The following is a 57671-nucleotide window of genomic DNA, read 5'->3' as shown; positions in this document are numbered from 1 at the left end:
CGGCCGGGATGCTGGCGAAAAAGAAACTGCGCGCCACCGGCGCGATGCCGGGATCGCCCACGCTTTCCAGCCACACGGTGACGTTGCTCAGTGCGCTGGAGGACATATTGGTAATGTGGGCGGCAATGCGCAGATGGTAAATGGCGTTGTCGAAGATGCCGTCCGGCAGCATGATGTTGGTCACCGGCTCGACGGCGAAGGGGCGTGTCAGCACCTGGAGTGGGGTAGCGCTCATTTTCTGTCTCCTTCATGCGGCCGGACCACGACGTAGCTGACGCCGCCGACCACTTTGCCTTGATTGCGTTCGACCACGTGTACCAGCTGGTACTGGCCGGGCTCCAGGCCGTCGTTGCTGAAGGCGGCGTAGACCGCTGCCGCCGTGCCGCGCCGCACATGCAGGCGCACTTGCTGGCCATGCCGGCCGCGCCCGCTGTAGTCCGCGCCTTCCAGCGCGCCGCTGTCGATGGCGCCGGTACCGGCCGCGCCGCTGCCGATGGCGCTGCCCATAGCGCCGCTTCCGCTGCCGCCTTCGCCGCTGCCGCTGCCGCTGCCGCTGCCGCCTTCGCCGCTGCCGCTGCCGCCTTCGCCGCTGCCGCTGCCGCCTTCGCCGCTGCCGCTGCCGCCGCCACTGTTGTCGCTACCGCCGCCTTCACCGCCCAGGCTGCCCTGGTCGGCCGGTCCGCCAACCGCGCCGAGGTCGTCCTCGACCACGCCGGGTTCCTTGGCCAGCGTCTCGTCGCCCCCCACTTCCGAGCCCGCGGCGTAGGTCTTGGCCACGCTTACCTGCAGCACCTGTTCCGAGCCGGCCGGGTAGCCGCCGCCCTGTTGCTGGGTATCACCGCCGCCGTGCTGGCCATGGCCACCGCCATGTCCCCACCCATGCCTGCCGCCGCACAGCGGCTCCAGGCTCAACTCCACCTGCACCGCGCGCCGGGGCGCCTGCCGCAACTGCATTTTTTGCAAGCCCAGCAGCGCCAGTTGCCGCTCGTCCAGGTCCCCGCCGAACTCCACCGTCAGCACCGCCTCCTTGTCCTGCCGGGGCAGCGCGCGCACGCTGATCACCGTGTTGCTGGCCAGCATGCTGGCCAGCAACACGGTGATGTTGCGCTGCGCGATCTGGTCGTGCGCCGGCGGGTCGAACACATAGCCGTTCGGCAGCGGATCGGGAATCGGGCTGCTGTCGTTCGGCCCGTGCGCCACGGCCAGCAGGCATTCATGGCCGCCATTGACGACGACCGGCATCCAGGGCACCAGGCACAGCACGTCCTGCCCGGCCGGGTCGGTGTCGAGGTCGACAAAGGCAGAGCCGACAGCCGTGGCGCTGCCGACGACGACCTGGGCGCTCGGGTCGGCCCAGTAAAAATCGATGCGGGTGCCGTTGGCGGTGCTGTTGCCGGAATTCACGGCATGGGCCCAGATGTAGGCCGGCTGGCCGGCCACGGGCGTGCCGGGCGCCGCGTTCGGGTCGGCGCCGGGGACCACCCAGATGTCGGTGCTGGCCCACCAGTATGGCGAGCCATCGCGGATGATGATGTGAGCAGGCATGGCAGTCCTTTCGGAAACGGCGCGGGCAGACCCCGCAGGAAGACCCTGTATCCAGCTTATGCCGCTGCCGTCCGGGCAATTTGATGCAAATCAGACGCTGGCGTCGGGTTTGCGCAACCCGCTTGCGGAAGTCATAGTGTTGCTATATGGCATATGCTAAATTGGCTGGCGGGCGGCAACGATCTGCCCGCAAGACATCCATTGGAGAGAGACATGATGAAGAATGCATTTCAGCTGTTGTTCGCAGGCTTGCTGGCGCTGACCCTGGGCCGCGCCGCCATGGCGCAGGACGCCGCCCATCGCGGCACCGCCGACGAGGCCGTGGCCATGGTGAAGAAAGCCGGCGCCTACATGGATAAAAATGGCCGCGACAAGGCGGTCGCCGCCTTCAACGACCCCAAGGGGGAATTCACCAAAGGCGACTTGTATGTCTTTATGATAGGCATCAACGGCGACCAGCAGGGCGTGGCGCTGGCGCACGGCCAGAACGCGAAAATGGTCGGCAAGAACCTGATCGAACTGAACGCCGGCGGCGTGTTTCCGATCAAGGAATTCCTGAAGGTGGCCGCCAGCCCGGCTGGCAAGGGCTGGGTCTCCTACAAGTGGCCGAACTCCGTCAGCAAGAACATGGAAGACAAGTCGACTTACGTCGAGAAATTCGGCGATGTGCTGATAGGCGTCGGCATCTACAAATAGTTCCGCCGGAAAGCCAGACGTACCGCAATGCGCCCCTCTGAAAAGGGGCGTATTTTTTTGTCTATGCCCTGCCCGAACGGGAGGGCGCTGCGTTATGATGCAAAGAACAACTTGAGCTCGCCAAGGCCGAGCCCAGGTTCCGCAAGCGGATCATTTCGAGCACATACATGGCATACAGGTGGGAGACTCCCGACAGCGTCTGGCTGGAGGACGATGAAAGTGGGCAATATCAACTGGCGTCGAGCCAGGGTTTGAGCCGCATCGAGTGGCAGGCGCAGGCACGCAGCCGCTTGCCGGACGTGGCGCAGCTATTGGGCGCGTCCTTGCCTGCAGGCTGCGCGCACGCGGCCATTTATCCCGAGGGATTTGCGTTCTGCCCGGAATGCGGCGCGCCGTTGCAGGTGTGCGCGCCGGCCGCGCAAGCCTTGCCAGGGTGGTGGGGGCCGAGCACAGCGCCGCTGCCGGTCAACGAATCGCCGCTGCCGCGGCACGCGCCGCACGGCCTGCCGCTGACGGCGTTGCCTTTGGCGGCCAGCCTGGAGACGCGCGCGCCGGAACCGGCGGTGGGGCATGCGGAGATCCGTATCCCCGCTCCGCCGAACGCGGTCTGCATGTTTGCCGCCGCCGATTTCGGTTTCGCCGCGCAGCGCTTGCTGGCGCTGGCCTACACGCGCAACGTGCTGCAATACTGGGACCCGGCCGCCGCGCGCTGGCACGTGATGACGGCCGAGAACCACGCGGCCGATTTGTCGTTCAGCGCGTCGGCGTATGCCTGGCTGCCCGTGCATGCGGGCGCGCGCCGTGGTGAAGTGGCGCTGGTGCCGTCGGCGCAGGGGCTGGTGCGGCTGGTGATCAACCCGGTCAGCGAGAGCTTCCGCACCGAGGTGGTGTTGCCGGCCACGCTGGCCAGCGCGCCGGGCATGGTTGCGCGGCGCGTCGGCTGCCTGATCGTGGCCGCCGGCGGCGTGCGCCTGTGGACCGCGAATGCCGATGGGGCCGACAGCGAGACCCTGGAGATCGTGGCGGAGCATGGCGGGTTACGCGTGCCGCTAACCCGCCCTACGGACCACGCCAGCATCCCGGACCCGGACGCCGACAACGGTCCCCTGACCACCGCCGATCTCCCTGAACCTGGTGCCGATGCCGGCCCCGCAGGGTGGCTTAGCGGCACGCATAATTCCCCAGGCGCCGCCGACATGGCAGTTCCCGCTGCCGGCTGGTCCCGTCCCATCAGCTACGACGGCAAGCTGACGTGGCTGCACGCGCTGGGCCATGTGGTCTGGCGTCCCGGCAGCGCGCCGCGCTGGCTGCCATGGCCGGCGGGATGGACGCCGCGCCTCCAGTTCGGCGGCCCGGCCACCAGCCGCGATGGCCGCCTGTGGCAGATCGGCCATGACGGCAAAGCTTACTCCTTCCGCGAACTGGGTGTCGCCGAAGCGCAAGTGCAGCCGCTGGACGGCGCGCGCCTCGGTTTCGGCACGCTGCTGTTCCGCCGTGGCCACCAGATCAAGGAAAATCCATGGGAGGGCGAATACGTCCTGGACCAGAACCACAACGAGGCGCTGGTGCTGCCGCTGCTGGAAAACGTCAGCAGCACACGCAGCCAGCCGACGGGCCTGGTGCTGCGCATGGAAAGCCCGCCGGCCAAGGCCGAGGATGCGCTGGGCGGCGCCACCTTGCCGCGCACGCTGATTGAATGGGTGGGCCAGCGCAACGTCATCCTGGACGAGGCGGTGCGCCTGAAGCACCCCGGCGACTGCCAGCCCTTCGTCTACGATGACTGCCTCTGGCTGCACCACCCGAGCTGGAACGAGATCCGCGGCTGGCACCTGAAAGCGCTGCCATGATGCGCGCGTCCATGCCGCAACTGCCGGCGCCGCGCGCGGCTGTCGCTGCCGCTACGGTCGCCGTCCCTGCTGCCACCGCTGCGACCGCCACCGCTGCCGCCACCGCTCCCGCTCCCGCTCCCGCTTCCGTCGCTGCCGTTGCCGGGCCGCGCCGTAGCATGCTGCCGGCGCGTTTGGCTGCACCGCTGCTTGCTGCCATCGCCATGGCCCTGCCTGCCGCCTCGGCGCTCGCGGCGCCGGCCTCGCACGTCTTCCTGGTCCAGAACTCGGGCTGGATGGAACCGTTCTACACGGACCCGTCGTCGCAATACAAAGCCCTGGTGACCGAAGTGGTGCTGGCCGCCGTCCAGCCGGGGGACGCGCTGGTGCTGGCCGCGTTCAATCAAAGCCTGCCCGGTGCGCCGTCGCCGAAAGCGCTGCTGGCCGCCAAGGTGGACGACAAGCCGCAGCGCGCCGCCGTCGCCGGCGCGCTGGCGCCGCTGGCCGCCGCCAGGAAGCCCGGCAGCAGCGCGCTGGCCGACACCGATCTCGGCGAGGCCGTCAGCACCTCCATTTCCTCTGCGCTGGGCGGCAAGCCCGGCCTGATCTGGCTGTTCACCAACAACAAGAACAGCCCCAACAACGACCAGGCCACCGCACAGCGCAACCGCGAATTCTATGAGCTGATACACGGCGGCGGCAGCATCAAGAAGGCGCTGGCCTTCCCGCTGCACATGCCGGTGCAAGGCCGCTACCGTGCCAACGGTATCATGATCTACGTCTTCGCCATCCAGGACGAAGGTGTGCGCGAACTCGACGCGCTGCTGCGCTCCGGGCGTCTGCAGAAAGTGATCACCGAGCCGCCGGCGCGCCTCAAACCGCTGGACCAGGACACCGTGCGCCTGATGCCGGTGAAGGTCGAAAACGTCCCCGGCGTCACGTTCTCAACGCAGCCCAACGGCACCCTGCGCGCCGATGTTGACGCGGGCGCGGCGGCCGGCATGCCTGGCGGCGCTGGCGCAGCCGCGGCCACCGCCGCTTCACCGAGCGCCAGCGCGCCCCCCGGCTCCGCGCCGGCTGCGCGCATCCAATGGCGGCTGGAGAACACCATCTACCCGTACACCATCACCAGCGCCCGCCTCGCCGCGCGCTCGGTGCTGGCCGGCGCGGAGAAGCCGATCGCGCTGGGCGCCGATTCCGTGAGCGCGCTCGCGCCCGGCAAATCGCAGCCGCTGGCGTCGACCATGGAGTTGCCGGTCGCGCACCTGCCCGGCAAGTGGTCGCTGGAGGCGGTCAAGGCGGCCGGATCCGCCGCCGTGCTGCCCGGTGCCATCGAAGTGCAGCTGAGCGAGCAAAAGCTCGAACTGTCGCAAGCCTTCCGCGAACGCATGGCTTCGCTCTTCCCCGGCGACCCGCTGCCCGACATCTTCACGCCGCCCAGCCAGGTGCAGGGTTCGCGCGCCGTGCTGCCGCTCGAAGTGCGCATGCAGTTCGGCGTCGCGCCCCTGCTGGCGCTGATCGGCGGCCTGGCCGCCTTGCTGGCACTGGGCGTGGCCGGCGTGATCGCCGCCACCCGCCCGCGCAAGGTACAGGTCACGGTTGAAGGCGAATTGCGCACGCTGCAGGTCAAGGCCGGCACCACCCAGCCGCTGCACGACAAGGCGGGCAACAAGCTCGCCGAACTGAAAACCACCTTGTTCGGAACCACACTGACGGATTTGCGCGAAGGCGCGCAAGTCCGCCTTGGCCGCTAATATCCCGCTCTATCGAGGACACCAGATGCAAAAACAAAACGACATCCAGCTGGCGCAGGCCAATACCGATCCGGGTTTCAAGATCCCCGGCGCCCCGGCCGACCCGAAAGCCAAACCGTCCACCGAGCCGACGCTGTCGACCGTGCCGCCCGGCGGCACGCCGGAGACGCCGGCCGCGCCGGGTGCCGCCACGGGTGCACCGATTGAAGTGGCGCCCGTGCAGGGGGCCCCCGCCACCGACACCTCCACGCGCGACCTGGCCATCGGCGGCGCCATCTTCCTGGTGCTGCTGATCGTGTTCTTCTTTGCCCGCAACGCCTACGCCAACCACCTGGTACGCCGCCGCGTGGCGCCCTCGTCGGCCGACACGGCAGGCTGGCTGATGTTCTTCGGCCTGGCCTTCGTCAGCGGCGCGGCCGTGCTGGCGATTATGAACGCCAGTAAATTCCTTACCGTGGCCATCACCGGCACCTTGCTCGTCTTCGGCATCGCCGCGCTGATCGGCGCGATGGTGACGGGCCGCCGTTAATCAGGAGCGACTCAGGAGCAACCATGGCAGACAAAAAAGCAGAACTGAAGGTCGACCTGCGCCCCACGCTGTTCATCGGCGCGGGCGGCACCGGCATGGAAGTGATGATGCGCATCCGCCGCCGCATCCTGTCGGCAGTCTGGAACCGCCGCAATCCGACGCGTGTGGAAGCCATCGGCCAGTTCCCGGTGGCGCGCTTCCTGCACGTCGACCTCGATAGCGGCGCCATCATCGACGAGGGCAAGTCGCAGCGCACCGACCCCTGGTACGAACTGGTGAAACTGAGCGACGAGGAACGCCTGGTCGAATCGATCGACCTGCAGCAGTACCACGAGTCCGACGACAGCCTGGCGCGCTTTCCGCTGATCGAAAGCTGGATGCCGCTGCGGCCCAAAAAATTACGCTCGCTGGGCATCGATCCATCCAAGGGGGCGGGCCAGATCCGCGCCGTGGCGCGCCTTTACCTGTTCGACAAATACCCGAAGCTGCGCGGCCGTATCAAGGGCGCGCTGAATTTCCTGAGCAGCAACGCGGGCAACGAGCGCAAGGAGAACTACCAGCGCCTTGGCCTGCAAGTGGATACGTCCAAGTTCCGCATCGTCGTCATCGGCTCCAACGCCGGCGGCACCGGCGCCGGCACCGTCATGGACCTGGGCTGGATCGCCAAGGCCATCGCGCGCCAGGAAGTGGCCGACAGCCAGGTCGACCTGGTGATGTTCATGCCGTCCGGCTACGCCAAGGCCAACAAGGAGCGCACCGAGGCCAACGCCTACGCCACGTTGATGGAGCTGGAAACGGCGATGCGCGACATGAACGCGCAGGTGCGCTGGGCCGACCCGGACAGCCTGACCGGCCGCGGCGCACCGTTCGACGATGTCTACTTCGTCGACACCGCCAACCTGGCCAACAAGGCCACGCAGGATGTCAAGGACGTATACCAGATGGTGGCCGATTCGCTGTTCGAGGACTTCGCCTCGGCCGATTTCGCCAACCGCAAGCGCTCGGTGGCGGTCAACCAGCAGCAGCACAAACTGGGGCCGTTCAATCCGCGCGTGCCGGAGCAGCGCTTCGGCGACATGCGCTTGTCCTATTCCAAGGTCTACTCGGCCTTCGGCCAGTCCGTGCTGGACACGCAGCAAAGCCTGCGCGAAGACATCCGCGCCTACGAACTGGCGGCGCTGATGGTGAAGGCCTTCTTCGGCCTGCTTGGCAGCGACGGCGCACCGGCGCGGCGCGCCGGCGACCAGGAGCGCGATACCTTCATGCGCGAGCAGATGGCACTGTCCGAGCGGCCCTTCGACGAATTCCCGGACTTCAAGAAAGGCACGGTGGACGTGACGCCGTTCCAGGAATACGCGCTGACCGACCGGCTGCTGATGGACAAGGACGAACGCTCGCTGCTCGAGCGCGTGGAAAGCAAGGTGCAGCTGGAGATCGACCGCATCATGGGCGACTACGAGCTGAAGCAGTGGCGCGAAAAAGTGGCCGAGCTGCTGCCGCACCTGGAGCGCGACGCCATCCGCGAAGCCGGCGCCACCGCCGAGACCAGCGAGGACCGCCTGAAGCGCCATACGGCGGAACTGCTGCAGCGCCTGAAGGGCCGCGCGCGCGAACAGCTGTACGCGCTGCTGGACGACCGCAAGCAGGGCGGCCTGGAGTTCGTGCTGTCGTTGCTGGAGCAGATCAAGTCGCGCATCTCGCAGCGCGACCTGGCGCACATGGAACGCAACGGCAAGCGTTATCGCGACATCCGCGACGCGCTGCGCACGCGCCAGGTGGAGGAGTCGCTCAACAACCTGTCGCAGGCGGCCGCCAAGCTGTTCGGCAGCGACGCGCAATCGCGCGAAGTGATGGCGCACCTGAAGCGCGACATCTCGGACTACCTGCGTTTCCACATGCTGTCCGTGGCGGCCGCGCAGTCGGTCGAACTGCTGCGTTCCATGTCCTCCTGGCTGGGCGATGTGCAGTCGGTGGACGAGCAAGGACAGCCGGTCTACGGCGGCATCGCCGGCGAGCTGCAAGAAGGGCGCCGCTGCGTGGAAGCCATGCTGGGCGCGGTCGACCAGCGCATTGCGCAACTGCGCGCGGACGCGCAGCATGAGCACGCCACCTACATGAAGCTGGCCAGCGACACCGTGCCGGACGCGGTCAAGCTGACCGGCGACATCAGCGTGTGGAGCGAGGAAGTGCTGATGGAATTCGGCGGTTCGGCGCGCCTGTTCCCGCAACTGGGCGACGAGAAGCTGCGCGCCAGCCTGCTGCTCAAGCTGTTCCGCCGCGCGCAGACGCAGCTGAGCCGCGAGCACCTGGACGAAGCCGACGTCGCGCCGCCGGATCCGCTGCTGGAGCGCTTGATGGCGATGTCGCCGCAGGAGCGCCAGCACACCTTCAACGAATGGATACGCAGCGCCATGCCGTGGATTAACGCGCGCTTCTCGGCCGAGTTCACGCCCAACGCGGACCAGTTCAAATGCTTCATCGGCGTGGGCGACGCCAACGCGTGGCGCAAGCTGGAGCCCGAGATCAAGGCTGCGGTGCCGACCGGCTTCTTTCACGGCGACCTGGTCAGCATCGTCAACAACGGCATCAGCGGCAAGGCGGTATGTTATATCGAGCTGTCCGGCGTGCCGATGACGGTGCTGCGCGGCCTGCCGACGTGGCGCACGTCCTATCAAATCGAAAATCCGAAGATACCGACCCATCTGCATTTCGACTCCACGCGCTTCCGCCATCCCATCGCGCCGTCGATGGATGAACTGAACCGCCTGGCGGACGACTACGAATGGTTTTTGCAGGCCATCGCGCTCGGCGTCATCAAGCGCAAGGCCGATTTGTCGGACCGCGAGGCGTTGTTCCAGCCGCGCGGGCAATACCTGTTCGAAGTGGAGCAGGGTTCGGGCGAGTGGCTGCAGATCGGCAACGAGTTCGCCATCCGCTCGAACGGCCTGCCAGCCTATTATCGCGAGCAGGTGATCGCCTCGGTGCAACAGCGCCTGGCACGCATGGGTGCGAACCAGTTCCTGCTGCTGGCCGCGCTGATGCGCTATTACCAGCACAAGGTCTACCAGCCCAAGCTGGAAGTGGACGAGACCGGGGCCGAACTGCCGTCTCCGTCGCTGCCCAATATCACGGCCAAGCGTTTGCACGACGAGTGGATGCGGCGCGCGCAGGCGCTGAATGCCGGCCTGCCAGGTGCGCCGGTCGAGCGCGCGCTGGAAACGCTGGGCATGTGGAGCGAGCAGGTCACCGGCTCGGCGAACGACGCCTACAACTGGGAAGTGCAGCACGCGGTGGACAAGCGGGTGCTGAAGCCGGAGATACTGGCCGGCGAAGCGGCCGCCGCGCGCGTGTTCGCCGACGCTGCGCCCGGCGCGCGCGACGCGTACGCTTCCTCGCTGGCGGCAGCGGGCGTATCGGCCGCAGCCGGTTCTGCGGCATACGCCGCAGCACCCGCGCACGCGGTCTTCGCCGCCACCCCAAGCGGCGCCGCACCGCAGACCGGTCTTGCGGCCGCTGGCGTGCCGGTGCTCTACAAGGTGTTCGTCAACAAGACGCAGCAGGGTCCATACGCGCTGCATGAACTGGCCCAGCGCATCCAGGCGGGCGAGATCGACGGCAGTACCAAAGTGTGGAATATGCAATGGATACCTCGCGTGGACCAGTGGAAGCTGGCCAGCGACATGCCGGACATCGCGCCCCTGCTGGGCCCCGCGATTCCGGATCCGTATGACGATATTCCAGACCCGGAATAAGGAAGGCTAAGTAGTGGACGTAGCGACGTACCGATGTATCAATGAGGCCTGCGGGCGGGGCTTCCCGCGCCAGGTGAACTTCTGCCCGTTCTGCGGCACGCGGCAGCTCGCCGCCGCGCGTCCACGTCCCGCGCAGGAGGCAATGGATGGGCGGACGCAGGCTGCGCACGCGCAAACAGCGGCGCAGTCAAGGAGCGACGCGGCCCCGCACAGTCCGCAAGCGGCGCAGCCTTCACAGGCACAGCAAGGGGAGACGCCTCGAGCCGCGCAGCCTTCACCGGCTCCGCCAGCGTCTTCGCGCTATGCCGCTGGCAGCCCAACGCCAGGCAAGCTGGCGGCCGATGCTGCTGGTGGCGTTTCGGCGGACCCCGCCACCCGTTACGCCAGTGCTGGCCGCACTGCTGCGCCGATGGAGGAGACAGTCGTGTTGACGCCGGAGCAGATCGCGGCGGCAAAAGCGCGGCTGGACAAGGCACGCGGCGTGCCGCCTGCAGGTGCCGGGTCCGGGACGGCAGGGCAGCCGGCAGGCCGGGCGGCCCGGTCCGCAGCCGGCGTGCCGCCGCAGCCGCCGGCCGATACCGGCCGAGGCCCACATGCCAAGCCGCCCACGCGCGAGCCGATCAGCATCACCACCTGGCTGCTGGTGGCCATGATACTGGCGGTGATCTGGTATCTGGCCAAGCCCGCCAACGAACAGGAGCGGATCGACAAACACGTCGACAAGGCCATCGCCCTGATGGCCGATTGCAAGCTGGACGCAGCGCGCGCCGAAGTTGCCGCCATGCGCGCCGCGAAGGCGACCGACTTGCAGCTCAAAAAGGCCAACGAAGCAATCAGCGGCGCGGTCAAGAACTGCGAGATGCGGCGCCAGCGCGCCAAAGCCTGGACCGATCTGACGGCGGCGCTGGAGAGCGCCCTGCAATCGGGCGCGGTTGAACGCGCCGACGCGCGCCTGTCGGCCTTCACCAGGAAATGGGGCCCCGACGACGCCACCCGCGACTGGGACAAACGCATCGACATCAGGAAGGCGGAGCGCCTGCTCGACGAGGCCGATGCCTGCCTCAAGAAGTCCGACAGCACCTGCCTGGAGACCAGGCTGGTGGCGGCTGAAAAGCTGCAGCGCGCTGAAGTGGCGGACCGCATCCGCAGCTTGCGCGAGGCCTTGTCCAGGCTACTGGAGTCGACCGTGCTGGAGCAGAAATCACCGCCAGCGTTGGGCAACGAGCCGCCGCGCAGTGTGCCGCAGCGCGAAGTGCCACGGGAGACGCCGAGGGAAACCCCGCGTCCCGCCCCGCCCGTTATCAGTACCGCGCCGCAAGTATCGCAGGCGGCCGCGCAGGCGCGCAAAATCCTGTCCGACGCCGAGCGTGAACTAAATCAAGGCAACTACAAAAGCGCCATGGACAAGGCCGAGATTTGTGCAACGATGATAGATGTCGGCAACCGCGAATGCCTGGGCCTGAAGCAGCGTGCCGAACGCTTGAACCGCGAGATGTTGCGCTGCGTCGCCAGCGGCGCGGACTGGATTAACGATCGATGTCAATAAGGGAGGCCCCATGAAACGCACACTCAGCCTCACCCTCGTCGCCGCGCTGCTGGCGGGGTGCGCCGCGCCCGACAGCGGCGGCCGCTACGACCAGCGCGACAGCGGTGCGGGCGGCAGCAGGACCGGCACGGGCCACACGGGCGGTACGGGAGGCAGCACGGGAAGCGCCGGCCAGAATGCCGCCGCAGGCGCCGCCATCGGCGCGGTCGCGGGCTGCGCGCTGGCCGCCATGGCCGGCAAGAAATGCGCACAAGGCGCGGCGGTTGGCGCGGCGCTGGGCGCCGCCATAGGCTGGACCACGTATTCCGAGAAAGTGGCGGACGGCCAGACCATCAACAACCAGGCGCGGCGTGAAGGCCTGGCGGTGCCGACCAACGAAATCCGCTTGAAAGATTACGAACTGTTCTCCACCGCCAGCGTGGCACGCGCCGGCGGCGAGCCGGTGCAGGTGGTCGGCAACATCAAGCTGTACGGCCAGTCGCAGCGCGTACCCGAAGTGGTGCAGAGCATGACCTTGCTCAAGGCCAACGGCGAGAAAGCCTCCGACAAGCCGCAGATCGCGCGGGTCGAGCGGGTGGACGGCGCCGGCCAATACCGCGCCATCGGCGTCTACAAAATTCCGCGCGGCATGGAACAAGGCCAGTACACGGTGCAAAGCGTGCTGCTGCTCGACGGCCGCGAAGTGGCGCGCCGCACCGCCAGTTTCCAGGTGGCGCAAGCGGATGCGCCGCAGCGCGTCGCCAAGCTGGCAAGCCTCGTGCGCGTCGACTAGGCCCGGCCGTGCAAATAGGGCTGCAGCTTGCCTGGTGTCCACAGCCGTTGTGCCAGTAGCAGGATCGTGAACGCCGCCAGCATCAATGACGCGGCGTACGCAGAATCTGCTCGCACCAGCGGGACGTGCACCAGGTCGTCAAGCCAGAAGAGCGCCAGTGACAGCAGAACCACCACCGTGCACCAGGCCACGACGCCCCACTTTCCTAAGCTTTTGAGCAGCACCGCGATCGACAGGGTGAACGCCAGTTCAGGTGCGATCAAGCTATGCAACCAGACTTTATGCAGCGCTTCGTTCAGCGCCTGGCCGCGATGCAGACTGTCCGTCAGCGCAATGAAGGCGCCAAACGCCAGTACCAGCGACAGCTGCACGCCCAGCGTGGAGAAATAGATATTGAAGGCGACGCCGCGCCGCCGCAGTCCGCCCGGCAGGAGTAGATGGCGCCAGTGCAGGTCGCGCATCAGCAGGCCGACGGTGCAGAGTGTACAAATGACGGCCAGGCCCTGGAAATGCAAGCCGTTCAGTTGTTCGCCCCAGGTCGAACGCAAATACAGAACCGTCATCACCGGGACCAGCGCCATGAACAGCAAGCGCGTACCGGCACTCAGCGGTTTCATGCTGCCGTCGGTCTGCAATATGCCTTCGTGAAGCATGGCGTAGCGCTGCAGATGATGCCGGACGCGCAGACCCATGCAGCTCGGCGATCCGCTGCCGGTGTCCGCGTCGGCAAAGTCGTGCATTGTTGGCTGCTTGCGCCATCGCAGATGCAGCAAACCGGCCATCGCCGGCCATGCCAGCGCTAGCGGCAGCAGGACAGCCAGCGGCAGCGCGCCGAAGCGGTCCAGCATTGCCTGCGTGCCGGTCTGGGCCTGCGCAATGAAAATTGCCAGCAAGGCGGCGATGGCGGCATAGCCCACCAGGGACAGCCGGCGCGGCAGCAGGCCTGGACGGCGCAGGGGGATGGCCGTGCCCAGGCACGCCATCACGGACAGCAGCGTGCCCGGGACGGTCCAGTGCATGGCGCTGGATGACGGCAGGGAGCAGCGCAGCGCCATGGCCATCGCCAGCAGCAGCCAGCCGAATGAGATGTTGAGCAGGCATGCCCGCACATGGCCGGGCCACGCCGCGGTGGGCATGCGCGTGCGGTGCATTGCGGCGCCGGCATTGCGCAGTGCGTCCACTTGCGCGCCGCAGTGCAGCAGCAGGCAGCCGCATGCCAGCAGCGTCAGCACGCCGCCGTCAGAGGCCCCGCCCGCCCCTTCCAGCAGCGTGAACGCCATCGCGAGCAGCCACAACAGTGCGAATAATTGCAAGGGCGCGCGCTGCAGCGGTTGCGCAAACGGCGCGGCAAACAAATTCAGTTTCATTTGGCATTCCTCATCAACTCACGGAACAGTTTTTCCACCGTCCACATGCGGTTCGCCGTGCAATACAGCGCGGACGTGCCGGCCAGCAGCAGCGACAGATAGGACTGGCCTATGGTCCAGTTCCCTGCGTCCGGCAATCGCGGCTCCAGCACCAGGTAGGCTATGCCCGCCATGATCGCGATGGCTCCCGCAACCCCCATGAACTGGCGCGTGGAGCAAGCCCGCAGCGCGACGGCGCCACTGGTGACGAAAGCCAGCTCGAACGGCAGGATGGCCGCGCCGGCCAGGCGCGCCAGCACGGTGTCCGCGGGCGTGCCGGTAGCGAGCTGGAATGCCGCGTAAGCCAGGCCCGCAATGAGCAGGGCCAAGGCCTGCATGGTCAGCGTGGAGCGCAGGATGTGCGCGCCGATGCGGCCGCGCCGCATGCCGCCGGGCAACAGCAGCGACCGCCAGTGCAGGTCGCGCACCAGCAGCTTGGAGGCCGTCACCGTGCAGATGATGTACAGGCCCAAGGCACGCAGCGGCGTGGCGCTGTCGCCCCATTGGACGGGCAGTATTTGCAGCAGCACCAGGTAGAACAGCAGTTCGCCGCTGACCGTCCGGCTTAGCATCGCCAGCGGCTTGTAGCCCGGCATGGCGGACGCGCCAGTTGCGGTATCGTCCCAGCGCAGCACACTGTAACGCTTGAAGAAGCTGGAGACGCCGCCCGGCGCCAGCGTGGCCGGCTTGCCTTCGGAGGCACGGTAGGCGGGCAGCGGGCCTTGCCAGCGGCGCTGCAGCAGCCAGGCCATTGCCGGCCAAGCCAACGCGAACGCCAATAGCAATGGTGCTGGCAGCGAGGCGAACCACTGCGCCGACGCGCCCACGCCGGGGCCGAACGCGGCATGCAGGGCCAGCGCGGAGACGGCAATGTCGATCATCAGGGCCCTGCCGCGCACCGCCAGGCCGCTGCGCGCGAGCATGCGCTGCACCGTCAGGCACAGCAACAGCGACAGCAGCGCGGGCGCCGCCAGCCAGAAGGTGGTCGAGGCGGGCATCAGCAATTGGGCCGCCATGCCGATGCAGATCGCGGCCCAGTAGCGCGTGAGGGAGGTCAGCGTGCCACGCGCCCAAGCCTGCCACAGCGCATCCGGTGCGCGCTGCATGCTGAAGACGCGCAGCGCGTCGGCCAGCACTTTGATGCGGTGGGCGGCGATCAGGGCCATCACCGCGCAGGCACACACCAGCAGCGCGGCCAGGCCGCCGCTGGCGGCGGCGCCGGGGCGGCCGGTGGTCAGCATCAGCAGCATCACCCAGAACACGCCCAGGAAGGCCAGCATGCCCTTGCCTGCGGCGGAGGCCGCCGAAGGGAAAACGACGGACGGCGGAGCGGTGTTCACGTGTTCAGTTCCATGAACAGTTCATCGAGCGTCAGCGGGCGGCTGGCGCCGGCCAGGTCCGGTGCGCGGCGCGTGTCGATCAGCGCCATGCCGCTGGCCTGGCCGCGCCAGACGACGGCGTTGGCTGGCGCTGCGCTGCCGTGCGGCGCCAGGCGGTAGTGCTCCAGCATCGCGTCCCAGCTGTCGAGCAGTTGCAAGCGGCCGTGGCGGATGAAGGCGATGTGGGTCGCCACCCGTTCCAGGTCGCTCAGGATGTGGCTGGAGATGATGACGGTGCGTTCACGGTCTTCGGCGCGCTCGCTGAAGATGGCGCGCATGAATTCGCGGCGGCTGAGCGGGTCGAGGCTGGCCACCGGTTCGTCGAACAGCAGCACGTCCGGATCGTGCGCCAGGGCCAGCACCACGGACAGCTTCTGCTGGTCGCCGCCGGACAGGTCGCGTACCCGGGTCGCCAGCGGCAGGTCCTGGCGCAGCGCCAGCGTCAGGCAGCGCTCCTCGTCCCAGCGCGGGTAGGCGCGGCCTATGGTTTGCAGGTGCTCGACCACGCTCATCCAGCCGAACAGGTCGGGCGTTTGCGCCACGTAGCCCAGGCGTTCGCGCACCGCGTCGCTCAGGTCCAGCGACGGGCAGCCCAGCAGCTCGCAACTGCCCGCGTCCGGCGCGGCCAAGCCGGCCAGGCATTGCAGCAGAGAAGACTTGCCCGCGCCGTTGCGGCCCACCAGGCCTAGCACGGCGCCGGCGGGAAGGTCGAAGGAAATGTTCTGCAGCACGTCGACGTGCTTGCGGCGCAAGGTGACTTTGCTGGCGCGGATGACGGATTCAGTCATGGCTATCTTTTCCCGGGAGGTCGTTGAGGCAGTGTTCGAATAATTGGAGGGCGTCGGCGGAGGAGATGCCGAGCTGGCTGGCCATCTGCGCGGCGGCCAGCAGGGCGGGGCGCAGCATGGCGGCCTTGTCCTGCGGCGACGAAGCCGGCTGCGCATCGGCGACCACCATGCCGATGCCGCGCCGGCGTTCCAGTAGGCCCTCGGTTTCCAGCATGCTATAGGCCTTGCTGACCGTCATCGGGTTGATCGCGTGATGCTGCGCCACCGCCCGCACCGAAGGCAGATCGTCGCCCGGCTTGACCTGGCCGCTGGCCACCAGCCGGCGCACCTGTTCCACGATCTGCCTGTAGATCGGGACGGGGGAGGTGGGGACGATGTCGAAGTTCATGCGAACTAGTGTATCACTACATTAATACACATGGCAATGCACTTGTCGATACGTTAAACGGAAAGGGTTATTTACCCAGTTCGTTCCAGGAAGGGAGTTTGTGCTTGCGTTTACCGTAAGCGTAGTAGCTGGCCATGAGGCCGCCGAAACACAGGCCGGCCAGGGCGGCGGTGGTCGCGGCTTGGGAAGGCGTGAGTTTGTCGTGCCAGATGATCAGCCACATCGCCAGACCCCAGCTCGCCGCGTAAAAGCCGCCTATGGATACGGTATTGAAGAGGAAGCTGGCAAAGTGCGGCGGGCGGACGTTGACGCCCAGGTGCCACAGCAGCCGGACGGCAAGCGGCTGATAGCTGCTGGGCTTCATGAGCGTGCGCGCCAGCAGCTCGAGGGCTGCTTGGCGCTTTTCGATTTCTGTCATTGCTGTTACCGCCTGTTTAATACTGAGAACATGCAGTTTAGCAATTTCTGTGACTTGCAAACTATTCAAATATCACAACGAAGCGATCAAATCTCACAATGGCGCCATCTCGATCGCGACGCCCGATAGTACCGCGTTGCCGGACAGTGGGTCGCGCAGATTTTCGTCCAGCAGCACGTTCAGGTTGACGCCCGGCCGCTCGGCCGCCACGCCCATCTGCGTGCCCGGCAGGTTGTGGCCCCAGCCGTGCGGCAGGCTGACCACGCCGGGCATCATGTCGGCGCTGATTTCCACCTGCACCTCGATCTGGCGCGGCCCGTTGCGCACGGTGGCCTGGCCGCCGTCCGCCAGGCCGAGCCGCGCGGCGTCGTCCGGGTGGACCAGCGCCGTGCAGCGGTAGGCGCCCTTGGCCAGCACCGGCAGGTTGTGCATCCAGCTGTTGTTCGAGCGCAGCTGGCGGCGGCCGATGATCACCAGTTGCGGCGCCGGCGCGGCCAGGTCCGCCGCCGCGCGGGCCAGGTCGTCCAGCAGCATCTGCGGCGCCAGTTCGATCTTGCCGGACGGCGTGCGCAGTACCTCCGGTATGCGCTGCGTCATCGCGCCCAGGTCGATGCCGGACGGCGCCGCCTGGACCTTGGCCAAAGTCAGGCCGCCCGGTGCGCGCCCGAACTGGTCGCCGTAGGGGCCGCTGCGCAGGCCCAGGTCCAGCAGACGCTGCACGCCGCGCTGCGGCGTCAGCATGCCCAGCACCGTGCCCGCCAGCGGGCCGACGGTCTTCTCCAGGTCCTCGCGCAGCAGCGCGTCGTCCAGCGCGTCGATATCGGCGCCGGCACCCAAGCCTTGGACGATGGCCGTCAGGCGCAGCAGGCTTTCCCACTCGTCCGGCTGGCCGCCGCTGCGCGCCAGCACCGGCGGACTGTAGCGCGCGTGGTTGCGGTGCGAGAACTGGGTGAAGGTGACGTCGTAGTGCGCGTCCTCCAGCGGCGACGCGCCGGGCAGGATCACGTCCGCGTGGCGTGAGGTTTCGTTGAGGTAGATGTCCATGCTCAGCATGAATTCCAGCTGCTCCAGCGCGGCCGCCAGGCGCGGGCCGTTGGGTGCCGACAGCACGGGGTTGCCGGCGATGGCGATCAGCGCCTTCACCTGGCCCGGCCCCGGCGTGTCGATCTCCTCGGCCAGGCAGGTAATCGGCAATTCGCCCGCCACTTCCGGCGCGTCCGACACGCGGCTGCGGTGGCGGCCGCTGACGATGCCGCGCCCCGTGCCCGGCTTGCCGCGCGTGTTGGCGGCGAAGGCGGCCGCTTTCGGGAACATCATGCCGCCTTCCTCGTCGAGGTGGCCGGTCAGGATGTTGAGCACGTCGATCAGCCACGAGGCCAGGGTGCCGTACTGCTGGGTGCAGGTGCCGATGCGGCCGTACACGCCGGCGTGCTCGGTGCCGGCCAGGGTGCGCGCCAGTGCGCGGATGGCGGGCGCGGCGATCCCGCAGCGCGCCGCCACCGCTTCCGGCGCATAGCCGCGCACGGCCGCTTGCACTTCGTCCACGCCGTTCACATGTCCGGCCAGGCGTCCCAGCTTGACCAAGCCCTCGTCGAACAATGCGTGCACCAGGCCGAGCAGGAAGAACACGTCGGCGCCGGGGCGGATGAAATGATGCTCGTCGGCCACCTCGGCCGTTTCAGTGCGGCGCGGATCGACCACGACGATCTTGCCGCCGCGCGCGCGCAAGGCCTTGGCCCGGCCCCGGAAGTCCGGCACCGTCCACAGGCTGCCGTTCGACACCATGGGGTTGGCGCCGATGATGAGCAGGAACTGCGCGCGGTCGATGTCGGGCACCGGCACCGACAGCCAGCCGCCGTACATCAGCCCCACGGACAGCATTTTGGGGATCTGGTCGACGCTGGAGGCCGAAAACATGTTGCGCGTACGTAAAGCCTTGGCCAGTTTCGGGAAGTAGAGCATCAAGCTCATTTTGTGCGAAACGGGGTTGCCCAGTACCGTGGCCACGGCATCGCCGCCGTCGCGCGCGATGATGGGCAGCAAACGGCGCTCGATCTCGGCGTAGGCCTCTTCCCAGCTGGCCTGGACGAACACGCCGTCGCGCTTGATGAGCGGGGTGCGCAGGCGGTCGCCGTCCTCGTGCAGGTCCTTCAGGCCGATGGCCTTGGGGCACAGGAAGCCGGCGCTGAACACGTCCGCTTCGTCGCCCCGGATGCGCGCCACTTTGTCTTCCTTGAGTTCCACCTCAAGGCCGCAACTGGCCTCGCAGAATGGGCAGATGCGGCGGGCCAACGTGGTCGACTGGGCGGCTGCTTGCGGGGTTTGCTGCGTCATGACGGCTTCCTTTAAAAAAGTGAACGCTCGTGCTATTGTCGAGAATTGTTACAACCGTGTCAATCGTGTTTTTGATGCCCAGGTGTATGCTTGGCTTCACTAGGAGAAATATCATGAAACCAGCCAATGTATTCTACGCCGCGCTTGCCGTGGCGATCGTGGTGGCGGCGCTGAGCGGTTGCCAGAAGCAGCCTGCAGTGGGGCCGGCCGAGCAGGCCGGGCGCAAGCTCGACCAGGTGACGCACCAGGCTGGCGCCGAGCTGACACAGGCGGCGCGCGAGACCAACCAGAAGCTGAGCGATGCCGCCAGGCAGACCAGCGAAAAAATTAACGAAGCCACCGAGGAAGCGGGACGCAAGATAGAGAAGGCCGGCGAAAAGATCCAGGAGTCCGCGCGCGAAGCGCGCAGCAAATAGTTTACGCCTCGCAGTTTATGCCTTGGCGGCGGGCTTGAGCGGCACCACGTTGCTGTGCTCGCCCGGCGGCGGCGGGGCTTCCGGCGCGCCGCCCAGCACCACGCTGAGCTCGACGTAACCGGCGCGCCAGGCGCGCTCCAGATCCTGCTCGATGGCTTCCATGGAGGTCTGGTGGAAGCGTTCGAAGCCGCGCACGCCGTAGGCGCGGTTGCGGCCGTGGGCCTTGGCCAGGTAGAGCGCCATGTCCACCAGGTTCACCGCGCGCTCCCACGGCAGCGGCGTGTCCGCCGGGATCAAGGGGAAGGGCGCGAAGCCGACCGACACGTTCACGCTGAAGGTGTGGTTCTGGTACGCGATCTGCTGCGAGGAAATGCTGTTCAGAATGCGCCGCGCGATCTCCTCCACGCCGCTGCGCGGTATCGCCGGCAGGAAGGCCAGGAATTCCTCGCCGCCCCAGCGCACGATCATGTCGGTTTCCCGCAGCGCCACCCGCAGATTGTCCGCGATCATTTTCAGCACGATGTCGCCCGCCGCGTGGCCATAGGTGTCGTTGACGTGCTTGAAGTGGTCCACGTCCAGCAGGAACAGCGCGCCGACGATGTCCTCCCCGCCCTGGCCGCGCTTGTCGGCGTGGTTGTGGGTGCGCATGAATTCCTGGAAGTGGCGCCGGTTGTAGAGCGAGGTCAGCGGGTCGAGCGAGCTTTGCGCCTTCAGCTCCAGGTTCTTCACTTCCAGCTGCGCGTTGGCGTGGCGCACCTTGCGGTACAACAGGCCGACGATCACCGACGCCAGCGCGAACACCACCGCCAGCAGCCACCACACGCGCTGCTGCAGGCGCCGGTTGTCGATCTCGGCGCTCTTGACCTGGTTCTCGCGGCTCAGCGACTCGATCTGGCGCTGCTTCTTTTCGGTCTCATACTTTTCCTGCATTTCATACACGGCTTCCTGGCGCTGCTTCTCGAACAGCGATTCCGATATCGCGCGTTCGCGGTGGTAGGCGGCGACCGCGCTGCGGTAGTCGCCGGCGCGCTCCAGCGCCTGGCCGTATTCCTTCAGGATGATCTGCAGCTCGGGCTGGTTGGCGGTCTTTTCGTAGTGCACCAGGCCGGCTTCGAAGTTGCGCTTGCCTTCGGGAATATTACCCATGCCCAGGTAGGCCTGGCCGAGGTTGGCCAGCGCGGTGGCGCGGGTGCCGGGGTCGCGCGTATCGTCCGAGGCCGCCAGCGCCTCGTTGGCATAGCGCACCGCGCGCGGGTAGTCGTGTTCCTTCAGGTAGCTGTCGGAGAGGTTGACCAAGGTGTTGGCGATCAGCGTCTTGGCGCCCATCTTGCGCGCCACGTCCAGCGCCGACTGCAGCGCGGCCAGCGCGCGCCTGGGCTGGTTGGAATCGATCGCCAGGCCGTATTCGGTGCTCTTCGCGGTGGCCAGGCGGCCCGGCGAATTGAGTTTCTCGGCCACCCGCACCGACTCGTTCAGCACTTCCCAGCCCTTGTCGTATTCCTTCATCTGGGTATACAGCAAGGCCAGCGCGTTGAGCGCCTGCGCCAGCGACACCATGTCGTCCAGTTGGCGGCCGAGGTCGACCGCCGTCTGCAGCTTGCCCAGCGCGGCCGGGAAATTGCCCTGCTCGGCGTAGGATTGGCCGGAAGTGATGGTGGCCTGCACCCGCAGCGCCAGGTCGGCGGTGCCGTTGGCCAGCTTTTCCGCCTCGAAGGCGAGCTGGTGCGACGCCTTGCGCTCGGACATCGAGGACAGCACATAGGCCTTGGTCAGCATGCCCTTGGCCAGGATTTCCTGGCTGTTCTGGGCGCGGCCGAAGGCGACCAGTTCCTCCGAGAGCAGCAGCGCCGTTTCCAGCTGGCCCAGCGAACGCCAGGCTGAACTGAGCTGCGACAGGAATTCGGCCTTGGTGAGGGCGGGCGCGGCGCGCGCGGCCGGCTCCATCTTCTGCAACTGGACCAGCGCCTTGTCCGGCACATATTTCACCTGGTCGCGGATCTCGGCGATGCTCGCGTCCATCGCCGAGCTGCCCCAGGCGAGCGCCGGCGCCAGCACGCAAACAGCCGTCAGCAACCGAATGCCATGCGATTTCGCCTTAATCCTGAAGCCAGCCAACGTGTTGTCCTTATGAGAGCACCGCAGTGCGCAACGTGTCTAGACAATTATATTCTCGTTGCAGGCCGGAAATTCGCTCCCGGTTTCAGATTTTCCGCAAAACCGCACAGATTTGGCGCTCGTCATTAACGTAATTGCAAGGCGGGCGCAGCGCCTTCGCGCAGGCTGAACATGCTGACCGCGCGCGACAGCGCCTTGGCCTGGTCTTGCAGGCTCTCGGCCGCCGCCGCCGCCTGTTCCACCAGCGCCGCGTTCTGCTGCGTCATCGAATCCATGTCGCTGACGGCCCGGTTCACTTCGGCGATGCCGGTGCTTTGCTCCTGGCTGGCGCTGGTGATCTCGCCCATGATGGCGGCCACCTGGCGCACCGAGGCGACGATCTGCTCCATCGTGTGGCCGGCCTGGTCCACCAAACGGCTGCCGGCGTCGACCCGCTCCACCGAGTCGCCGATCAGGGCCTTGATTTCGCGCGCGGCGGCCGCGCTGCGCTGGGCCAGGTTGCGCACCTCGGAGGCCACCACCGCGAAGCCGCGCCCCTGCTCGCCGGCCCGCGCCGCCTCGACGGCGGCGTTCAGCGCCAGGATGTTGGTCTGGAAGGCGATGCCGTCGATGGTGCCGATGATGTCGGCGATGCGGCCCGAACTTTCCTTGATCGCGCCCATGGTGGACACCACCTGCGACACCACGTCGCCGCCCTTGGCCGCCACCTGCGAGGCGCTGGCCGCCAGCTGGTTGGCCTGGTTGGCGCTGGCCGCGTTCTGCTGCACGGTGGAGGTCAGCGTTTCCATCGAACTGGCGGTCTCCTCCAGCGAGCTGGCCTGCGATTCGGTGCGCGCCGACAGGTCGGCGTTGCCCAGCGCAATCTCGTTGGTGGCGGTGGCCATCTGCTCGGTGCTGCCGCGGATGTCGCCTATCATGCGCGCCAGGCTGCTGTTGATGGCGGCGATGGCTTGCATCAGCGTGCCGATCTCGTCCTGGTGACGCACTGCGATCTCCGCGCTCAGGTCGCCGCCGGCAATGCGCTCGGCGGCGCTAATGGCCGAGCCCAGGTCGCGCTTGAGCTGGCGGTACACCAGCCCCAGGCAGGTCATCGGTACTGCTACCGACAGCGCCAGCAGCACCAGCGCCACGGCGAAGGCGGTGCGCGTCGCCTGTTCGGCGTCGCTCACCGCGGCGGCGGTGCGGTTGTCGAGCTGGCTCAGGAACTCATTCAGCGGCTGCATGATGCGTGCCTTGTTCTGGTGATAGACCGGGTCGTGCATGACCTTGCGCGCCAGCTCCGGGTCCGGTTCGCCCTTGCGGGTGAACTTGCCGCTGCCGTCGTCGAACAAGCCTTTCACCGCGTTCATGGCGAGCACTTCGGTGCGTACCAGGCCGTCCGAATTCGCTTGCGCCGCCTTCAGGCTGGCGAACTCCTGCTCGGTGAAGCCGGCCTGCTTCATCAGGTCCTGCAGCGGCACGCTCTGGCCGCTGGCCGGCGGCACGGCCACGCCGCCCGCCACGAAGTCCCAATAGATGCGCTCGTAGTGCTCGGGGCGCGGCTTCTTGCCGTTGCGGATGTCGAGGATGTCGTTGTATTGCTGTTCGTAACGGCCGTCGCCGGTGACCACGTAGGTGCGCGCCAGCCGGGTCAGGTCGTCCGAGCTTTGCCGCAGTTCATCAGCCAGCAGATAGGACTGGTAGCGCGACTGGTTCGCGTGGGTGGCGGCGGCCTGCCGGTCACTCACCCGCAACAAGGCCCACAGCGTCAGCGCCGCCAGCAGCAGGGTGAGCACCAACAGGGAAATGAAGGCTTGCTTGATGGACAGGTGCGGCTTCATTGGAGGTCTCCGGGGGGGCGTTGGTCCGAGTATCGGTGATGCAAGCGTCAAAGACACTTGTCCTTTGGTGCTATGGCGGCAGGTGCTGCAATGCAGACCTTTCCAGGCCAAGCGTCAGCGCGATTTGAAGAAGCTCAGCGTTGTCTTCCTGTCCACCTGCCTGCGCTTAGTTTGCCAGCCCGAAGCGCCCATACTTATGCGGCAGGAGTGAAAAATTATGATCCAGGGTGAAAGTTTTGATCCAGGAAGAACTCTGGCTCTGCGCTGGACGAGGCCAGCTGTGACCTCGATGTGTGGGCGCTGCAGTGCAGGGATATGGGCCAGTCGCTTCCCGGCCGCGCCGCCTGGGTCAGGCCGCCAGTTGCTGCAACAGGTAGAGGCGCTGGTACAAGCCGCCTTCGATGCGCATCAAATCCTCGTGCGCTCCGGCCTCGGCGATGCGGCCGTGGTTCAGCACGACGATGCGGTCGGCGTCGCGGATGGTGGACAGGCGGTGCGCGATGGCGATGATGGTGACGCGTCCGCGCAACTCGTCGAGCGCGGTCTGCACGATCTGCTCGGTCTGGCTGTCGATGCGCGAGGTGGCCTCGTCGAGCAGCAGGATGCGCGGCTTGCCCGCCAGCGCGCGGGCGATGGCGATCAGCTGCTTCTGGCCGCTCGACAGGCGCGAGCCGCCTTCGCCCAGCTCGGTGGCGTAGCCGTGCTCGAGCGCCGCGATGAAACCGTGCGCGTGCGCCGCGCGCGCGGCCGCCTCGATGTCGGCGTCGGACAGGCCGCGCCCCATGTCGATGTTTTCGCGCGCCGAGGCCGCCAGCAGGAAGGGATCTTGCGGCACCAGGCCGACGTCGCCGCGGAAGCGCGCGTTAGGGATGTCTGCCAGCGCCTCGCCGTTGACGGCGATGCTGCCGTGCCGGATGGGGTAGTAGCGCAGCAGCAGCGACAGCAGGGTCGATTTGCCGCTGCCGGTGTGGCCGACGATGCCGAAGAAGCCGCCCTGCGGAATGTCGAGCGAGAGGTCGTGCAGCACGGTCTGGTCTTCGTTGTAGGCGAAGCTCAGATGGCGGATGGCCACGGCCGGCACGCCTGGCTTAAGCTCCGGGCCGTGCACCGGCGCTGCCGCCGCGGCCTTGGCGGCGCAGGCGCCGTGCCGGGCTGCCATGCCCGCAGCCGCAGGCGCGCCTGCACCCGTGCCCGCAGCCATGGCCGCGCCGGGCGGGACCGTCGCGTGCTCGTCGGCCACCGCCTCGTCCAGCAGCGCCGACACGCGCGCCGTCGCCACCACCGACTGCTGCAGCTGGCTGAACTGCATGGTGATCTGGATCAGCGGTTCGATCACGCGCGCGATGTAGCTGATGAAGGCGTACAGCACGCCGACCTCGGCCGCGCTCATCGCGCGCTGGCCGAAGGTCAGGATGACGGCCGCCAGCAGGATCACGTTGAGCATGTCGAGCGCCGGACGCAGCAGCCAGGCGTTGGCGCGGATCTCGGCCAGGCGCTGGGTGTAGTGCTCGGCGTTGGTCTTGCCGAAACGCTCGGCGAAGCGGGCCTCCGCGTTGTTCGCCTGCAGCACCGCCATGCCGCCGATGGACTCGGCCATCTGGCCGTTGATCTCGCTGCGCAGCTGGCGCGCGCGCGTCACCGCCGGCGCGCTCCAGCGCTGGTACAGCCAGACGATGGCCAGCACGGCCGGCAGCAGGGCCAGCACGATGAGCATCAGATGCCAGTCCAGCCAGGCCATCGCAATGATGGTGCCGACCAGCACGATGGTGCTGTCGAGCATGACGAACAGCACCTGCACGTACAAGGTTTTGACGGCCTCGGTGTCGTTGGTCACGCGCGACACCAGCTGGCCGATGATGGCGCGGTCGAAGAAGGCCATCGGCAGGCGCAGCACGTGGCCGTAGACCTGCTCGCGCAGGCGCTGCACCGAGCGCATCGCCAGGCCGGACAGGCGCACCAGCTGCAGGTAGCGCAGGCCGCTGGCGATCCAGCCGGTCAGCAGCACGGCGGCCAGCAAGCTCCACATGCGCGGCCAGTCCAGGTGGCGCGGCAGCAGGTGCTCGTCGATCAGCGCCTTGCCCGCGATCGGGCCCAGCACTTCGAGGAAGGCGGCCGCGATCAGCCACAGCAGCGCCCAGCCCAGGTGGCGCCGGTCGGGCAGGGCGGCGCGGTGCAGCAGGCCGATCGCTTGCGCGGTCTGTTTACGGGCGGAAGTTTCGTCCGGTTTAGAGAGCATCGAGGCTGGCCTCCAGTTGTTGATAGCGCCACTGGCTGGCATACCAGCCGTCCTGCTCGAGCAGGCTGTCGTGGGTGCCGGTTTCGCTGACGCGGCCGTTGCGCAGCACGAGGATCAGGTCGGCGTTGACCACGGCGCTCAGGCGGTGGCTGGCGATGATGGCGCTGCGCTCGGCGCCGCTTTGGTGACCGGCGCGGCGCAGCTGCTCCAGGTGTTCCAGGATGCGTGTCTCGGTGCCGGTGTCGACCGCCGACAAAGCGTCGTCCAGCAACAACAGCGCGTTGTTGGCCAGCAGCGCGCGGGCGATGGCCACGCGCTGGCGCTGGCCGCCGGACAGGGTGATGCCCTTCTCGCCGACTTCGGTTTCGTAGCCTTGCGGGAACAGCAGTATGTCGTCGTGGATGGCGGCCAGACCGGCTGCGCGCTGCACCTCCTGGCGGCTGGCGCCGGCGCGCGCCAGCGCGATGTTGTCGGCGATGGTGGCCGAGAACAGGAACGATTCCTGCGGCACCCAGCTGATGGCCGCGCGCAGCGCGCTCAGGGTGTATTCATCCAGGGAATGGGAGCCCCAGCGCACGGCGCCGTGTTGCGGCGTGAGCTGGCGCAGCAGCACGCGCAGCAGGGTGGACTTGCCGCTGCCGGTGGGACCCACCAGGCCCAGCGTCTGGCCCGGTTTCAGGCGCAGCGAGATGTCCGCCAGCGCGGGCTCGGCGGATGCGCCCTGGCCGGGGTAGGTGTAGCTGACCTTGTCCAGCACCAGTTCGCCGGACGCGAGCTGGGCGATGGTGCCGTAGTCGTCCACCGCCAGCGGTGCGTCCAGCATGGGCTGCAAGCGCGCGTAGGCGGCGCGGCCGCGTTCGATCAGCGACAGCACCCAGCCGGCGGCGAACATCGGCCAGATCAGCTGGCCCAGGTACATGCTGAAGCTGGTCAGCGCGCCTATGGTCAGTTCGCCTTGCCACACCAGGTAGCCGCCCAGGCCCAAGGTCAGGCCGGTGGCGGCAGTCAAGGTCAGGCCGACCGCCGGTTCATAGGCCGCCTCCCACACTTGCGCGGTCAGGCTGGCCTTGGCCGCGTGGCCGGCCAGTTCGCCGAACTGCGCGCCGCTGCGCTGTTCCAGGCCCAGCGCACGCAGGGTGCGCACACCGGACAAGGTTTCCTGCACATGGCCGTTCAGCGCGCTGAAGCGCTTCAATGAATCGGTCGAGGCGGTGTGGATGTGGCTGGAAATACGCCAGAACGCCAGCGCCATCAGCGGGAAGGGCAGCAGGGCGATGCTGGCCAGGCGCCAGTCCACGCCCAGCAGCATGATGCCGAGCACCATTACCAGGGTCAGCGAGCCGTCGAAGCCGGCCAGCATGGCCTCGCCGGCCGCCATTTCGATGGCGTCGATATCGTTGGTGGCCAGCGCCATCAGGTCGCCGGTGCGCTGTTTCTGGTAGAAGGCAGGGCCTTGCAGCGACAGGCGGGCGTAGAAGCGCGTGCGCAGCTGCACGCCCAGCTGGTAGGCGGCGGCGAACAGGCGCAAGCGCCAGCCCACGCGCAGGAAATAGATGGCCATGCCGATCAGCAACAACTCGCCCAGTTGCAGCAGCAGTGCGTTTCCGGAAAGCGTGTGGGCGGCCAGGCCGTCTATCATCGCGCCGATGCGGCGCGGGACCAGGATGCCCAGGAAAGCCACGCCGGCCAGCATGGCGGCGGCGGCAAGATAAGCCGGCCAGTGCAGGCGCACAAAGCCGGCGATCAGCCTTGATAAACTCATTGAAGTGTCCTTGCAGCGTCAAGCCCGCTAGGATACCTCAGTGGGGCCAGCCTTGCTGGCCCGCACGCTGCAGCTATTGTTGGCGCCGGTTGAGGGGGCTGGCCCCCGGCCGGCGCCCATCCATGCCTTACTTCTGGGACTTGATGGACTTCAGGGCGACCGGTTCGCCGGCGGCGTTCGGTTTGGCGGGATTGGTCTTGGCTTTGCCGGATTTTGGCTCTTGCTGGACGGCTTGCTGCTCCGGTGCTTTGACGACGGCTTCTGCAACTGCGGCGGCCACCGGTTTCGGCTCCGGCGCTTTGACCACCGGCGCGGCCGGGGCGGGAGCTTCCGCTGCAGCCGCGGGAGCGGCGGCGACCGGCGCTGCTGCCGGCGCTGGCGGCACTGCGGCCGATACCGGCGCGGCCTGTGGCGCCGGCGCGGCTGGCGCAGGTGCTGCTGCAGGTGCTGGAGCGGCCGGCGCTGCGGCACGGGCCGCGACCGGCGCGCTCGCGGCGACAGGCGCGGCCACCTTGGCGACCAGCTCCAGCGGCCTGGCGGCCACGGCGGCGCCAGCGGCGGTCACGTCCTTGATCTGCTCTTTCACCACGGCCAGCAGGTCGGTCTGGGTCTTGGTGGCGATGCTGACCAGCTGCTGGCCGTAGGCGAGCAGGTTGTCGAAGTTCGGCGCCTGCACGGCGTTGAGCTTGAAGAATTCGCCTGGATTCCTGGCTTCGAACAGCTGTTTCGCGGCGGCGGACGACTTCTCCACCGACGCCTTGGTGGCGCTCACGTTCAGGGCGATGATCTGTTGCACACCGTCGAATGCGGTGGTGGCGAATTCGTTTGCGATGTTCAACTGCTTGGCCAGCTGGGACTTGGCGGTGTCGGTGGTGGCGGAAAATTGTTCGGTGAACGAAAACATGACTTCTCCTGAAAGGCGTTTATATTGCGCTGCAATAAAAACCATTCTAGCGGCGATTGTTGGCGATGAAAAGTTATTTCTTTCGCTAGCTCAGCGGCTTGCATGGCGATATTGACGCGCCGCAACATCCAGATAATGTTTGCAAGGGTGCTCAGCCTCTGCCTACAATCGGCCATCGCAGCCTTGGGGGACAGCATGGAAGCCACGATGGATGTCGTGATACGCAACGCCAGCCTGCCGGACGGCCGGCGCCGGATCGACCTGGCCATCGAAGGCGGCCGCATCGCCGCCGTGGGCGAGGCGCTGCCGCTGCGCGGCGCGCAGGAGATCGACGCCGGCGGCGACCTGGTCTCGCCGCCTTTCGTCGACGCCCATTTCCACATGGACGCCACGCTCAGCTACGGCCTGCCGCGCGTCAACGAGTCCGGCACGCTGCTCGAAGGCATCGCGCTGTGGGGCGAACTGAAGCCGCACCTGACGCAGGAAGCCCTGGTCGAGCGCGCCATGCGCTATTGCGACTGGGCGGTGGCGCGCGGCCTGCTGGCGATACGCACCCACGTCGACATCTGCGACGACCGCCTGCTGGCCGTGGAGGCGCTGCTGGAAGTGAAGCGCCGCGTCGCCCCCTACCTGGACATGCAGCTGGTGGCCTTCCCGCAGGACGGCCTGCTGCGCAGCGCCACGGCGCTGGCCAACCTGAAGCGCGCCATCGCCCTGGGCGTGGACGTGGTCGGCGGCATCCCCCACTTCGAACGCACCATGGCCGACGGCGCCGAGTCGGTGCGCATCCTGTGCGAGTTCGCCGCCGGGCAGGGGCTGCGCGTGGACATGCACTGCGACGAGTCGGACGATCCGCTGTCGCGCCACATCGAAACGCTGGCCTACCACAGCCACCGCCTCGGCCTGCACGGCCGCGTGGCCGGCTCGCACCTGACCTCGATGCACTCGATGGACAACTACTATGTCAGCAAGCTGCTGCCGCTGATGCGCGAAGCGGGCGTGGCCGCCATCGCCAATCCGCTCATCAACATCACCTTGCAGGGCCGCCACGACAGCTATCCGAAGCGGCGCGGCATGACGCGCGTGCCCGAGCTGATCGCGGCCGGCATCGACGTCGCCTTCGGCCACGACTGCGTGATGGACCCGTGGTACAGCCTCGGTTCGGGCGACATGCTGGAAGTGGCGCACATGGGCCTGCACGTGGCGCAGATGACGGGGCAGGACGCCATGCGCGCCTGCTACGCCGCCGTCACCGAGGCGCCGGCCCGCATCCTCGGCCTGCATGGCTACGGCCTGGAGCCCGGCTGCCACGCCGACCTGGTGCTGCTGGACGCGGCCAGCCCGGTGGAAGCAATCCGCCTGCGGGCCGCACGGCGCATGGTGATGCGGCGCGGCCAGGTGCTCAGCGAGTCGCCGCGCGCGGTGGCCACGCTGCGGCTGCCGGGCCGTCCCGAGCAGGCCGATTTCAGGCTACAGCGATTGCATCTTGCTTAAAAATACATGACAATCAAGCATTAAACACCGTGCCGGAGGCCCGCTTGAAAGAGATAGATATCCGCCCCGCTTCGGAGGCCGATTTCGATGCGATGTGGCCCATCTTTCAGGAGATCCTCGCCACGGGCGACAAGTTCCCCTTCGAGGACGGCAGCCGCGAGGCTTGCCACGCCTACTGGTTCGGTCCGGCCGCGAAAACCTTCGTGGCCGTGCTGAACGGCGGACGCCTGCTGGCCATGTACAAGCTGGTGCAGAACCAGGCCGGCCGGGGCGCGCACGTGGCCAGCGCGTCCTACATGGTGAGCCCGGCCGCGCAAGGCGTGGGCGTGGGCAAGCTGCTGGGGCGCCACAGCCTGGAGCAGGCGCGCCGCGACGGTTTTCTGGCCATGCAGTTCAACTACGTGGTGAGCACCAATGTGGGCGCCGTGGTGCTGTGGAAAAAGCTCGGCTTCGAGGTGGCCGGCACGCTGCCCAAAGCCTACCGCCACCAGAAACTCGGCTACGTGGACGCCTACGTCATGTACCGCCTGCTGGACGATCCGAACGAATGGCGCCAATGACCCCGCCGCGCGCCATGCTGGTACTCCAGACTGAACGCCTGAACCTGCGCACCATCACCCCGGAGGACGCGGGCTTTTACCTCGAACTGGTCAACGACCCGTCCTGGATACGCTACATCGGCGACCGTGGCCTGCGCACGCTGGACGCGGCGCGCACGGCCATCGTCGAGGGGCCGATGGCCATGTTCGACAAGCTCGGCTATTCGCTCTACGTGGTCGAGCGCCGCAGCGACGGCCGGGCCATGGGCATGTGCGGCCTGATCAAGCGCGACGTGCTGCCGGACACCGACATCGGCTATGCCATCTCGCCGCAGTTCTGGGGCCAGGGCTATGCCCACGAGGCGGCCGCCGCCGTGGTGGCCCACGCGCGCGGCGCCATCGGGCTGCCGCGCCTGCTGGCCATCACCTCGCCGGGCAACGCCGCCTCGCAGAAACTGCTGCTCAAGCTGGGCATGGCCTTCGTGAAGTGCACCAGGCTTGAAGGCTGGGAAGAGAACAGCAATCTGTACAGCATGGAGTTTGTTGCCCGTTCCTAAAATTCTTATCGCCCGCGCAAGTCCTCCTTGGCTTTTCCTTTTCTGCAGCGCATCATGTAGCAAGGTGGCATCAGACCACCTGTGAAAGCTGTGTCTCTCAAGGGGATATATCATGAAGTTTGCCAATCTCAAGATCGGCGTTCGGCTCGGTATGCTCAGTGCTTTCTTCTTCCTGGCCTTGCTGGTGGTCGGCTACGTCGGCTGGAGCGCACTCAATTTCATCAAGGAGGGCAACGCCGCGGGCATGCAGCGCTCGGTCACCCTGACCGAGGCGGTCGACACGGCGCGCAGCTCGCAGGTCGAGTTCAAGATTCAGGTGCAGGAGTGGAAGAATATTTTGCTCCGAGGCAACGATCCTGGCAACTTCACGAAATACTCGCAAGCCTTCGTCAAAACCGGCCAGCAAGTGCAGGGCGAGCTCAACAAGCTTAGCGACGTGCTCGGCAAACTGAGGCTGCAAACCCCGCTGGTGGCCGAGGCCATCAAGATGCACGACGAGCTGGGCAAGAACTACTTGAGCGCGCTCAAGCGCTACGACCCTGCCAATCCGGATAGCGCCAGGATCGTGGACGGCCTGGTGAAAGGCATGGACCGTGCGCCGACCAAGAAGATCGACGACATCGTGGTCTTCATCGGCGAGCAGTCGCGCCGCCTGGCGGCCGAGATGGCGCAGGAAAACGCGGTCGCCCACCGCAGCGCCAGCATCGCGCTGCTGGTGATGCTGCTGGCCACGCTGGCGCTGGGCAGCGTGCTGGTGACGTGGATGATACGCGGCATCACGCGGCCGCTGAACCAGGCCATCGGCATCGCCAAGACGGTGGCGGCGGGCGATTTGCGCTGCGACGTCGAGGTGTCGCGCCGCGACGAGGTTGGAGAACTGCTGGCCGCGCTCAAACAGATGAGCGACAAGCTCGCCAGCATGGTCGGCCGCGTGCGCGCCGGCACGGACACCATCGCCACCGCCAGCGCGCAGATCGCCAACGGCAACCTGGACCTGTCCGCGCGCACCGAGGAGCAGGCCAGTTCGCTGGAGGAAACCGCGTCGTCGATGGTGCAACTGACCAGCACGGTACGGCAGAACAACGAGAACGCGGGCGAGGCGCGCAAGCTGGCCAACACGGCGTCCGAAGTGGCGGTGCGGGGCGGCGCGACGGTGTCCCAGGTGGTGCAAACGATGGGCGCGATCAACGCATCGTCGCGCAAGATCGTCGACATCATCGGCGTGATCGACGGCATCGCCTTCCAGACCAATATCCTGGCCTTGAACGCGGCGGTGGAAGCGGCGCGCGCCGGCGAGCAAGGGCGCGGCTTCGCGGTGGTGGCCAGCGAAGTGCGGACCCTGGCGCAGCGCTCGGCGGCCGCGGCCAAAGACATCAAGGCCCTGATCGGCGACTCGGTCGGGCGGGTGGACGAGGGCAGCCGGCTGGTGGAGCAGGCCGGACTGACGATGGCCGAAGTGGTGGCCAGCGTCGAGCGCGTGACGGCCATCATCGGCGAGATCGCACTGGCCAGCGGCGAACAGCGCGACGGCATCGAGCAGATCAGCACCGCCATCAGCCAGATGGACAGCGCCACGCAGCAGAACGCCGCGCTGGTCGAGGAGGCCGCAGCGGCGGCCGACTCATTGCAGCAGCAGGCGCAAAGCCTGGCCGAAGCGGTCAGCATCTTCAAGCTGCACGACGTCGGCCGCCCGTCCCCCGGCCGCGAACTGCGCGCCCTGGCCACGTAGGGCAGGTTGCCCGCCAGGCGTCGCGGCGGCTTATGGCGGCTTACGCGGTTGCACCGCTAAGCCGCCTTACGGTCGGGCGGGTTGCGCCGGGAAGAACCAGGTCAGCGGGAGGTGGGCGCGGGCGGCCCACGATTTTTCGTTGTGGATGCCGCCGGCGGCCTCGTGGTAGTACAGGTTTTCGCCTTCGCGCCAGCCTTGCGCCAGCATCACCGCGCGCATCAGCGCCGTGTCTTCCAGGCCGTCGTTGATGGTGCCTGCGTCGAGGTAGAACTTCACCGGCAGCACCGGCAGCTTGCCTATCATCGCGCGCTGGTTCCACCAGAAGGAACTCGACACCCCGCCCGCCATCGAGAACACGTCCGGCCGGCGCTGCGCGATCGCCACCGAGGCGATGCCGCCCAGCGACGATCCCATGATGGCGGTGTCTTCCTTGCCGGGCCTGGTGCGCAGCGTGCGGTCCACATAGGGCTTGACCGTGTCGACGATGAAGGCCTCGTAGGCGGCCAGCTTGCCGCCGCCGTGCTGCGGGTCGCAGCACGGCGTGTATTCGGCGATGCGGTCCCGGGTGTTGTCGATGCCGACCACGATGATCTCGGCCATCTTGCCTTCTGCGGCCAGGCGGTCCACGGTTTCGTCGATCTCCCATTCCACGCCGTAGGCGGCGGTTTTGGCGTCGAACAGGTTCTGGCCGTCGTGCATATAGAGCACCGGGTAGCGGCGCTCCGGATGGGCGGCGTAGCCGGCCGGCAGGTGGATGCGCAGCGCGCGGCTGTTGCCCAGCTGGGGCGAGGTGAAATCGCTGACGATGCGCAGTTCGCCGCGCGGCACCGAATGAGCGGGGGCGGTGGCGGCGATGGCGGCGGCGGGTTCAAGCTCCAGTATCAGCGCCGAGCGCGCCGGCAGCGTGACCTCGCGCTCCAATGCGTAGCGCTTGCCGCTGGCGACGTCGGTGCCGCCGGGGACGCCGGACAGCATCTCGTGGAAGCGCGCCGTCTGCAGCGTCACCGGCCTGGCGTTGCGGTTCAGCGCCACCATCACCTTCTTCGCGCCGTCGTAGCGGAAATAGACGTAGCTGTCCTGCTCCGGCCCGTAGTGCATCAGCTTGCCGTTGTGGATGACGGTGGCGGCCTTGCGCCAGTTGAGCAGCTTCTTCAGGTAGGCTTGCGCGGCCTTCTGCTGCGCGCTCAGGCCGGCGCCGGTGAAGGCGTTCACCTTGTCGCCGGCCCAGCCGCCGGGGAAGTCGCGGCGGTAGGAGGCGTCGTCGCGCGCGCCGGTGCTGCTGGTCATCTGGATCTCGGTGCCGTAATACAGCTGCGGGATGCGCGGCATCGTCAGCACATGGGCCATAGCCATACGGAACAGCGCGTCGTCGTCTTTCAGCTCGCTGAAGATGCGCGGCAGGTCGTGGTTGCCCTCGAACAGCACCAGCTTGCCGGGCTGGGCGTATTGGGCGTCCAGCGCCGCCGTCTCGTACAGGCTCGTCAGGTTCGGCGCGCCTTCGCCCTGGCCGGTCAGCGCCTTGCGCAGCACGTCGTTGAGCGGGAAGTCCATCATGCTGGGCATGTGGGACACATAGCCGTCGGGGTTGCGCTTGCCCTGCTGCCAGCGCGCCACCACGGGAATATGGCTGCTCCATTCTTCGCCCACCAGGTTGAGCCTGGGGTATTCGCGCATGATGCGGTCCGACCACGCGCTGAGGAAGGCGGCGTCCGAATAGCCGTAGGTGTCCACCCGCAGCCCGGACAGCCCGGCGTATTCTATCCACCAGATGCTGTTCTGGATCAGATAGGTGGCCACGCGGGGATTGGCCTGGTTCAAGTCCGGCATATTGGGCGAGAACCAGCCCTGCGTGAAATTGCGCTTGTCCTCGGCCGAGCCATAGGGGTCCGCCACCGCCACGCGGTGGTGCCGGGTGGGCACGTAGTTGCCGCCGTGGGTGATCCAGTCCGGCATCGGCATGTCGCGCATCCACCAGTGCTTGCCGCCGATGTGGTTCAGCACCACGTCCTGGATCACGCCGATGCCTTTTTCGCGCGCCCTGGCGCTGAAATCGCGGTAGTCCTCGTTCGTGCCGTAGCGCTCGTCCACCTTGTAGTGGTCGGTGGCCGAATAGCCGTGGTAGGAGTAGGCCGGCATGTCGTTCTCGACCAGCGGCGTCGGCCAGACCATGGTGTAGCCCATGTCGGCGATGTAGCCCAGCGCCGCGCTCATGCCTTGCAGGTCGCCGCCGTGGCGGCCGCCGCCGTTCCTGCGGTCGGCCCGTTCGGCCAGGTGGGGGCTGTTGTCGTTGCCAGGGTTGCCGTTGACGTAGCGGTCGGGCATCACCTGGTAGATGACGTCGCCGGCGCTGAAGCCCATACGCTGGGCCGAGCCTTTGCCGCGCGCCAGCAGCGCGTAGCCGTAGCTGGCGCCGGTTTTTCCCGGCGCCTCGAAGCGGATTTCGAACTTGCCGGGCCGGGCGCTGTCGTCCAGCGCCAGGTCGATGAACAGGTAGTTGCGGTTGGCCACGCGCGCCACCTTCTCGATGCGCACGCCCGGATAGCTCAGGCTGGGCTCGAGGTCGGCGATCCCGCTGCCGTGCACCATCAACTGCAGCGTTTTGTGCTGCATGCCCACCCACCACAGCGGCGGCTCCATGTGGTCGATGCGATAATTCCGGGCCGGCGCATCCTGGGTCCAGGCGGGCAGGGCGCTCGCGGCCAGCAGTGCGGCGGCAATCAGGCGTCTCATTGTTGTCTCCGTTGGCGTTTGTGCAGCCATATTAAGTAGTATGGCTACATGTGGCGCGATATTTGCAGAATTTTCCAGATAATACCGTGGAAATGCTGTAATTTTTCATCTAGTTTTGGTACAGGGGGAATCAATGGTGCAACGCGGGCGTATAGCGGCATTGGCTGGCCTGGGTCTGGCCGTGTTGGGTATCCCGTCCTTGGCGGCGGCTGGGGAGGGGAGTTTTGTCAGTCTTGGCGACTTCCCGTCCAGGCAGGTGGCGCCGCGCAAGGTAGTCGTCTGGCTGCCGCCCGGCTACGACCCGAAGGGCGAGCGTCATGCGGTACTGTATATGCATGACGGCCAGAACCTGTTCGACCCGGGCACCGCCACGGGCCGCCAGCCCTGGGATGTGCACAAGCGCTTGGCTGCGCTGCTGGAGGCTGGTGCGCTGCGGCCGGCCATCATCGTCGGCATCGCCAGCGGCCGCGAGCGCGCCCGGGAGTATGGCCCGGCGGCGGCCGTCGAGGCGCTGGCGCCCGCGTTGCGCGCGTCGCTGCTGGGCGACCCTCCCATCCCGGGCGGCCAGCCCACGCTGTCCGAGGAGTATTTGCGCTTCATCGTCGACGAACTGAAGCCGGCCGTCGACGCCCGCTTCCGTACCAGTCCCGAGCGCGCCGACACCTTTATCATGGGTTCGTCCATGGGCGGGCTGATCTCGCTGTACGCGCTGGCGCGCTATCCGGAGGTGTTCGCCGGGGCGGCCTGCCTGTCCACGCACTGGCCGCTGACGACGAATTTCAATTTGCTGACCGATAAGGACGATCCGCGTCCGGTGCGCTACGCGGCGGCCTACTTCGACTGGCTGGCGCGCAAATTGCCGCGCGCAGGGCGCCACAAGCTGTATTTCGACCATGGCGACGCCACGCTGGATGCGCTTTACGCGCCTTACCAGCAGCAGGTGGATGCGATAGTGCGCGCCAAGGGCTACCGCGCGGGCGTGGACTGGATCAGCCAGGTCTTCCCCGGCGCCGCGCACAGCGAACCGGCCTGGCGCGAACGGGTGGAGGTGCCGCTGCGGTTTTTGCTGTCCAGGTGACGCGGAATCCGCTTTTTTGTAGTTCGACTACAGATAGGCGCCGGTCGGCGTGTAGCTGAAATACAACGAGATGCTGTGGCTTGCTAGAGTGAGGCACAGGCTGAAGCCTTCGGAATGCGTAGTTGGGATGAACTTTAATTGACTCAGCATCTAGTTTTAGTACAAAATTCTAGACAGAACGACTTAAGAGCGTTTGCTTTGCTGGCTCCCGTGTAGTCGAAATAAACAGCGCTTCGCTAGCTGCGGCTGTCATTGCGGGACTTTTGATTTGTCATAAGAGGGGACATTCCTAATGAAGAATTTCGCATCTGAGCGCACCCAGCGCGCAGTCCTGCAACTGAGTCCGGTGGCTGCTGCCTGCGCCTTGTTCGTTTCCGCGCTGGCCGGTTCGGCCCATGCGCAGACCAGCGGCGCCGCTGCAAGCGACGCGCCAGTCACCTCGGTGACCGTGTCCGGCATCCGCCGCGGCATTGAAGACGCCATCTCGGTGAAGAAAACCGCCACCTCCATCGTCGAAGCAATCTCCGCCGAAGACATCGGCAAACTGCCGGACGCCTCCATCGCCGAATCGATCGCCCGCCTGCCGGGTCTGGCCGCCCAGCGCGTCGCCGGCCGCGCCCAGGTGATCTCCGTGCGCGGCCTGTCGCCCGACTTCTCGACCACGCTGCTGAACGGCCGCGAGCAAGTGTCGACCGGCGACAACCGCTCCGTCGAGTACGACCAGTACCCGTCGGAACTGATGAGCGGCGTCACCATCTACAAGACCCCGGACGCCGGCCTGATCGGCCAAGGCCTGTCCGGCACGCTGGACCTGCAAACCGTGCGTCCGCTGGCTTTCGGCAAGCGTACCTTCGCCGCCAATGTGCGCGGTGAAAAGAATTCGGTCGGCAAGATCTCCAACGCCAACGACCAGGGCAACCGCGTCAGCTTCAGCTATATCGACCAGTTCCTGAACCGCACCCTGGGCGTGGCGATCGGCTTCGCCCACCTGGAGTCGCCGGTGCTGGCGCAGGAAACCGGCATCTATGAACCGTGGAAGACGGACTCCCGTCCAGGCGTCGCGGCCGGCACCACCATCACCGACGGCATCAAGGCGCTGGCGCGCAGCGGCTTCAACCGCCGCGACGGCCTGATGGCCGTGGTGCAATACCGTCCGAGCAAGCAGTGGACCAGCATGTTGGACATGTACGCGTCCACCTTCAAGCACGAAGACACCGCCAACCAGTGGGAAGTGAATCTGGGCGGCTACAACGGCGGCTTGAAGCCCGATCCTGTGTTCACCAATGTGACCAACAACGGCAACGCCATGGGCACGGCCACCGCCAACAATGTCTACCCGCTGGTGCGCGGCATGTACGACAAGCGCAAGGACGATATCCGCGCGCTGGGCTGGAACAATGAACTGCGCCTGGACGGCGTGACCCTGGTGGCCGACGCCAGCTACTCGAACGCCAAGCGCGACGAGACCAGCCTGGAAAACAACCTGCAGCTGGGCGCCGTCAATTCGGTGCAATACCTGGACAACGTCAAGCTGGCCTTCGGCAGCGGCGCCTTCCCGCAAATGGTCCCGACCCGCAGCTACAGCGATCCCGCGCAGCTGTATGTGAAGGGCACCATCTACGGCTCCGGCTACGGCAAGACCCCGAAAGTGGAAGACACGCTGAAGAGCTTCAAGCTGTCGGCCAAGTTCGACGCGCCGGCCGCGCTCGAATCGTGGATGCAGAGCTTCGAAGTAGGCGGCAACTACAGCGACCGCGAGAAGGTCAAGACCCAGCCGGAAGGCAACATCAACCTGGTCGGCAATCCGACCACCATCTCGAGCGACCTGCTGTACGCGCCGGTTGGCCTGGGCTTCGCCGGCATCGGCACCATCCCGTCGTGGAACGTGCCTGCGGTCGTGGCCAAGTACATGACTTTCCAGCCGAACGCCACCGCGAGCTATCTGATCTCGAAGAACTGGGAAGTGTCGGAGAAGATCACCACGGCCTTCGTCAAAGCCAACATCGAGCATGATTTCGGCAGCGTGACCATGCGCGGTAACGTAGGTGTGCAAGCGCAGCACACCGACCAGTCGTCCGATTCGAACTACTACGACGGCACCGCGCCGGCCGGCCAGCAAGTCAAGCCTGTGCATGACGGCAAGACCTACACCGACTACCTGCCAAGCATGAACCTGGCGTTCGCGCTGGAAGGCGACCAGACCGTGCGCGTGGCCCTGGCCAAGCAGCTCGCCCGTCCGCGCGTGGACCAGCTGCGTTCCGCGCTGGACTTCGGCGTGAGCGACACCACCTTCAAGCCGGGTGCAAGCGGCGGCAACGCGCGCCTGGATCCATGGCGCGCCAAGGCCTTCGACGTCTCGTACGAGAAGTACTTCGGCAAGAAGGCCTACCTGGCGGCGGCCGCGTTCTACAAGAAGCTGGACACCTACATCTTCACGCAGACCAAGAGCTATGACTTCTCGGGCTACATCCCGGGCACGAAAGCCAACACCGCCATCGGCGACTACAAAGCGCCTTACAACGGCAATGGCGGCAGCATGAAGGGCGCGGAACTGTCCGGTTCCATGCCGCTGAGCATGCTGACCCCGGTACTGGACGGCTTCGGCGTGGTTGCCAGCCACACCTACACCGACAGCGCCATCGCGATCGAAGATCCGGACGGCAGCATCGGCAAGGCGATTCCGCTGCCAGGCCTGTCGAAGCACACCACCAACCTGACCTTCTACTACGAGAAGAACGGTTTCGAAACCCGCGTGTCGCAGCGCAAGCGTTCGGACTTCGTGGGCGAGATCGGCAACTTCGCGGCAGAGCGTTCGCTGCGTTACGTGGTCGGCGAGAACATCATCGACTTCCAGATCGGCTACTCCTTCCAGGACGGTCCGCTGAAGGGTCTGGGTGTTGTGGCCCAGGTCAACAACCTGCGCAATGCCGCGTATGAAACGTATAACGGCAGCCGCAACCAGCAGCTGGAATACCAGAAGTACGGCCGCACCATCCTGCTGGGCGCGAACTACAAGTTCTAAGCCCGTCAGTTGGATGTTGAAAACCCCGCCATGCTCGCAGAGCATGGCGGGGTTTTTTTCAATCACGGCGCTGGAGTTGCTGCGCCGCGCGGTGTGGCTTAGTGCTTACTTGCTTAGTGCTACTTCTTCGCGGCTTCGGCGGCGGCCAGCTGGCGGTTCTGGTCGTCGAGCCAGGTCTTCAGCGGGGCGAAGTAGTCCAGCAGCGCCGAGCCGTCGATGCGCTCTTCGCCGGAGACGGCTTTCAACGCTTCAGGCCATGGCTTGCTCGCACCCATCGCCAGCATCTGCTGCAGCTTGGCGCCGGCCTTCTGGTTGCCGTACACCGAGCAGCGGTGCAGCGGGCCGGTGTAGCCGGCTTCGCGGCACAGCGCGCGGTGGAACTGGAACTGCAGCATGTGGGCCAGGAAGTAGCGCGCGTACGGCACGTCGGCCGCGACATGGTACTTGGCGCCTGCATCGAAGCCGCCTGCGGCCAGCGACGCCGGACGGCTCACGCCCATGTATTGCTCGCGCAGCTGCCACCAGGACTTGTCGTAGTCGGCCGGCTGCGTCTTGCCGGCGTAGACGTCCCAGCGCCACTTGTCCACCGAGTAGGCAAACGGCAGGAAGGCCACCTTGGCCAGTGCGCGCTGCAGCAGCTCGCCGATATCGGCGTTCGCTTCCGGCGCCTGGTCCATCAGGCCCACTTTCTTCAGGTAGTCCGGCGTGATCGACAGCGCCACGGTGTCGCCGATGGCTTCGTGGAAACCGTCGTTGGCGCCGCCCTGGAACAGGAAGGACTGCTTGTTGTAGGCCAGGTCGTAGTAGATGTGGCCCAGCTCGTGGTGGATCACCTTGAACTCTTCGTCGGTCGGGCGTATGCACATCTTGATGCGCACGTCTTCCTTGCCGTCCATGGTCCAGGCGGATGCGTGGCACACCACTTCGCGGTCGCGCGGCTTGGTCAGCAGGGAGCGCTGCCAGAAGGTCTCGGGCAGCTTCTGCATGCCGAGCGAGGTGTAGAAGCGCTCGGCGTACTGTGTCATCTGCTTTGCGTCGGTCTTGCGCTCTTCGAGCACCTTGGTCAGATCGAAACTGCTGGCGTTGGCGGCGGGTTTGAGCAGCGGGTAGATGTTCTCCCAGCTCTGGCTCCACATATTGCCGAACAGGTGGGCCGGGATAGGGCCGCTGGCCGGCACCACGTCCGGGCCGTAGGCGGCGCGCAGCTTGTAGCGTGCGTAGGTGTGCAGCGAGTCGTACAGCGGCTTGACCTGCTGCCACATGCGTTCCATCTCGGCCGAGAAGGCTTCCGGCGGCATGTCGTACTGCGAGCGCCACAGGGCGCCGGTGTCGGCGAAGCCCATTTCGCGCGCGCCCTTGTTGGACAGGGCGACATAGTCGACGTACATCTGCTTGTAGGACGGCGCTTGCGCGTGCCAGCCCATCCACACTTCCTTCAGCCTGGCCGGATCGCGGCTGGTGGCCAGCACTTTCTCCAGCTCGCCCAGCGGCAGGCAGTCCTGGCCGCCGGTCGGGCAGTATTTGGCTTTGCCGTAGGCGCCGTTCAGCGCCGCGTTCTTGGCGGCATAGGCTTCGCGTTCCTTCGGATCGGACAGCATCAAGGTCAGCTGCAGCAGCTTGAGCTTGCGCGCGTAATCGTCCTTCAGTTTCAGGCCGTTGTAGCGGCGCGCGGCCAGGGCGGCTTCGCCGGAGGCGGTCAGCTGGCGCTCGCCGAAATAAGTGGCCAGCGCCTCGGTGTCTTCGGTGATGAAGTTTTGCGCGACCCATTGGGCGCGGTTGCCCTCCAGGCTGAGTTTTTCCAGTTTTGCTTCGGTGTCGTTCAGGAAGCGTTCGGCTTCGGCGACGGTCGGCTTGCTTTTGGCAGGCGTTTTCGCGTTCTGGGCTTGGGCGAGCTGTGAGGCGCTCAGGGCCAGCAGAACGGCGACGGGGATGGCCTTCATGTACAGCGGTTTGGACACTGCGATCTCCTTCGGGTTTGTGAGTTGGCTAATATACACTGGCCGTGAGGATGACTGCATGTCGGTTTGTAACAGCAACGCCCGCCGCTACAGGTGGCGCGTCTCGGCGGGCGGATTCTGCCAGTTGTTGTGGCGGCCGTCCGAGTAGTGCACCGGCGCGGCGATCAGCTCATCCGGCGTGGCGTTGTCCAGGCAGGCCACCTGGACGCTGACATAGTGGCCGCCCACTTCCTCGATGTAGCCGCGCCCGAAAGCGTGCACGCCGCAGTTGCGGCAGAACAGGTGGTGGGCGCTCATGGTATTGAATTGATAGTCGCTGAGCGACTCCTCGCCGGCCAGCAGGCGGAACGCCTCCGGCTTCACGATGGCGCCCCAGTTGCGGGTCTTGGTGCAGACCGAGCAGTTGCACTTGCCGGTGCCGGCGCTCAGGTCGATGTCGGCTTCGAAGCGCACTGCGCCGCAGTGGCAGCTGCCGGTGTAGGTTTTCTTCATGCGTGTCTCCTTGTGGCCGGGCCGGATCCAGCCTGCGAAGAGTGTAGCGTTTCGCGCCGGCGCGCGATGCACGGATGATCAGGGTTGCGGCAGGGCGTGCGGTTCGGCTTGAGGCCCGGCTTGAGTTTCGGCTTGAGACTCGCCTTGAGACCCGGCCTGCGGCTCCAGGCTGCGGTCTTCCATGTCCGCTGCCAGCAACTGGTTCATGCGTTCGCTCGACTCGCGCAGCGCCACCGCGAATTTTTCGTCGTCGCCCCAGACTTTGGCCAGCGCCGTCACCATCTCCTCGTCGTGGCGGCGGAAGCTGGCGCTGGCTCTGGCCGCGTCGTCCGGTGCCAGGCCCAGCGCGCGCAAGGCCTTCTCGCCGATGGCCAGTCCGCCCTCGAAGGTTTCGCGCTCGACCACGTGCGCGCCCCGGTCCAGCAGGCGGTAGGCGTGGCGCCTGTCGTAGGCGCGCGCCAGGATGGTCAGGTTGGGGAAGTACTGCTTCGCTATTTCCACCAGCGCCTCGGCCTGGTCGCGGTCGTCGATGGCGACGATCAGCAGCTTGGCCTGTGCGGCGCCGGCGGCGCGCAGCAGGTCGAGCCGGGTGGCGTCGCCGTAGTAGACGCGGCGGCCGACGCGGCGCACCAGTTCCACCTGTTCGGCGCTGGCGTCCAGCGTGGAGATGTTGAATTTATTGACCATCAGCAGGCGCGCGGCGATCTGGCCGAAACGGCCGAAGCCGGCCACGATGACGTCCGGTTCATGTTCCAGCGAGCCCGCTTCCGGCTCCGGCTTGCTGGAGAAGCCTGGCCCGGCCAGGCGGTCGTACAGCATCAGCGCGAACGGCGTGAGCGCCATGGAGATGGCGACGGCGGCGACCGACAACGCCGAGATGTCGGCCGCGATGACGCCTGCAGCGGAGGCGAGGCCCAGCAGCACGAAGGCGAACTCGCCGCCCTGGCTGAGCGCCGCGCCGGTTTGCGCGGCGGTGCGCGCGGGGATGCCGAAGGCGCGCATCACGCCGTAGATGACGGCCGCTTTCACCGCCATCAGGCCGAACACCATGGCCGCCAGCAGGCCGAAATGCTGCGCCGCCAGCGCCAGGTTGACGCTGGCGCCGACCGACATGAAGAACAGCCCGAGCAGCAGGCCGCGGAACGGCTCGATGTCGCCTTCCAGCTCGCGCCGGAATTCGCTGTCGGCCAGGGCCACGCCGGCAAGGAAGGCACCCAGCGCGGCGGGCAATCCCACCGCCTGCATCAAGAGCGACACGCCCACGACCAGCAGCAGCGCCAGCGCGGTGAAGATCTCGCGCGAACGTATCTTGGCGATGTAGCGGAAGGCGGGCCGCATCAGGAAGCGGCCGACCAGGATGACGATGATCACCGCGCCGATCACGGCGGCGGCATGGGCCCAGGCCGGGTAGCCTTTCAGCAGGCCGGTTTCGGCGGCATTCGACACGCTGTCGTCGGCCAGCAGCGGCAGCGCCGCGATCATGGGGATGGTGGCCACGTCCTGGAACAGCAGTATGCCTTGCGAGGCCTGGCCGGTTGGCGTTTTGCGCAAGCCCTTTTCCTCCAGCGACTGCAGCACCACGGCGGTGGACGACAGCGACAGGATGAAGCCCAGCGCCACGGCCGCCTGCCAGTCCATGCCGAAGGCCAGGCCGATGGCGGCCAGCGCCAGGCCGCTCAGCAGCACCTGCAGGCCGCCCAGGCCGAAGAAAGCGGTGCGCATATGCCACAGCAGCGAAGGCTGCACCTCCAGGCCGATCAGGAACAGCATGATGACGACGCCGAATTCGGCGAAGTGCATCACCTCGGCTGGGTCGTGCACAAAGGCCAGCGCCGAGGGCCCGATCAGCAGACCGGCCACCAGGTAGCCGAGCACCGAGCCGAGGCCGAGGCGCTGGGCGACCGGCACCGCCAGCACGCCGGCGCTGAGGTAGACCATGGCCATCAACAGGGGAGTGGAACCTTCCATCGCATATCCTTTGCAGTTATGGCTGCAGTATGCGGTGGCGTGGCGGGTTTGACAATTGCGCCGGAGGGATAGCGGCGGGCCGGGAGGCCCGCCGCCGTGGGATGGTTACCGCAGCGTGATGGCGACGCTGCTGGACGCGCGCCTGGTGGCAGGCAGCTGCACCGTCAGCAACCGGCGCTTGGCGTTCCAGCCGAATTGCGCCGGCTGTCCTTCCAGTGTCACGCGCGCAGGCCTGGCGGCCACGTTGTGCACATGCAGCGCCACGCTGCGTTCCGGACGCCGGTACTGCTTGCCCACTTCCGAATCCAGCGTGACGACCAGCTGCTTGCCGCCGTTGCCGGCCGCGCTGGCGAAGCGCACGATCTCGTACTTGCCTTGGGCGTAGGCGTCCGGCGTGGCGCCGTCGTCGTCGTACAGCTTGCCGCTGCCCGACAGCACCGCCGCATCGTGGTAGTAATGCAGTTCCAGCTTGCGGGTGCTGTAGTCGCGCGTGCTTTGCACCGGCTGCACCATGGGAATGAAGGCGCCCGCGCGTACGAACACCGGGATGTGGTCCGGCACTACCGGCACCACGGCGGTGATGCCGCCCGGGTAGCGGCGGCCGCTGTTGAAGTCGAACCACGCGGGGCTGGTGGCCGGCAGGTGGACTTCCTTGCGGCGCGCGCCCGGCTCGGTGATCGGCGCGACCACGAACTCGCGGCCCCACAGATAGCTGCTCACCAGGTTGCGCGCGTTCTCGTTCTCCGGCTCCTCGTACAGCATGGGGCGCATCAGCGGCAGGCCTTGCCGGCTGTTGTCGAAGCCCAGCGTGTAGTTATACGGCAGCATGCTGTAGCGCAGGCGGATGGCCTCGCGCGCCAGCGCCCTGGTGGCCTCTTCGCGGAACACCGGCTCGGACGGCACTTCCTGCTGCGCGTGCGGGCGGAACACCGGCTGGAACACGCCGTACTGCAGCCAGCGGGTGTAGAGCTCGTCGTCCAGGCAGGCGTTGGCGAAACCGCCCAGGTCCGAGTGCATATAGCCCAGGCCCTGCATGCCCATCTGCAGTGCGATCTCGGGCTGCGCCTTCAGGCCTCCCCAGCTGCGGTTGACGTCGCCCGACCATGGTATCAGGCCGAAACGCTGGGAACCCGAATAACCTGCGCGCATCAGGATGAAGGGGCGCTCGTCCGGGAAGTCCTTCCGGTAGCCTTCGAAGATCAGGCGCGCCCAGTCATGGCCGTAGGTGTTGTGCACCTGGTCGGCGGTGCCGGTGGCGTGCTTCACGGAAGAGGGATGTACCTCGGGCTCGCCCAGGTCGCCCCACCAGCCGGCCACGCCGTAGTCCTTGCGCAGGCCCTTGTAGATATCCCAGAACCAGTCTTTGCCTTCCTTGCTGTAGATATCGATCAGACCCGTGTTGCCGAAGTAGAAGTCGTACTGCGCCGGTGCGCCGGACGGATCGGTGGCCAGCGCGTGCTTGTCGACCGCGTCTTGCCATTTGCTCGACGAGGTCAGCACGAAGGGCTCGGTGATCAGCACCGTCTTCACGCCCTGGGCGCTGAAGTCCGCGATCATCTTCTTCGGCGTGGGGAAGTTGTCCTTGTCGAAGGCCAGGTTGCCCATGGTGCCCTTGATGTCCTTGCCGAACCAGTACAGGTCGAACACGATGGCGTCGAGCGGGATCTTCTCTGCGGCGAACTTGTCGACCACCTCGCGCGCCTCCTGCTCGGTGTGGTAGCCGAAGCGGCTGGCGAAATTGCCGAAGGCCCAGCGCGGCGGCAGCGGCTGGCGGCCGGTCAGGCTGGTGTAGCTGCCCACCACGTCCTCCCAGCTGTCGCCGGCGATCACCTGGTAGGTCTTGCGCCCGCTGATGGTTTCGTAAGCCAGCGTGTTGTCCTTCCTGCTGTCGAAGTCCAGGTGGCCGATGGCCGCGTTGTCGAAGTGCAGTGCATACATCTTCGACGACATCGCCACCGGCAGCGTGAAGTTCAGCAGTTCCGAGCGGTCGTCGTAGCCGTAGTGTGCCTTGTTGTATAGGGCGAAGCGGTTGCCGCGCCGGTTCATGCCCACCGCGCGCGCGCCGGCGCCGTACAGCGCCTCGTCCTTGTCGAGCTCGAAGTCGATCACCTCCGCGCCGTCCTTTTTGTGGTAGCCGCGCTTTTCCTGCACCAGCGGCTTGCCCTTGTAGGCGTAGGCGATGCGGAACGGCGCCTTGGTCACGGTGACGCTGATGCCGCCGGCGAGCGCGTATTCCAGCTGGCCGCCGGCGTCCTTCAGTGTCGCGCCGTCCTGGCCGGCGGCCAGCACCACCGCGTGCGAAGCCGGGTCGAAAGCCTCGCCCTGCGGCACGAACGTGGTTTCCACGATACGGGCTGAATATGGTTTGATGAGGTATCGGCCGTCGCTGGCGACGATCTCCAGCTGGTTGCCGTTCAGCCTGGCGCCTTCCAGTGTGCGGTCGGCATGCTGCGACCGGGCGAGGGGGCTGGCCAGCAGCAGGAGGGCGGCCGTGGCGGCGGTCTTGGAGCGTACAGGTGTTGTCATATAGTTTTCTGTTATTTGACTACAAAACGGTGTCTCGAGAAGGGTTGGGATCGGGCTAACCCGTTAATTCTACTATGAGCCATTCGGATTGACACGGCAATATCAGCGTGTTACTTTACTACAAATTGGCGTTACACACTCAGTCCGGCATCCAGCCAGGACCATAAAAATCGGGGACAGGCAGGTATGCAATCATCATCCACTAAGCCCAGGCTGACATTCTGGCAACTCTGGAACATGAGTTTCGGCTTCTTCGGCATCCAGTTCGGCTTCGCGCTGCAGAATACCAATACCAGCCGCATCTTCTCGACGCTGGGGGCCGAGATGGGCGAGTTGTCGGTCCTGTGGCTGGCGGCGCCCGTCACCGGTTTGCTGGTGCAGCCGATTATCGGCTACCTCAGCGACAACACCTGGCATGCTTACTGGGGCCGCCGCCGTCCCTTCTTCTTTGTCGGCGCGCTGCTGGCTGCGCTCGCGCTGTTCCTGATGCCCAATTCAACGGCGTTGTGGTTTGCGGTGATCGTACTGTGGCTGATGGACGTGTCGATCAACGTGTCGATGGAGCCGTTCCGCGCTTTCGTCGGCGACAAACTCTCCAATTCGCAGCAGATTGCCGGTTTCGCGATGCAGACCTTCTTTATCGGCTGCGGCGGTGTCGTTGCGTCGCTGCTGCCGACGATCTTCACGGACTATCTCGGCGTGAGCAATGTGCCGCTTAATGGCGCCATTCCCGACACCGTGCGCTATTCCTACTACGTCGGCGGCGCGGCCTATGCGATCGCGGTGATGTGGACGGTCTTCAGCACCAGCGAAGCGCCTCCGGACGATATGGCCGCCTTCGAGCGCGAACGCAAGGGCGGCACGGCCAAGGCCCTGGCCGAGATCCTGGGCGGCTTCACCCGCATGCCCAAAACGATGGTGCAGCTGGCGGCGGTCCAGTTCTTCACCTGGGTTGGCCTCTACGCCATGTGGGTCTATTCCACGCCGGCCGTGGCCGACAACGTGTTCCATACGGCCGATGCGCAGTCGGCGGCCTTCCAGGCAGGCGGCAACTGGGTCGGCATCATGTTCGCGACCTATGGCGGCGTATCCGCGTTGGCCGCGTTTGGCCTGCCGGTGCTGGCGCGCTACACCAGCCGCACCATGGTGCATATGATCTGCCTGCTCGTAGGTGGCGCCAGCCTGGTGTCCATGTACTTCATTAGCGACAAGCAGATGATGCTGCTGCCGATGGTGGGTGTCGGCGTCGCCTGGGCCAGCGTGCTGACGATGCCGTATGCGATCCTGGCAGGCGCTTTGCCCGCCAAGCGCATGGGCTACTACATGGGCCTGTTCAACTTCTTCGTCGTGATACCGCAAATCGTCGCCGGCCTGGTGCTTGGCCCGCTGGTCATGCACGTGTTTGGCGGCCGCCCGGTCCAGGCGCTGGTGGTCGGCGGCATATGCATGATGATAGGCGGCGTGCTGACCCTGCTGGTGCGCGACAACGCCGAGTAGACGCAGCCGCCCCCTGCAATGCAGCGCCATGCGCCGCTCTTCTGCCGTAAGGTAGATGCTGTCCAGCATACGATAGGGAGCAAACATGGCAATCCAGACGATTACAACTCACCCGATCCCCGGCCAGCGGCCGGGCACCTCGGGCCTGCGCAAGAAGGTCGGCACTTTCCAGCAGCCGCACTATCTTGAAAATTTCATCCAGAGCGTGTTCTATACCCTGGGCGACTGCGAGGGCAAGACGCTGGTGCTGGGCGGAGATGGCCGCTACCACAACCGCGCCGCCATCCAGACCATCCTGCGCATGGCGGCGGCGCACGGCTACGCGCGCGTGCTGGTGGGCCGTGGCGGCATCCTCTCCACGCCCGCCGTCAGCTGCGTGATACGCAAGCACCAGGCGTCGGGCGGCATCGTCCTGTCGGCCAGCCACAATCCGGGCGGGCCTGACGGCGACTTCGGCATCAAGTACAACATCGCGGCAGGCGGACCGGCCCCTGAAAGCGTCACCGAGGCGATTTTCCACCACAGCGAGACGATCACCCAATACCGCATCAGCGACGCCGCCGACATCGACATCGACCGCGTCGGCAGCGGGCAGATGGAGCAGATGCGCATCGAAGTCATCGACCCCGTGGCCGACTACGCGGAACTGATGCAGCGCCTGTTCGACTTCGGCGCGATCCGCAAGCTGTTCGCAGGCGGCTTCACCATGCGCTTCGACGGCATGAGCGCCGTCTCCGGTCCCTACGCGAAAGCCATCATCGAGGGCATGCTGGGAGCGCCGGCCGGCACCGTCATCAACGGCGAACCGCTGGAGGACTTCGGCGGCCACCATCCCGATCCGAATCCTGTCAACGCGGCGCAGCTGATCGCGCTGATGGCCGAGGACGACGCGCCGGACTTCGGCGCCGCGTCGGACGGCGACGGCGACCGCAACATGATCGTCGGGCGCAGGTTCGACGTCACGCCGTCGGACAGCCTGGCCATCCTGGCGGCCAATTCAGGCGTGGCGCCGGGCTACCGCGCCGGCCTGAAAGGCATCGCGCGTTCCATGCCCACTTCGCGCGCGGCCGACCGCGTGGCCGAGGCGCTCGGTATCCCCTGCTACGAAACGCCTACCGGCTGGAAGTACTTCGGCACGCTGCTGGACGCCGGCCTGGCCACGCTGTGCGGCGAGGAGAGCTACGGCACCGGCTCGGACCACATCCGCGAGAAGGACGGCCTGTGGGCCGTGCTGTTCTGGCTCAACCTGCTGGCAGCCACCGGCAAGCCGGTCGAAGAAATCGTCGCAGCCCACTGGGCGCGCTTTGGCCGCAACTACTACTCGCGGCACGACTACGAGGCGGTCGACGCGGAAGCCGCACGCCTGCTGATGGCGGACCTGCGCATCAAGCTGCCGGTGCTGGCGGGCACGGTACTGAACACGCACGAAGTCGATTTCGCCGACGATTTTGCCTACACCGATCCGGTCGACGGCTCCAGTGCGCAGCAGCAGGGTGTACGCATCGTCATGAAGGATGGCTCGCGCATCGTCTACCGCCTGTCCGGCACCGGCACCGAGGGCGCCACCCTGCGCGTTTATCTCGAGCTGCATGAAGCCGACCCGGCCCAGCACCACCGGCCCACGCAGCAAGCTCTGGCGAGTCTGATCGCCGCCGCCGAAAGCGTGGCCAGCATCGCCATGCACACGGGACGCGCCACGCCGACCGTGATCACATAACACCAACCACAAGGACCGCACTGCATGAAACTATCTCCCATCGCACTGTCACTGGCGCTGCTCGCCGGCAGCATGAACGCACAGGCGGCGCGGCCGGCGCCGGACCAGCCATTCCTGTGGGAGAACGCCACCGTCTACTTCCTGTTGACGGACCGTTTCAACAATGCGGACAAGCGCAACGACCTGTCCTACGGCCGCAAGGCCGACGCCGCGCCGCAGCGCGGCTACATGGGCGGCGACCTGAAAGGCGTGACCGCCAAGCTGAAGGCCGGCTACTTCGACAGCCTGGGCGTCGACGTGCTGTGGCTCACGCCGCCGGTCGAGCAGCTGCACGGATCGACCGACGAAGGCACCGGAAAGTCCTACGGCTTCCATGGTTACTGGGCGCGCGACTTCACGGCGGTGGATGCCAACCTGGGCACCGAAAAAGACTTCAGGGACTTCGTCGAAGCGGCGCACGCGCGCGGCATCCGCGTGCTGCTGGATGTGGTGATGAACCACACCGCGCCGTTCACGGACGCCGAACCCGCATGGCCGGCGGACTGGGTGCGGCTCGATCCGGTTTGCACCTACAAGGACGTCGCCACCAACGTCGACTGCGCGCTGGTGAAGGGATTGCCGGACGTGCGCACCGACAGCAATGCCAGCGTCGCGCTGCCGGACGCGCTGGCGGCGAAATGGAAGAGGGAAGGGCGCTACGAGCGCGAGGTGAAAGAGCTGGACGCATTCTTCGCCCGCACCGGCTACCCGCGCGCGCCGCGCTACTACCTGATGAAATGGCATGCCGACTGGGTGCGCAAGTTCGGCATCGACGGCTTCCGCGCCGACACCGTGAAGCACACCGAGCCCGGCATCTGGAAGGAGCTGCACACGGTGGCCGAGGCCGCGCATGAAGACTGGAAACGCGCCCATCCCGGCAAGGCCTTGAACGAGAAGTTCTACATGCTGGCCGAAGTGTACGGCTACAACATCGCGCACGGCAAGGAATTCGACATGGGCGGCGGCGCCAAGGTCGACTTCTACGACAACGGCTTTGACGGCATGATCAACTTCGGGCTGGTGTGGGACGGCAAGCAGGACTACGAAACCCTGTTCAGCAAATACGCGGCCGCGCTGCAAGGTCCGCTGAAGGGGCAATCGCTGCTGAACTACACCGCCTCGCACGACGACGGCAACCCGTTCGACGCCGAGCGCAAGAAGCCCTACGAGACGGCGAACAAGCTGCTGCTGGCGCCGGGCGCCGCGCAGATTTACTACGGCGACGAGACCGCGCGCGTGCTCGACGCGCCCGGCGCGCAAGGCGACGCCAAGCTGCGCACGTATATGAACTGGGACGATTTGGCGAAGAACGTGCAGCGCGACGGCTACAGGGTGGCCGAAGTGCGCGCGCACTGGGCCAGGCTGGGCCGGTTCCGCCACGCGCACGTCGCGGTGGGGGCCGGGTTGCACGAAAAGATCGCCGACCAGCCGTATACCTTCAAGCGCACGTATGAAAAGGACGGGATCAGCGACAAGGTGGTGGTGGCGCTCGATGTGCCTGGCGCCGCGCGCAGCACCATCAAGGTTGGCGGCGTGTTCGCCGACGGACAGAAGCTGAAGGACTACTACTCCGGCGCCACTGCAGTGGTGAGGGGCGGCGAAGTCACACTGCCGGTTAAGGGTGGCATCGCTCTGCTCGCCGCAGCCCTCAAGTAGCGGTCGCCGGCTGTCATCCTGCATCGGCGAGCCGCCGCGAAGGCGGGGATCCATATGCCGCCACGCCGCACGCGCTGCATGGATCCCCGCTTGCGCGAGGATGACAAGGGGAGGTGCTTACTCGACAAGCAACCGTAGCAGTCGCTGCTGTCATCCTGCATCGCGGATCGCCGCGAAGGCGGGGATGACAAGGGGAGGTGTTTACTCGACGAACACCACGGCGGTGCGGGCAGGGATGGTGAAGCGGCCGGTGGCGCTGTCGTAGCGTGCGGCTTGCGCGCGCCGGTCGGCCGCGCCGCCGGCGCTGTGCACGGGGTGCAAACGGTAGCGCCTGGCCTTTTCCCCGTCGGCGACGATGCTCTGTTCTACCTTGTCCACGTTGATGAAATAGCTCACCGTCTTGAACCCTGCGCCGGGATAAGCCGCGCCGTCGATGCGCGCGGCCACCACCGTCGGCACTTGCGCAGAGCCCGTATTCAGGAAATGCAGGCGCTGCCTGATGTCGGCCGCCGTGCGAAGGCGGAACAGCGTGCTGCTGGCGCGGATCTTCAACAGGTCGCGGAAGGCGTCGCGCGCGAACGCGATGTCGGCCGGCGCGGGTTTGAGCGCGGCATTGGCCAGCAGGGGCTTGAGCAGCGCGTAGTCCTTGCCGTTGTCGGCCGCCGGCGGCAGGCCGACGCCGAAGTAATTGTCCCGGTAGCTCCAGTCCAGGCGGTTGAACCAGTCGCCGGATTCGAAGCTGTTGCGGTCGAGCGACTTGGAACGCAGGATGTCGAAGCCCGCGTGGTAGTAGGCCACACCCTGGCTGAACGCGTTGATCGCGGCGCCCAGCATCTGCACCCGTGCGCGTTCGGCGCCGCTGGTCGCGAGCGGCAGGCGGAAGGCGTTCACGTCGTACATGGTCTGGTTGTCGTGGTTCTCGACGTAGTTCACCACCTCGGAAGGTTCGCTGGCGTAGCCGGCGGGCTGGCCGCTGTAGTCGATGGCCTGCAGTTCCATGACCTTGTCCTGCCAGGTCTGCATGGCGTAGCTGCGTACACTGCCAGCAAGCCCGACGCGTATCAGGTCGGCAGTGCGCAACAGGTCCTCCTTGGGGCGCTGGCCGGCGTAGGCGTTGGGGTCGTACACCAGGCCGTTGATGTAGCCCTGCATGCTGAACATTTTTTCGCCGGAATCGCCCGCGCCGCCGCCGCGCACCGCGTCGCGGCCGCGGTCGCTGAAGGTGCCGATGCCGCTGCCGTTCAACGACAGCTGCGATGCCTGCACGAAGCGCGCGCCGTTTTCAACCTCGCCAAAATTCCAGCCTTCGCCGATCAGGTTCACCTTGCGCCCGGCCGCCTTGTCCACGCGCGCCTGCAGGGTCTCCATCGCCGCGCGCGGCTGGTGGCCCATCAGGTCGAAGCGGAAGGAGTCGACCTTGTAGTGGCGCGTCCACAGCTCGGCCGAATCGATCATCAGCCTGGCCATCATCATGTTCTCGGTTGCCGTGTTGTCGCAGCAGGTCGAACGTTCAATGGCGCCCTTGGCATTCAGGCGATGGTAGTAGCCCGGCACCACGCGGTCCAGCACCGATTTTTCATTCTGGCCGGCGATGTAGGTGTGGTTGTAGACCACGTCCATGCCCACGCGCAGATCGGCCTTGTGCAGCGCCATCACCATCTGGCGGAATTCGACGATGCGGCGCGCGCCGTCGGCCGCATCGGTGGCGTAGCTGCCTTCCGGTGCGCTGTAGTGGTAAGGGTCGTAGCCCCAGTTGTAGCAATCCTTGATGAAGGTGGCGCCGACCAGCGCCTGCTGGCCTTCGCCGTCCGGCGCACCGCTAGGCTGCGGCGCAACGCAGCCTTGCTCGGGCACCGAGCCGATATCGTACACCGGCAGCAGGTGGATGTCGGTCATGCCGGCGCGGCTCAGCGCGGCCAGGTGCTTCATGCCATTCGAGCCGCTCTCGGTGAAGGCGGTGTACTTGCCGCGATTTGCGATGCTCACCGTGTTGTCGTTGATCGAGAAGTCGCGCACGTGCAGTTCGTACACCGACATGTCGGTCTGCGCCGCGACCCTGTCCGGCACCGGCGTCTCGTCCCAGCCTGCGGGTTTCAGCCTGGCCGAGTCCAGGTCGGCGATGTAGCTGCGCAGCGAATCAGTGGTGAGACTGATGGAATAAGGGTCGGTGACGAGGTTGCGCACCAGTCCTTTTCCCGGAGCGATCACGTCCACCACGTACTTGTAGTATTTTCCCGATAGGTCGCCGCGTTTGGCCGCGGACCAGGTGCCGGTGGTCGCGTCGAAGCGCATTGATTCGATGGCTGCGGCTTTGCCGTAGCCCTTGTCGTAAGTGCAGACGGCGGCGTGCTGCGCGGTTGGCGCCCACAGCTTGAAGCCGGTGCGGTCTTTGGCTGCGCTCACGCCAAGGCCGGCGGTCTTTCCGGCAGCGGCATAGATGTCGTCCAGTGCGCCGGCGATCTGCAAGGCGGTGGCATCGCGCACGGTGCCGTCGGCGCTTTCCTGCACCAGCACCAGCTGCTGTTTGAGCAGTGCGGGCAGCCTGGCCTGGTCGGCTTGCGCCACGGCCAGTAGCGCGCCCGCGCCCACATACTTGAATCGCTGCGCCGCGTCCGAAGGGGTGGCGGCGGGATGGACGGCCATGGTCAAGGAGCCATCGGCGCCGGAGACTTTCGCTCCTGCCACGGCGTTGATTCGGCCCGTGGCGGAGTGGTACAGCTTGAACCTTGCGCCGGCATCTGCGCCCGGCCATTTGACCAACTGGCGGTTCAGCCAGACCGCGCGCGCATCGAAGGCGTTCGACGCGTGCAGCACGGTCTCGAACGGCGCGTCGCAGGCGCTTAAAAGCATGGGGGGCTGTACGGACAGCTGCGTTGCCCCATGCGCACCGAACGCCACCGCCACCAATGCTGCACCGAGCGACAACTTCACACCAACGTTCCCAGCCATAGACCTGCCTCCAAAGTAGTTGAGCTACAAATTAAGCAATTGCAGCTCGAATTCGCCTATTATGGTAATCCAATTGCTGTAGCTTTACTACGTATTGGTGCGGATCACTTGCGGCTGGTGCTAATTTGATACTTCTTGAGCTTGTCGTACAGGGTCTTGCGCGGGACGTTGAGGTTGTCTGCGGCGAGGGCGACATTGCCATCGGCGGCGGCCAGCGCTTGCGTTATCAGGTCGCGTTCGAAGGTGTCGACTTGCTGGGAAAGGGAGGGCTCGCCGGGCGGCTGGGCCGGCACGGCGGCGGCGCCAAACGCCATCGCCGGACCGGCTCCGTGCGCCGCGCCCGTGCCGGCCAGGACGGTGGCCGCGGCGGGAACGGACGGCGCGAGGCCCAGTGTCAACCGTTCGGCGAAGTTGCGCAGTTCCCGCACGTTGCCGGGCCAGTCGGCCGCCTGCCACGCAGCCATCTCCTGGGCGCTCCATTGCGGCACCGGGCGCTGGTAGCGCAGCGCCGCCTCCTGCACGAAGTGCGCCAGCAGCAGCGGGATATCCTCGCGCCGCTCGCGCAGGCGCGGCAAGTCGATGGCGACCACGCCGATGCGGTAGTACAGGTCTTCCCTGAACAGCCCTTGCGCGCTCAGTTGCAGCAGGTCCGCCTTGCTGGCGGCAACCACGCGGCAGTCCAGCGCCACGCCCTCGTTGGCGCCCAGCCGCTCCAGGCGGCGCTCCTGCAGCACGCGCAGCAGCTTCACTTGCAAAGCCATCGGCATGCTCTCGATCTCGTCCAGGAAGACCGTGCCGCCGTTGGCATATTCGAGCTTGCCGATGCGGCGCTTCTGCGCGCCGGTGAAGGCGCCCACTTCGTGGCCGAAGATCTCGCTCTCGAACACCGACTCGGGCAGCGCGCCGCAATTGATGGCGACGAAGTTGCCCTTGCGGCCGCTGGCGGCGTGCAGCAGGCGCGCCATCACTTCCTTGCCGGTGCCGGTCTGGCCGTTGATCAGGATGTCCACGCCGGCCGGGCCGACATTGCGCACCAGGACCTTCAGGCGCTCGATGGATTCGGAACGGCCGATCAGGTCCGGCGTATCCGGATGCAGCGCGCGCGCGGCGCGCAGTTCGCGGTTTTCCAGCACCAGGCTGCGGCGCTCCTGCGCGCGGCGCACCGCGTCCATCAGGCGCTCGGAGGCGAACGGTTTTTCGATGAAGTCGTAGGCGCCGCTGCGCATGGCGGCCACCGCCATGTTCACGTCGCCATGGCCGGTGACGACGATCACCGGCAGCTCCGCGTCCAGCGCGGTCACTTGCGCCAGCAGCTCCAGGCCGGAGCGGCCGGGCAGGCGTACATCGGTGACCACCACGCCGGGATAATCGGCGCGCAGCAGCGGCTGCGCTTCCTCGGCGCTGGCGCAGGCTTGCACGCTGAAGCCGCCCAGTTCCAGCGTCTGCGTGGTGGCCAGGCGCAGCGCCGCTTCGTCTTCGATCAGTAATGCTTGCATCAGTCTTTTTCCGTTTGCAGGGGCAGGCGCAACACGAACTGCGCGCCGCCGTCAGGCAGATTATGCGCCGATAGCTGGCCATTCATGGCCTGCACGATGGACGACGAAATCGCCAGTCCCAAACCGAGGCCTTTGCCGGACGGTTTGGTGGTGTAGAACGGCTCGAACAGGTGCGCCGCAACTTGCTCTGGGATGCCGCCGCCGCTGTCGCTGATGCGCACCTCGGCGTGCTCGCCGGCGCGCGCCAGCGCGATCGCCACGCGCCGCTGCGGCGCCTCTTCCACCGCGTCCAGCGCGTTGCGCAGCAGGTTGATGAGCACTTGTTCGATGCGCACGGCGTCGCCGGCGACGAGCATCGCCTCGGCTGGCGGCGGCGCCCCGGTGTCGACCTCCAGCGCCACGCCTTGGCGGCGGAACTCGCTCTCCATCAGGAAGGCCGACGCGCGCACCGACTTCGCAAGGTCCACCGTGCAAATCGATTCGTCCTTGCGCGCGAAGCCTTTGAGCTGGCTGATGATGGCGCCCATGCGCGCGCTGGCGTCGCTGATGTGGCCGAGGTTCGATTCGGCCTGCGCCGGCTGGCCACGCTGGAGGAAAGTACGCGCATTGTCGGCGAAGGCGCGGATGGCAGCCAGCGGCTGGTTCAGTTCATGCGTCACGCCGGCAGCCATCTGGCCCAGCATGGCCAGCTTGCCCGCCTGGACCAGTTCATTTTGCGTCGAGCGCAGCATGCGTTCGGTCTCCTGCAAGCGCAGGTATTTGTTCTCCAGGTCCTGGTTGGTCTGGCGGAGTTGCTGCGTGCGTTCGACGATGCGGCTATCGAGTTCGCGCTCGGCCTGCTGCAAGGCCCGGCGCGACTCCTTGCGCTCCTCCAGCCTGCGCCGGCGCTGGTGCATGGCCCACCACGACACGGCCGCGCAGGATAGCAGCAGCAAGGCGCCCAGCGCCCACAGCACGCCCGCGCGCTGCACGCGTGCCTGCGCCGGGAACAGGATCAACTGCCAGCCGAGACGCCCGACCGGCCGCGCGGCGTACTCGCCCGGATGTGCTGGCAGCGCGACGATTTTGCGGCCGAGATATTGCTGCGTGCGCGCCAGTTCCGCTTCGGTGGCCGCGCCGAGCGGCTGCAGGCTGCGGTAGCGCCACTGCGGCTGGTTGCTGAGGAAGATCACGCCGTGGCGGTCGGCCAGTGCAATGGCGTGTTCGCTGCTGCCCCAGGTCTGCTCGAAGTCGGCCAGGCTGATTTTAGCCGCCACCACACCTTCGACCGGGCCGCCTGCCGTGCCGTTGCGGTACACCGGCTGCGCGATGAAATAGCCCGCCTCGCTGGTGCTGGTGCCGATGCCGTAGAACAGGCCTGCGCGGCCGCTGAGCGCTTCGTGAAAATAGGGGCGGTAGGAGAAATTCTTGCCGACGAAGCCGAGCGGCTGGTCCCAGTTGCTGGCGCCCAGCGTCAGGCCGTGCCGGTCCATCATATAGATGGCGCCGACCTTGGCTTGCTGCTGGATGGTGCGCAGGGACTGGTTCAGGCGCGCGATGGTGGGCGCGTCGTTGGGGTGGGCCAGGGCCTGGATCAGGTCCGGCTGGAAGCCCAGCACGAAGGGCAGGGTTTCATACTTCTGCATGGCGGACTGCAGGTCCGGCGCCATCAGTTCCAGCTGGCGGCGGCCCTGCGCCATCAAATCCGCCTGCGCGCGCAGCGTACCGACCCAGAACGCCGCCGCGATCACGCAGACGGCGCCCAGCAGGATCAAGACAATCGAGGGTTTCACGCGCATGCTGCGATTCTACCTACTTTGGGGTCAGGCCTGCACTCGTGCATTTGTTGCATTTACTTT

38 protein-coding genes (1 of these 38 running past the window's edge) are annotated in these 57671 nt (G+C 66.6%); 17 read left to right on the top strand and 21 right to left on the bottom strand.

The features are described 5' to 3' along the window. Together ACSQ8Y_RS28575 and ACSQ8Y_RS28570 are read right to left on the bottom strand one after the other, a co-directional pair. A protein-coding gene (locus tag ACSQ8Y_RS28575) for a choice-of-anchor X domain-containing protein (protein WP_436269965.1) crosses the window boundary here: on the bottom strand, positions 1-235 show its start. 1268 nt of this gene lie to the left of the window's left edge; only the first 235 of its 1503 coding nucleotides appear in the window; its start codon is at positions 233-235; its stop codon lies beyond the left edge, outside the window. After that, entirely contained in the window at positions 232-1545 is a 1314-nt protein-coding gene (locus ACSQ8Y_RS28570) for a hypothetical protein (protein ID WP_436269964.1), read from the bottom strand. The genes ACSQ8Y_RS28575 and ACSQ8Y_RS28570 overlap by 4 nt, the downstream gene beginning before the upstream one ends. 213 nt (positions 1546-1758) lie before the next feature. Between ACSQ8Y_RS28570 and ACSQ8Y_RS28565 the strand changes: the two genes are divergently transcribed. The 7 genes from ACSQ8Y_RS28565 to ACSQ8Y_RS28535 all read left to right on the top strand — a co-directional run bounded on the left by ACSQ8Y_RS28565 (position 1759) and on the right by ACSQ8Y_RS28535 (position 12420). Continuing rightward, a complete protein-coding gene (locus ACSQ8Y_RS28565) occupies positions 1759-2241 on the top strand; it encodes a cache domain-containing protein (RefSeq protein ID WP_436269963.1) in 483 nt (160 codons plus the stop codon). Positions 2242-2408: 167 nt separating this feature from the next. After that, the gene (locus ACSQ8Y_RS28560; protein WP_436269962.1) at positions 2409-4088 is read left to right on the top strand and encodes a hypothetical protein; all 1680 of its coding nucleotides are present in this window, start codon (positions 2409-2411) and stop codon (positions 4086-4088) included. Next, positions 4085-5821, top strand: a complete 1737-nt coding sequence (locus tag ACSQ8Y_RS28555) for a hypothetical protein (protein ID WP_436269961.1) — start codon at positions 4085-4087, stop codon at positions 5819-5821. Before ACSQ8Y_RS28560 ends, ACSQ8Y_RS28555 begins: the two co-directional genes overlap by 4 nt. 25 nt (positions 5822-5846) lie before the next feature. After that, on the top strand, positions 5847-6350 hold the full coding sequence (locus tag ACSQ8Y_RS28550; RefSeq protein ID WP_436269960.1) for a hypothetical protein: 504 nt from the start codon (positions 5847-5849) through the stop codon (positions 6348-6350). A gap of 23 nt (positions 6351-6373) precedes the next feature. Then, entirely contained in the window at positions 6374-10102 is a 3729-nt protein-coding gene (locus ACSQ8Y_RS28545; protein ID WP_436269959.1) for a tubulin-like doman-containing protein, read from the top strand. 424 nt (positions 10103-10526) lie between these two features. Next, a complete protein-coding gene (locus ACSQ8Y_RS28540) occupies positions 10527-11648 on the top strand; it encodes a hypothetical protein (RefSeq protein ID WP_436269958.1) in 1122 nt (373 codons plus the stop codon). A 10-nt stretch (positions 11649-11658) separates the two neighbouring features. After that, entirely contained in the window at positions 11659-12420 is a 762-nt protein-coding gene (locus tag ACSQ8Y_RS28535; RefSeq protein WP_436269957.1) for a hypothetical protein, read from the top strand. On the opposite strand, the gene ACSQ8Y_RS28530 is transcribed toward ACSQ8Y_RS28535, so the two are convergent. The 6 genes from ACSQ8Y_RS28530 to ACSQ8Y_RS28505 form a co-directional block, all read right to left on the bottom strand. Next, positions 12417-13787, bottom strand: coding sequence for a hypothetical protein (locus tag ACSQ8Y_RS28530; protein ID WP_436269956.1), 1371 nt, complete (start codon positions 13785-13787; stop codon positions 12417-12419). The genes ACSQ8Y_RS28535 and ACSQ8Y_RS28530 overlap by 4 nt on opposite strands. Then, the gene (locus ACSQ8Y_RS28525; protein WP_436269955.1) at positions 13784-15166 is read right to left on the bottom strand and encodes a hypothetical protein; all 1383 of its coding nucleotides are present in this window, start codon (positions 15164-15166) and stop codon (positions 13784-13786) included. Before ACSQ8Y_RS28525 ends, ACSQ8Y_RS28530 begins: the two co-directional genes overlap by 4 nt. Next, positions 15163-15993 (bottom strand): ABC transporter ATP-binding protein, encoded by an 831-nt coding sequence (locus ACSQ8Y_RS28520; protein WP_436269954.1) that lies wholly within the window; start codon positions 15991-15993, stop codon positions 15163-15165. The genes ACSQ8Y_RS28525 and ACSQ8Y_RS28520 overlap by 4 nt, the downstream gene beginning before the upstream one ends. Further along, positions 15986-16381, bottom strand: a complete 396-nt coding sequence (locus tag ACSQ8Y_RS28515; protein ID WP_436269953.1) for a GntR family transcriptional regulator — start codon at positions 16379-16381, stop codon at positions 15986-15988. Before ACSQ8Y_RS28515 ends, ACSQ8Y_RS28520 begins: the two co-directional genes overlap by 8 nt. A gap of 67 nt (positions 16382-16448) precedes the next feature. Next, on the bottom strand, positions 16449-16799 hold the full coding sequence (locus ACSQ8Y_RS28510) for a DUF6404 family protein (protein WP_436269952.1): 351 nt from the start codon (positions 16797-16799) through the stop codon (positions 16449-16451). A gap of 93 nt (positions 16800-16892) precedes the next feature. After that, positions 16893-19133, bottom strand: a complete 2241-nt coding sequence (locus ACSQ8Y_RS28505) for a molybdopterin-dependent oxidoreductase (protein WP_436269951.1) — start codon at positions 19131-19133, stop codon at positions 16893-16895. Positions 19134-19246: 113 nt separating this feature from the next. On the opposite strand from ACSQ8Y_RS28505, the gene ACSQ8Y_RS28500 reads away from it, so the two are divergent. Beyond that, complete coding sequence (locus tag ACSQ8Y_RS28500; RefSeq protein ID WP_436269950.1) at positions 19247-19549, top strand: apolipophorin; 303 nt, start codon at positions 19247-19249, stop codon at positions 19547-19549. Positions 19550-19564: 15 nt separating this feature from the next. On the opposite strand, the gene ACSQ8Y_RS28495 is transcribed toward ACSQ8Y_RS28500, so the two are convergent. From ACSQ8Y_RS28495 to ACSQ8Y_RS28475, 5 genes are all read right to left on the bottom strand, one after another. After that, a complete protein-coding gene (locus ACSQ8Y_RS28495) occupies positions 19565-21622 on the bottom strand; it encodes a diguanylate cyclase (protein WP_436269949.1) in 2058 nt (685 codons plus the stop codon). Positions 21623-21789: 167 nt separating this feature from the next. Continuing rightward, on the bottom strand, positions 21790-23484 hold the full coding sequence (locus ACSQ8Y_RS28490; protein ID WP_436269948.1) for a methyl-accepting chemotaxis protein: 1695 nt from the start codon (positions 23482-23484) through the stop codon (positions 21790-21792). 349 nt (positions 23485-23833) lie between these two features. Then, positions 23834-25720: an ABC transporter ATP-binding protein gene (locus ACSQ8Y_RS28485; protein WP_436269947.1), complete on the bottom strand. Its 1887-nt coding sequence runs from the start codon at positions 25718-25720 to the stop codon at positions 23834-23836. After that, a complete protein-coding gene (locus ACSQ8Y_RS28480) occupies positions 25710-27482 on the bottom strand; it encodes an ATP-binding cassette domain-containing protein (RefSeq protein ID WP_436269946.1) in 1773 nt (590 codons plus the stop codon). Before ACSQ8Y_RS28480 ends, ACSQ8Y_RS28485 begins: the two co-directional genes overlap by 11 nt. Before the next feature lie 127 nt (positions 27483-27609). Beyond that, positions 27610-28386 (bottom strand): phasin family protein, encoded by a 777-nt coding sequence (locus ACSQ8Y_RS28475; protein WP_436269945.1) that lies wholly within the window; start codon positions 28384-28386, stop codon positions 27610-27612. Positions 28387-28593: 207 nt separating this feature from the next. On the opposite strand from ACSQ8Y_RS28475, the gene ACSQ8Y_RS28470 reads away from it, so the two are divergent. The 4 genes from ACSQ8Y_RS28470 to ACSQ8Y_RS28455 all read left to right on the top strand — a co-directional run bounded on the left by ACSQ8Y_RS28470 (position 28594) and on the right by ACSQ8Y_RS28455 (position 32705). Further along, a complete protein-coding gene (locus tag ACSQ8Y_RS28470; protein ID WP_436270112.1) occupies positions 28594-29880 on the top strand; it encodes an amidohydrolase family protein in 1287 nt (428 codons plus the stop codon). A 44-nt stretch (positions 29881-29924) separates the two neighbouring features. Next, complete coding sequence (locus ACSQ8Y_RS28465) at positions 29925-30440, top strand: N-acetyltransferase family protein (protein ID WP_436269944.1); 516 nt, start codon at positions 29925-29927, stop codon at positions 30438-30440. Beyond that, positions 30428-30976: a GNAT family N-acetyltransferase gene (locus ACSQ8Y_RS28460; protein WP_436269943.1), complete on the top strand. Its 549-nt coding sequence runs from the start codon at positions 30428-30430 to the stop codon at positions 30974-30976. The genes ACSQ8Y_RS28465 and ACSQ8Y_RS28460 overlap by 13 nt, the downstream gene beginning before the upstream one ends. A 112-nt stretch (positions 30977-31088) precedes the next feature. Beyond that, positions 31089-32705 carry a methyl-accepting chemotaxis protein gene (locus ACSQ8Y_RS28455; protein ID WP_436269942.1) on the top strand — a complete coding sequence of 539 codons (1617 nt, stop codon included), beginning with the start codon at positions 31089-31091 and terminating at the stop codon, positions 32703-32705. 66 nt (positions 32706-32771) lie between these two features. On the opposite strand, the gene ACSQ8Y_RS28450 is transcribed toward ACSQ8Y_RS28455, so the two are convergent. Next, positions 32772-35435: an alpha-amylase family glycosyl hydrolase gene (locus ACSQ8Y_RS28450; protein WP_436269941.1), complete on the bottom strand. Its 2664-nt coding sequence runs from the start codon at positions 35433-35435 to the stop codon at positions 32772-32774. A gap of 133 nt (positions 35436-35568) precedes the next feature. Here ACSQ8Y_RS28450 and ACSQ8Y_RS28445 point away from each other — a divergent pair, with 133 nt between their 5' ends. Beyond that, complete coding sequence (locus ACSQ8Y_RS28445; protein WP_436269940.1) at positions 35569-36513, top strand: alpha/beta hydrolase; 945 nt, start codon at positions 35569-35571, stop codon at positions 36511-36513. 292 nt (positions 36514-36805) lie between these two features. Continuing rightward, the gene (locus tag ACSQ8Y_RS28440) at positions 36806-39535 is read left to right on the top strand and encodes a TonB-dependent receptor (RefSeq protein WP_436269939.1); all 2730 of its coding nucleotides are present in this window, start codon (positions 36806-36808) and stop codon (positions 39533-39535) included. A 119-nt stretch (positions 39536-39654) separates the two neighbouring features. Here ACSQ8Y_RS28440 and ACSQ8Y_RS28435 read toward each other — a convergent pair whose 3' ends face one another. The 4 genes from ACSQ8Y_RS28435 to ACSQ8Y_RS28420 form a co-directional block, all read right to left on the bottom strand. Further along, positions 39655-41493 (bottom strand): M2 family metallopeptidase, encoded by a 1839-nt coding sequence (locus ACSQ8Y_RS28435; RefSeq protein WP_436269938.1) that lies wholly within the window; start codon positions 41491-41493, stop codon positions 39655-39657. Between the two features lie 87 nt (positions 41494-41580). Then, positions 41581-41985: a GFA family protein gene (locus ACSQ8Y_RS28430; RefSeq protein WP_436269937.1), complete on the bottom strand. Its 405-nt coding sequence runs from the start codon at positions 41983-41985 to the stop codon at positions 41581-41583. Positions 41986-42063: 78 nt separating this feature from the next. Then, the gene (locus ACSQ8Y_RS28425) at positions 42064-43953 is read right to left on the bottom strand and encodes a monovalent cation:proton antiporter-2 (CPA2) family protein (protein WP_436269936.1); all 1890 of its coding nucleotides are present in this window, start codon (positions 43951-43953) and stop codon (positions 42064-42066) included. Positions 43954-44058: 105 nt separating this feature from the next. Further along, on the bottom strand, positions 44059-46479 hold the full coding sequence (locus tag ACSQ8Y_RS28420; protein WP_436269935.1) for a TIM-barrel domain-containing protein: 2421 nt from the start codon (positions 46477-46479) through the stop codon (positions 44059-44061). Between the two features lie 237 nt (positions 46480-46716). Between ACSQ8Y_RS28420 and ACSQ8Y_RS28415 the strand changes: the two genes are divergently transcribed. From ACSQ8Y_RS28415 to ACSQ8Y_RS28405, 3 genes are all read left to right on the top strand, one after another. Then, the gene (locus ACSQ8Y_RS28415; RefSeq protein ID WP_436269934.1) at positions 46717-47976 is read left to right on the top strand and encodes an MFS transporter; all 1260 of its coding nucleotides are present in this window, start codon (positions 46717-46719) and stop codon (positions 47974-47976) included. Positions 47977-48061: 85 nt separating this feature from the next. Next, positions 48062-49693: an alpha-D-glucose phosphate-specific phosphoglucomutase gene (locus ACSQ8Y_RS28410; protein WP_436269933.1), complete on the top strand. Its 1632-nt coding sequence runs from the start codon at positions 48062-48064 to the stop codon at positions 49691-49693. Positions 49694-49717: 24 nt separating this feature from the next. Beyond that, positions 49718-51388: an alpha-amylase family glycosyl hydrolase gene (locus ACSQ8Y_RS28405; protein ID WP_436269932.1), complete on the top strand. Its 1671-nt coding sequence runs from the start codon at positions 49718-49720 to the stop codon at positions 51386-51388. A gap of 201 nt (positions 51389-51589) precedes the next feature. Here ACSQ8Y_RS28405 and ACSQ8Y_RS28400 read toward each other — a convergent pair whose 3' ends face one another. The 3 genes from ACSQ8Y_RS28400 to ACSQ8Y_RS28390 all read right to left on the bottom strand — a co-directional run bounded on the left by ACSQ8Y_RS28400 (position 51590) and on the right by ACSQ8Y_RS28390 (position 57611). Further along, complete coding sequence (locus tag ACSQ8Y_RS28400) at positions 51590-54238, bottom strand: alpha-1,6-glucosidase domain-containing protein (protein WP_436269931.1); 2649 nt, start codon at positions 54236-54238, stop codon at positions 51590-51592. A gap of 203 nt (positions 54239-54441) precedes the next feature. Further along, positions 54442-55833 (bottom strand): sigma-54-dependent transcriptional regulator, encoded by a 1392-nt coding sequence (locus ACSQ8Y_RS28395; RefSeq protein WP_436269930.1) that lies wholly within the window; start codon positions 55831-55833, stop codon positions 54442-54444. After that, positions 55833-57611 carry an ATP-binding protein gene (locus ACSQ8Y_RS28390; RefSeq protein ID WP_436269929.1) on the bottom strand — a complete coding sequence of 593 codons (1779 nt, stop codon included), beginning with the start codon at positions 57609-57611 and terminating at the stop codon, positions 55833-55835. Before ACSQ8Y_RS28390 ends, ACSQ8Y_RS28395 begins: the two co-directional genes overlap by 1 nt. Positions 57612-57671: the final 60 nt, after the last annotated feature.

It is taken from the genome of Pseudoduganella sp. LjRoot289 (assembly GCF_964252925.1).
Taxonomy (GTDB): Bacteria; Pseudomonadota; Gammaproteobacteria; order Burkholderiales; family Burkholderiaceae_D; genus Rugamonas.
The sequence above is the reverse complement of the archived record's forward strand: the minus strand, read 5'-3'. Positions and strand labels throughout refer to the sequence as shown.

Excerpts from the sequence above, each read along its gene's own strand:
- ACSQ8Y_RS28570 (WP_436269964.1), bottom strand. The coding sequence starts at position 1,545 with ATGCCTGCTCACATCATCATCCGCGATGGCTCGCCATACTGGTGGGCC.
- ACSQ8Y_RS28565 (WP_436269963.1), top strand. The coding sequence starts at position 1,759 with ATGATGAAGAATGCATTTCAGCTGTTGTTCGCAGGCTTGCTGGCGCTG.
- ACSQ8Y_RS28560 (WP_436269962.1), top strand. The coding sequence starts at position 2,409 with ATGGCATACAGGTGGGAGACTCCCGACAGCGTCTGGCTGGAGGACGAT.
- ACSQ8Y_RS28555 (WP_436269961.1), top strand. The coding sequence starts at position 4,085 with ATGATGCGCGCGTCCATGCCGCAACTGCCGGCGCCGCGCGCGGCTGTC.
- ACSQ8Y_RS28550 (WP_436269960.1), top strand. The coding sequence starts at position 5,847 with ATGCAAAAACAAAACGACATCCAGCTGGCGCAGGCCAATACCGATCCG.
- ACSQ8Y_RS28545 (WP_436269959.1), top strand. The coding sequence starts at position 6,374 with ATGGCAGACAAAAAAGCAGAACTGAAGGTCGACCTGCGCCCCACGCTG.
- ACSQ8Y_RS28535 (WP_436269957.1), top strand. The coding sequence starts at position 11,659 with ATGAAACGCACACTCAGCCTCACCCTCGTCGCCGCGCTGCTGGCGGGG.
- ACSQ8Y_RS28530 (WP_436269956.1), bottom strand. The coding sequence starts at position 13,787 with ATGAAACTGAATTTGTTTGCCGCGCCGTTTGCGCAACCGCTGCAGCGC.
- ACSQ8Y_RS28520 (WP_436269954.1), bottom strand. The coding sequence starts at position 15,993 with ATGACTGAATCCGTCATCCGCGCCAGCAAAGTCACCTTGCGCCGCAAG.
- ACSQ8Y_RS28515 (WP_436269953.1), bottom strand. The coding sequence starts at position 16,381 with ATGAACTTCGACATCGTCCCCACCTCCCCCGTCCCGATCTACAGGCAG.
- ACSQ8Y_RS28510 (WP_436269952.1), bottom strand. The coding sequence starts at position 16,799 with ATGACAGAAATCGAAAAGCGCCAAGCAGCCCTCGAGCTGCTGGCGCGC.
- ACSQ8Y_RS28505 (WP_436269951.1), bottom strand. The coding sequence starts at position 19,133 with ATGACGCAGCAAACCCCGCAAGCAGCCGCCCAGTCGACCACGTTGGCC.
- ACSQ8Y_RS28500 (WP_436269950.1), top strand. The coding sequence starts at position 19,247 with ATGAAACCAGCCAATGTATTCTACGCCGCGCTTGCCGTGGCGATCGTG.
- ACSQ8Y_RS28490 (WP_436269948.1), bottom strand. The coding sequence starts at position 23,484 with ATGAAGCCGCACCTGTCCATCAAGCAAGCCTTCATTTCCCTGTTGGTG.
- ACSQ8Y_RS28485 (WP_436269947.1), bottom strand. The coding sequence starts at position 25,720 with ATGCTCTCTAAACCGGACGAAACTTCCGCCCGTAAACAGACCGCGCAA.
- ACSQ8Y_RS28480 (WP_436269946.1), bottom strand. The coding sequence starts at position 27,482 with ATGAGTTTATCAAGGCTGATCGCCGGCTTTGTGCGCCTGCACTGGCCG.
- ACSQ8Y_RS28475 (WP_436269945.1), bottom strand. The coding sequence starts at position 28,386 with ATGTTTTCGTTCACCGAACAATTTTCCGCCACCACCGACACCGCCAAG.
- ACSQ8Y_RS28470 (WP_436270112.1), top strand. The coding sequence starts at position 28,594 with ATGGATGTCGTGATACGCAACGCCAGCCTGCCGGACGGCCGGCGCCGG.
- ACSQ8Y_RS28460 (WP_436269943.1), top strand. The coding sequence starts at position 30,428 with ATGGCGCCAATGACCCCGCCGCGCGCCATGCTGGTACTCCAGACTGAA.
- ACSQ8Y_RS28455 (WP_436269942.1), top strand. The coding sequence starts at position 31,089 with ATGAAGTTTGCCAATCTCAAGATCGGCGTTCGGCTCGGTATGCTCAGT.
- ACSQ8Y_RS28450 (WP_436269941.1), bottom strand. The coding sequence starts at position 35,435 with ATGAGACGCCTGATTGCCGCCGCACTGCTGGCCGCGAGCGCCCTGCCC.
- ACSQ8Y_RS28445 (WP_436269940.1), top strand. The coding sequence starts at position 35,569 with ATGGTGCAACGCGGGCGTATAGCGGCATTGGCTGGCCTGGGTCTGGCC.
- ACSQ8Y_RS28440 (WP_436269939.1), top strand. The coding sequence starts at position 36,806 with ATGAAGAATTTCGCATCTGAGCGCACCCAGCGCGCAGTCCTGCAACTG.
- ACSQ8Y_RS28430 (WP_436269937.1), bottom strand. The coding sequence starts at position 41,985 with ATGAAGAAAACCTACACCGGCAGCTGCCACTGCGGCGCAGTGCGCTTC.
- ACSQ8Y_RS28425 (WP_436269936.1), bottom strand. The coding sequence starts at position 43,953 with ATGGAAGGTTCCACTCCCCTGTTGATGGCCATGGTCTACCTCAGCGCC.
- ACSQ8Y_RS28420 (WP_436269935.1), bottom strand. The coding sequence starts at position 46,479 with ATGACAACACCTGTACGCTCCAAGACCGCCGCCACGGCCGCCCTCCTG.
- ACSQ8Y_RS28415 (WP_436269934.1), top strand. The coding sequence starts at position 46,717 with ATGAGTTTCGGCTTCTTCGGCATCCAGTTCGGCTTCGCGCTGCAGAAT.
- ACSQ8Y_RS28410 (WP_436269933.1), top strand. The coding sequence starts at position 48,062 with ATGGCAATCCAGACGATTACAACTCACCCGATCCCCGGCCAGCGGCCG.
- ACSQ8Y_RS28405 (WP_436269932.1), top strand. The coding sequence starts at position 49,718 with ATGAAACTATCTCCCATCGCACTGTCACTGGCGCTGCTCGCCGGCAGC.
- ACSQ8Y_RS28400 (WP_436269931.1), bottom strand. The coding sequence starts at position 54,238 with ATGCTTTTAAGCGCCTGCGACGCGCCGTTCGAGACCGTGCTGCACGCG.
- ACSQ8Y_RS28395 (WP_436269930.1), bottom strand. The coding sequence starts at position 55,833 with ATGCAAGCATTACTGATCGAAGACGAAGCGGCGCTGCGCCTGGCCACC.
- ACSQ8Y_RS28390 (WP_436269929.1), bottom strand. The coding sequence starts at position 57,611 with ATGCGCGTGAAACCCTCGATTGTCTTGATCCTGCTGGGCGCCGTCTGC.